The organism is Streptomyces sp. NPDC060205, from assembly GCF_042728395.1.
Taxonomy (GTDB): domain Bacteria; phylum Actinomycetota; class Actinomycetes; order Streptomycetales; family Streptomycetaceae; genus Streptomyces.
Genome location: NZ_JBHWZP010000033.1, coordinates 1,388 through 47,731, shown reverse-complemented (window position 1 = coordinate 47,731; position 46,344 = coordinate 1,388). Strand labels below are relative to the sequence as shown.

General features: G+C 69.2%; 43 protein-coding genes, 3 pseudogenes and 1 CRISPR repeat array. Of the genes and pseudogenes, 21 read left to right on the top strand and 25 right to left on the bottom strand.

What is annotated here, in order from left to right:
- From ACFWGJ_RS08790 to ACFWGJ_RS08775, 4 genes are all read left to right on the top strand, one after another.
- The coding region (locus ACFWGJ_RS08790; RefSeq protein ID WP_387321905.1) for a hypothetical protein at positions 1–206 on the top strand (206 nt) is incomplete at its 5' end.
- A gap of 4 nt (positions 207–210) precedes the next feature.
- Entirely contained in the window at positions 211–372 is a 162-nt protein-coding gene (locus ACFWGJ_RS08785; protein WP_387321904.1) for a hypothetical protein, read from the top strand.
- A 240-nt stretch (positions 373–612) separates the two neighbouring features.
- Positions 613–792 carry a hypothetical protein gene (locus ACFWGJ_RS08780; RefSeq protein ID WP_387321903.1) on the top strand — a complete coding sequence of 60 codons (180 nt, stop codon included), beginning with the start codon at positions 613–615 and terminating at the stop codon, positions 790–792.
- A gap of 218 nt (positions 793–1,010) precedes the next feature.
- Positions 1,011–1,313 carry a hypothetical protein gene (locus ACFWGJ_RS08775; protein ID WP_387321902.1) on the top strand — a complete coding sequence of 101 codons (303 nt, stop codon included), beginning with the start codon at positions 1,011–1,013 and terminating at the stop codon, positions 1,311–1,313.
- Between the two features lie 313 nt (positions 1,314–1,626).
- On the opposite strand, the gene ACFWGJ_RS08770 is transcribed toward ACFWGJ_RS08775, so the two are convergent.
- Positions 1,627–1,845 (bottom strand): hypothetical protein, encoded by a 219-nt coding sequence (locus ACFWGJ_RS08770; RefSeq protein WP_387321901.1) that lies wholly within the window; start codon positions 1,843–1,845, stop codon positions 1,627–1,629.
- A gap of 532 nt (positions 1,846–2,377) precedes the next feature.
- Here ACFWGJ_RS08770 and ACFWGJ_RS08765 point away from each other — a divergent pair.
- The 3 genes from ACFWGJ_RS08765 to ACFWGJ_RS08755 all read left to right on the top strand — a co-directional run bounded on the left by ACFWGJ_RS08765 (position 2,378) and on the right by ACFWGJ_RS08755 (position 5,276).
- A complete protein-coding gene (locus ACFWGJ_RS08765) occupies positions 2,378–3,046 on the top strand; it encodes an HNH endonuclease family protein (protein ID WP_387321900.1) in 669 nt (222 codons plus the stop codon).
- A gap of 128 nt (positions 3,047–3,174) precedes the next feature.
- Positions 3,175–3,468 carry a DUF6207 family protein gene (locus ACFWGJ_RS08760; protein ID WP_387321899.1) on the top strand — a complete coding sequence of 98 codons (294 nt, stop codon included), beginning with the start codon at positions 3,175–3,177 and terminating at the stop codon, positions 3,466–3,468.
- 617 nt (positions 3,469–4,085) lie between these two features.
- Positions 4,086–5,276 (top strand): glycosyltransferase, encoded by a 1,191-nt coding sequence (locus ACFWGJ_RS08755; RefSeq protein WP_387321898.1) that lies wholly within the window; start codon positions 4,086–4,088, stop codon positions 5,274–5,276.
- A 20-nt stretch (positions 5,277–5,296) separates the two neighbouring features.
- Here the strand turns inward: ACFWGJ_RS08755 and ACFWGJ_RS08750 are convergent, their stop codons facing one another.
- The 4 genes from ACFWGJ_RS08750 to ACFWGJ_RS08735 are packed head-to-tail and all read right to left on the bottom strand — an operon-like array spanning position 5,297 to position 8,891.
- The gene (locus ACFWGJ_RS08750; protein WP_387321896.1) at positions 5,297–5,710 is read right to left on the bottom strand and encodes a low molecular weight protein-tyrosine-phosphatase; all 414 of its coding nucleotides are present in this window, start codon (positions 5,708–5,710) and stop codon (positions 5,297–5,299) included.
- The gene (locus ACFWGJ_RS08745; RefSeq protein WP_387321895.1) at positions 5,698–6,852 is read right to left on the bottom strand and encodes a DegT/DnrJ/EryC1/StrS family aminotransferase; all 1,155 of its coding nucleotides are present in this window, start codon (positions 6,850–6,852) and stop codon (positions 5,698–5,700) included. The genes ACFWGJ_RS08750 and ACFWGJ_RS08745 overlap by 13 nt, the downstream gene beginning before the upstream one ends.
- Before the next feature lie 2 nt (positions 6,853–6,854).
- Positions 6,855–7,874 (bottom strand): ATP-grasp domain-containing protein, encoded by a 1,020-nt coding sequence (locus tag ACFWGJ_RS08740; protein WP_387321894.1) that lies wholly within the window; start codon positions 7,872–7,874, stop codon positions 6,855–6,857.
- Positions 7,875–7,877: 3 nt separating this feature from the next.
- Positions 7,878–8,891, bottom strand: coding sequence for a dTDP-glucose 4,6-dehydratase (locus ACFWGJ_RS08735; RefSeq protein ID WP_387321893.1), 1,014 nt, complete (start codon positions 8,889–8,891; stop codon positions 7,878–7,880).
- A 259-nt stretch (positions 8,892–9,150) separates the two neighbouring features.
- On the opposite strand from ACFWGJ_RS08735, the gene ACFWGJ_RS08730 reads away from it, so the two are divergent.
- Both ACFWGJ_RS08730 and ACFWGJ_RS08725 read left to right on the top strand, forming a co-directional pair.
- Positions 9,151–10,467 carry an XRE family transcriptional regulator gene (locus ACFWGJ_RS08730; protein ID WP_387321891.1) on the top strand — a complete coding sequence of 439 codons (1,317 nt, stop codon included), beginning with the start codon at positions 9,151–9,153 and terminating at the stop codon, positions 10,465–10,467.
- Between the two features lie 272 nt (positions 10,468–10,739).
- A complete protein-coding gene (locus ACFWGJ_RS08725) occupies positions 10,740–11,135 on the top strand; it encodes an Imm7 family immunity protein (protein ID WP_387321890.1) in 396 nt (131 codons plus the stop codon).
- Positions 11,136–11,177: 42 nt separating this feature from the next.
- Positions 11,178–11,999: a CRISPR direct-repeat array (repeat unit 28 nt; unit sequence GGAGCATCCCCGCGGGTGCGGGGTCGAC).
- Positions 12,000–12,189: 190 nt separating this feature from the next.
- Here the strand turns inward: ACFWGJ_RS08725 and ACFWGJ_RS08720 are convergent.
- From ACFWGJ_RS08720 to ACFWGJ_RS08710, 3 genes are all read right to left on the bottom strand, one after another.
- Positions 12,190–12,606, bottom strand: coding sequence for a hypothetical protein (locus tag ACFWGJ_RS08720; RefSeq protein WP_387321906.1), 417 nt, complete (start codon positions 12,604–12,606; stop codon positions 12,190–12,192).
- 109 nt (positions 12,607–12,715) lie between these two features.
- Positions 12,716–13,744 carry a YcaO-like family protein gene (locus tag ACFWGJ_RS08715; protein WP_387321888.1) on the bottom strand — a complete coding sequence of 343 codons (1,029 nt, stop codon included), beginning with the start codon at positions 13,742–13,744 and terminating at the stop codon, positions 12,716–12,718.
- A complete protein-coding gene (locus tag ACFWGJ_RS08710; RefSeq protein ID WP_387321887.1) occupies positions 13,731–14,048 on the bottom strand; it encodes a hypothetical protein in 318 nt (105 codons plus the stop codon). Before ACFWGJ_RS08710 ends, ACFWGJ_RS08715 begins: the two co-directional genes overlap by 14 nt.
- Positions 14,049–14,625: 577 nt before the next feature.
- On the opposite strand from ACFWGJ_RS08710, the gene ACFWGJ_RS08705 reads away from it, so the two are divergent.
- Complete coding sequence (locus tag ACFWGJ_RS08705; RefSeq protein WP_387321886.1) at positions 14,626–19,761, top strand: DUF6531 domain-containing protein; 5,136 nt, start codon at positions 14,626–14,628, stop codon at positions 19,759–19,761.
- Positions 19,762–19,783: 22 nt separating this feature from the next.
- Positions 19,784–20,182, top strand: a complete 399-nt coding sequence (locus ACFWGJ_RS08700; RefSeq protein ID WP_387321885.1) for a hypothetical protein — start codon at positions 19,784–19,786, stop codon at positions 20,180–20,182.
- 58 nt (positions 20,183–20,240) lie between these two features.
- Here ACFWGJ_RS08700 and ACFWGJ_RS08695 read toward each other — a convergent pair whose 3' ends face one another.
- From ACFWGJ_RS08695 to ACFWGJ_RS08660, 8 genes are all read right to left on the bottom strand, one after another.
- Complete coding sequence (locus tag ACFWGJ_RS08695) at positions 20,241–20,663, bottom strand: hypothetical protein (RefSeq protein ID WP_387321884.1); 423 nt, start codon at positions 20,661–20,663, stop codon at positions 20,241–20,243.
- A gap of 167 nt (positions 20,664–20,830) precedes the next feature.
- Complete coding sequence (locus tag ACFWGJ_RS08690; RefSeq protein WP_387321883.1) at positions 20,831–22,351, bottom strand: hypothetical protein; 1,521 nt, start codon at positions 22,349–22,351, stop codon at positions 20,831–20,833.
- A 399-nt stretch (positions 22,352–22,750) separates the two neighbouring features.
- The gene (locus ACFWGJ_RS08685; protein ID WP_387321882.1) at positions 22,751–23,803 is read right to left on the bottom strand and encodes a hypothetical protein; all 1,053 of its coding nucleotides are present in this window, start codon (positions 23,801–23,803) and stop codon (positions 22,751–22,753) included.
- A 39-nt stretch (positions 23,804–23,842) separates the two neighbouring features.
- Positions 23,843–24,826 (bottom strand): GNAT family N-acetyltransferase, encoded by a 984-nt coding sequence (locus ACFWGJ_RS08680; protein ID WP_387321880.1) that lies wholly within the window; start codon positions 24,824–24,826, stop codon positions 23,843–23,845.
- 2 nt (positions 24,827–24,828) lie between these two features.
- Positions 24,829–25,680, bottom strand: coding sequence for a tryptophan synthase subunit alpha (gene trpA / locus ACFWGJ_RS08675; protein ID WP_387321879.1), 852 nt, complete (start codon positions 25,678–25,680; stop codon positions 24,829–24,831).
- Positions 25,677–26,963: a hypothetical protein gene (locus ACFWGJ_RS08670; protein WP_387321878.1), complete on the bottom strand. Its 1,287-nt coding sequence runs from the start codon at positions 26,961–26,963 to the stop codon at positions 25,677–25,679. Before ACFWGJ_RS08670 ends, trpA begins: the two co-directional genes overlap by 4 nt.
- Positions 26,964–27,027: 64 nt before the next feature.
- Positions 27,028–28,296, bottom strand: a complete 1,269-nt coding sequence (locus ACFWGJ_RS08665) for an ATP-grasp domain-containing protein (protein WP_387321877.1) — start codon at positions 28,294–28,296, stop codon at positions 27,028–27,030.
- A gap of 35 nt (positions 28,297–28,331) precedes the next feature.
- A complete protein-coding gene (locus ACFWGJ_RS08660) occupies positions 28,332–29,612 on the bottom strand; it encodes an MFS transporter (protein ID WP_387321876.1) in 1,281 nt (426 codons plus the stop codon).
- Between the two features lie 952 nt (positions 29,613–30,564).
- Here ACFWGJ_RS08660 and ACFWGJ_RS08655 point away from each other — a divergent pair.
- The 6 genes and pseudogenes from ACFWGJ_RS08655 (at position 30,565) to ACFWGJ_RS08630 (ending at position 35,939) form a co-directional block, all read left to right on the top strand.
- Positions 30,565–31,410 carry a helix-turn-helix domain-containing protein gene (locus tag ACFWGJ_RS08655; protein ID WP_387321875.1) on the top strand — a complete coding sequence of 282 codons (846 nt, stop codon included), beginning with the start codon at positions 30,565–30,567 and terminating at the stop codon, positions 31,408–31,410.
- Positions 31,407–32,201 carry an SAM-dependent methyltransferase gene (locus tag ACFWGJ_RS08650; RefSeq protein ID WP_387321874.1) on the top strand — a complete coding sequence of 265 codons (795 nt, stop codon included), beginning with the start codon at positions 31,407–31,409 and terminating at the stop codon, positions 32,199–32,201. Before ACFWGJ_RS08655 ends, ACFWGJ_RS08650 begins: the two co-directional genes overlap by 4 nt.
- The gene (locus ACFWGJ_RS08645; protein WP_387321873.1) at positions 32,198–33,646 is read left to right on the top strand and encodes a helix-turn-helix domain-containing protein; all 1,449 of its coding nucleotides are present in this window, start codon (positions 32,198–32,200) and stop codon (positions 33,644–33,646) included. The genes ACFWGJ_RS08650 and ACFWGJ_RS08645 overlap by 4 nt, the downstream gene beginning before the upstream one ends.
- A gap of 35 nt (positions 33,647–33,681) precedes the next feature.
- Positions 33,682–34,359, top strand: a pseudogene (locus tag ACFWGJ_RS08640) (IS256 family transposase); the annotation flags it as partial.
- A 287-nt stretch (positions 34,360–34,646) separates the two neighbouring features.
- Positions 34,647–34,847: a hypothetical protein gene (locus ACFWGJ_RS08635; RefSeq protein ID WP_387321872.1), complete on the top strand. Its 201-nt coding sequence runs from the start codon at positions 34,647–34,649 to the stop codon at positions 34,845–34,847.
- A 144-nt stretch (positions 34,848–34,991) separates the two neighbouring features.
- Positions 34,992–35,939 (top strand): DUF4238 domain-containing protein, encoded by a 948-nt coding sequence (locus tag ACFWGJ_RS08630; RefSeq protein WP_387321871.1) that lies wholly within the window; start codon positions 34,992–34,994, stop codon positions 35,937–35,939.
- A 1,166-nt stretch (positions 35,940–37,105) separates the two neighbouring features.
- On the opposite strand, the gene ACFWGJ_RS08625 is transcribed toward ACFWGJ_RS08630, so the two are convergent.
- On the bottom strand, positions 37,106–37,630 hold the full coding sequence (locus tag ACFWGJ_RS08625; RefSeq protein ID WP_387321870.1) for a serine/threonine-protein kinase: 525 nt from the start codon (positions 37,628–37,630) through the stop codon (positions 37,106–37,108).
- Between the two features lie 155 nt (positions 37,631–37,785).
- Here ACFWGJ_RS08625 and ACFWGJ_RS08620 point away from each other — a divergent pair.
- A pseudogene (locus ACFWGJ_RS08620) lies at positions 37,786–38,446 on the top strand (Tn3 family transposase).
- Between the two features lie 143 nt (positions 38,447–38,589).
- On the opposite strand, the gene ACFWGJ_RS08615 reads toward ACFWGJ_RS08620, so the two are convergent.
- Positions 38,590–39,462: a ketopantoate reductase family protein gene (locus tag ACFWGJ_RS08615; protein ID WP_387321869.1), complete on the bottom strand. Its 873-nt coding sequence runs from the start codon at positions 39,460–39,462 to the stop codon at positions 38,590–38,592.
- A gap of 70 nt (positions 39,463–39,532) precedes the next feature.
- Here ACFWGJ_RS08615 and ACFWGJ_RS08610 point away from each other — a divergent pair, with 70 nt between their 5' ends.
- Both ACFWGJ_RS08610 and ACFWGJ_RS08605 read left to right on the top strand, forming a co-directional pair.
- Complete coding sequence (locus ACFWGJ_RS08610) at positions 39,533–40,162, top strand: TetR/AcrR family transcriptional regulator (protein ID WP_387321868.1); 630 nt, start codon at positions 39,533–39,535, stop codon at positions 40,160–40,162.
- 359 nt (positions 40,163–40,521) lie between these two features.
- The gene (locus ACFWGJ_RS08605; protein ID WP_387321867.1) at positions 40,522–40,671 is read left to right on the top strand and encodes a hypothetical protein; all 150 of its coding nucleotides are present in this window, start codon (positions 40,522–40,524) and stop codon (positions 40,669–40,671) included.
- Between the two features lie 37 nt (positions 40,672–40,708).
- On the opposite strand, the gene ACFWGJ_RS08600 is transcribed toward ACFWGJ_RS08605, so the two are convergent.
- The 5 genes from ACFWGJ_RS08600 to ACFWGJ_RS08580 form a co-directional block, all read right to left on the bottom strand.
- Entirely contained in the window at positions 40,709–41,584 is an 876-nt protein-coding gene (locus ACFWGJ_RS08600; protein ID WP_387321865.1) for an IS5 family transposase, read from the bottom strand.
- 5 nt (positions 41,585–41,589) lie between these two features.
- A complete protein-coding gene (locus ACFWGJ_RS08595) occupies positions 41,590–42,003 on the bottom strand; it encodes a RacP protein (protein WP_387321864.1) in 414 nt (137 codons plus the stop codon).
- Between the two features lie 2 nt (positions 42,004–42,005).
- Positions 42,006–42,914 (bottom strand): DUF6192 family protein, encoded by a 909-nt coding sequence (locus ACFWGJ_RS08590; protein ID WP_387321863.1) that lies wholly within the window; start codon positions 42,912–42,914, stop codon positions 42,006–42,008.
- A 138-nt stretch (positions 42,915–43,052) separates the two neighbouring features.
- The gene (locus tag ACFWGJ_RS08585; protein WP_387321862.1) at positions 43,053–43,289 is read right to left on the bottom strand and encodes a hypothetical protein; all 237 of its coding nucleotides are present in this window, start codon (positions 43,287–43,289) and stop codon (positions 43,053–43,055) included.
- Between the two features lie 100 nt (positions 43,290–43,389).
- Entirely contained in the window at positions 43,390–43,833 is a 444-nt protein-coding gene (locus tag ACFWGJ_RS08580; protein ID WP_387321861.1) for a DUF6300 family protein, read from the bottom strand.
- Positions 43,834–44,407: 574 nt separating this feature from the next.
- Here ACFWGJ_RS08580 and ACFWGJ_RS08575 point away from each other — a divergent pair.
- Positions 44,408–44,794: a hypothetical protein gene (locus ACFWGJ_RS08575; RefSeq protein ID WP_387321860.1), complete on the top strand. Its 387-nt coding sequence runs from the start codon at positions 44,408–44,410 to the stop codon at positions 44,792–44,794.
- A 431-nt stretch (positions 44,795–45,225) separates the two neighbouring features.
- Here the strand turns inward: ACFWGJ_RS08575 and istB are convergent, their stop codons facing one another.
- Together istB and ACFWGJ_RS08565 are read right to left on the bottom strand one after the other, a co-directional pair.
- Positions 45,226–45,996, bottom strand: a complete 771-nt coding sequence (istB, locus tag ACFWGJ_RS08570) for an IS21-like element helper ATPase IstB (RefSeq protein WP_387321858.1) — start codon at positions 45,994–45,996, stop codon at positions 45,226–45,228.
- A pseudogene (locus ACFWGJ_RS08565) lies at positions 45,993–46,344 on the bottom strand (IS21 family transposase); the annotation flags it as partial. The gene istB and the pseudogene ACFWGJ_RS08565, both read right to left, overlap by 4 nt.

Here is a 46,344-nt window from a genome sequence, read left to right as displayed (position 1 = left end):
CTGGGACTTTACCGGGCCGGGTAGCTGTTTTCATTCAGTTGATTTCTCTCGGCATGAAGGAGCAACTCCCGGCGACAGCGATGACGAGCAGCGGGGGCCCTGGGACTTCAGCCCGCATCGACAAGCACAAGCGTGGAACAACGGAAAGGTTATTCACACAAGTCAGCAGGTTGAACGGGTTTATCGCAGGAGGCCTGCTGCAGTGAAGTCATGGCGGGCGAGGTCGTCGTGCACCGGTGGGCCGGCCGTCTTGCCCTTGCCGCGCTTCGTGCCGAGTACGCTCCACCAAAGGTTTTCCCCGCAGATGCGCCAGGCATTCCGGTCCGCCATCACGGCCCCGGCATCGTGTTCTTCGTCGGCCAGGAAGCGTAGCCGAACTCCGGGTCGTTACGGTGCGCATCGAACAGCGCGTTCGCGCGGTAGGCCTCCCCCGGCGTGGCATCGGCGCTTCACGGCGTGGCGGCGCGGCACTTGGTACCAGGACAGTGCGGCTGACGCTGAAAAACAACACGACATTTCCCTGCGCGTTCAGAGAGGATGGACAGAGGTATCGGCGGCCCGCCAGGGGTTCGCCGCAATTCTCGCGTAAGGGGGAAGGAAATGCGTAAACGTATGATCACCATCCTCATCACCACTGCGGCCGTGGTGATGAGCGTGGCTCCGGCCGCGTCGGCGCTTGCGCTGCCATGGGACAGCCACCGAGTTCAGCCCGCTGGTCACGTTGAAGGCGGCGTCGCACCCACCGGCCACCACGAGGGCAATATCACGCCTGCCGGTCAGCACGACAACTGATGTTCTGTCGGGGATACCGTCAGCAGCCAGGGCGTGGCCGTCACGTAGCACGTAGCAGTCGCCGTCGTCGACACACTGGCTTACGGCAAGCGATCTCCGCCCGCGGCATCCGGCGAGCAGTTCCCGAACCTGGTTGCGCCCGCCCCATTTTCCTTGTTCGGCTCGGACAGGGCCACGTAGCATGCAGCCATGGGGTCAAGTCTGGGCGAGGGTGATGGTTGCGAACTGCCGCCACCGCTGTGTGCTGGCTCACCGACGATCCACAACCGGGGCTAATCCTGGTGGAGTTCGCCGACGCGCACGACCGCCCTCACCAATTGGTCGGCAAAACCGCCTACTTCAACGGGGACCTACTGTCGACGTCGGATTACCCATGCCCGACCAGCATTCAGTGCACAATCAAAGACGTCACTGACGACATCGCCACAGTGAGCACGTGGTGGCTGGAGGGCGGCCCCAACAACACACGTTTCATCTTCGACGTCTGGCTGGACACGCTCAAGCCGACCGCCGACATCTGACGGGCACCTTCGTCCAGAACTTCCGGTACTGGGTCAAGCACCGGAGCCCAACCGGCTGGCTCCACAGCCAGCTACCGCGGTCACACACACCGAAGGAATTCGTGGCGCGAGGACGGGACCTCACTGACGCGTCTGGCTCCAGCAATCGAAGACACGGAGGCATTGCCCGTCGTCGACGCGCCGAGTGGGGCAGCGAGATCCGCTCCTTCGGTGCCGTTGGACGCACCCGTGGGGGGCGCCGCCCGGGTGAACCTGCCCCGGACCGCGCCCCCTCCCCCGCCCCTCGAACCGGGTGGCAGGACCCGCGCGACGGTCAGGTCAACGGATTACTGCACCCCGACGACCACTGATGAGAGCTGATCTTGTTGTTCGCGTTGATCCTGCCGCCATCGTCCTCGACGAGGGTGTTGTCCCTCAGGTCGTCCACGTACAGCTCACCGCGGCGCAGACAGCCGGTGTGGCCGTCGGCGCCCTTGTTCTCCCAGAACTGCACATTGTTGACACCGCCGGAGTAGGTGCCGGTGTTCAGCAACGAGATCGCCTTGTCGTTGGACGGACTACGGAAGGGGCCGGTGGTGTCGTTCCAGTGAACGATATGGAGCTGGGCACGCCGGTGGTGCTCGCCCGCCCCCTGGAGGGTTTTCGCCTACTGTCGTCGGTAATCAGCGCCGGGCAGCTGGCCGGTGCCAAGAGCACCCCGGTCAACGCGACCTTCACACGCTCGCCCGGCGGCGACCGCGGGGCAGTGGGCGGTGCTGCCCGGCGGCCCGCGCCCGGACGCCGACCGGCGCGACATCGCGATGGCGGCCCGCCGCCTGGAGCGGCTGACCAAGGTCTGTGTCTGGTTTGTGGTACATCGTGTGCGTGCGGGATCCGCCACCCCCAGGTGAAGGCCCGCGTTCGGGTCACGTCTTGAGCTTTGGCTCGGCGGGACCCGCCGCTCCTCCCGGCTCCCCACAGGAGGCAACGCGGCTGCGCGGAGCCGGTATGACTGTTCCCCTCGCCCGGGTGACGCCGGCCCCCTTTCGCGTCGCAGTCGGATGTGAGACCGGTATCAACGCAGCATGCTCACCTTCGCGTTGCGCAGCCTGACGGCTGCCGCTTTCCTCGCCCTGCCTCTGACTGCCCCGGCCGCCGCGGAGTCCGCTCGGCACGGTGCCCCGCTGCCCCTGGCGGCCGCGGTCGAATTGCTGCCGTCGGCCGTCGAGTCCCGTGAGGGGTACCAGCGCAGCTCCTTCAAGCACTGGAACGTGGGCCAGAATCCGTCCGACGGCTGCAATACCCGCGCCGAGGTACTGATCGCCGAATCACGGGTGGAACCGGTCGTCGAGGCAGGCTGCAAGATCGTGGCAGGCGAGTGGTACTCGTATTACGACGGGGTCACCCTCACCGCTCCCGGCGGTCTGGACATCGACCATATGGTTCCGCTCGCCGAAGCCTGGGACTCCGGCGCCTCCACCTGGACAGCCCAGCGCCGCGAGGCCTACGCCAACGACCAAGGCGCCGAGCACAGTCTGGAGGCGGTTTCCGCCCGCAGCAACCGCGCCAAGAGCGACAAGGACCCCGCCGATTGGCAACCGCCGCTCGCCGACGCCCGCTGCACCTACACCGCGCACTGGGTCGCCACCAAGCTGCGCTGGCAACTGACCGTCGACGACCGCGAACGCGCTGCCCTGTCCGAGCTCGCGGCAGGCTGCGGGCAGGAGACGGTCGACTACGAGACCGCGCCGTAGCAACTCCCCCAGTCCGCCCCGTGCACGCCTGCTCCCCCGCCGAGGCGGGCGTCCACCGGGCTCGGCCTGCCCACTCGGTCGGGTGAATCCGGCTCAGGCAGAGAACCCCGCCCGGGCCCGCACACGTCGTGGCAGGCGTGGATGCCATCCAGGAAGCCCATCTGTCCGAGTCCGGCCTGCTCGTCCTCGACGTGGCCGGCCTCGACGACACCACCGTCTACGCGTTCCAGGACGCGATCGCCCGCACGTGGGCCGCGACCGTCGACCGCACCACCCGCACCCCGGGCCAGCCCGGGGTGCGCGTGCGCATGTACGTCGACCTGCGGCAGCCCCTCACGCAGGCGTCGCCGGAGCAGATGCTCACCGGTGGCACGCAGGAGGCCTGGTCCGCCACCACGGGGGGAGAGGCGGACCAGGCTTGAATTGCACTGTCCCACAACGGCCTTTGCGAGGTGCTGCTGCAGGTGCTCCGTGTCCGGGGTGAGGCCGTGCTCGATACGGAAGAGGCCGGCGTCGAAGCTGCGGAGGGCTTCGGTGTCCACGGACCAGGAGAACACCGTGGTCGGCGCCTGCCAGCCCAGGCGGCGTGCGTATCCGGTGGAGGCTGTTTACAGGGTGGCGAGGACCGCGCCTTGCTCCTGGAGGGGGGCGGATCCGCTCGGTGAGCATGCGCGCGGCCAGGTGGTTTCCGCGTTCTTCCGGTGCGACGCAGCCCGATCCCAGGCAGGCGGCGGGTACGGGGTTCCCGCCGAAGAACTGCGGGATCAGCAGGCCGAGGCCGCCCGCGACGATGCGACCGTGCTTCAGGACGACGCGGACGTCGGCGTGCGAACCGGGCCTGCTCGTCCTCAACGTGGCCAGGCTCGACGCTCCGCAACGCTGCGACGTCTGCCCGGTGTTGCGGGCAAACGGCCGGGGGACCTGTTCCGGGCGCCACCCTTGGCGACTGTGGGAGGCTCAGGGACCTGGCCGCATACACCCCAGAGGGTCTCGTGCAGGCCGGGTTGGACGTGGTGTTCGAGAGCGAGTGGATAGGTCTGTGAACAGTAATCACCGTGTGGTGTTGGGGGCTGGCCGGCCTCTCCGTCTGATCGTTACGGGTGGCGGGACGGGTGGGCATACGTATCCGGCGCTGACCGCGGTACGCACGCTGCAGTCCCGGCTCACCGCGCAGGGGGCGGGGCTGGAGGTGCTGTGGGTGGGCAAGGCCGACAGTCTGGAGTCGCGGGTCGCGGCCGCGGAGGGGATCGCGTTCACGTCGGTCGCCACGGGCAAGATCCGGCGGTCGAAGAACCCGGTCAAGCTGGTGTCGCCGTCGAACGTGGCGGACATGAGCCGGGTGCCGCTCGGGGTGCTCCAGGCACGCAAGGCGATCAGCGGTTTCCGTCCCGACGTGGTGCTGGCGACGGGCGGATACGTGGCGGTGCCGGTCGGGGTGGCGGCGACCCGGCTGTGCCGTGTCCCTCTGGTGGTGCACGAGCAGACGGTGCGGCTGGGCCTGGCCAACCGGACCCTCGCCGGCACGGCGACGCGTGTGGCGGTCTCCTCGGAGTCGACGCTGCCCCTGCTGCCGCCGGGCGTGCGCGCTGCGGCGGTGGTCACCGGCAATCCGGTACGGCCCGAGGTGTTCACCGGCCAGGGCGCGAAGGCGGTCGAGGCGCTGGGCCTGGACGGCTTCGATGGGCGGCTGCCGACCGTCTACGTGACGGGGGGCGCGCAGGGCTCCCAGCAGATCAACCATCTGGTGCGGGACGTGCTGCCGTGGCTGGTGGAGAACGCCAACGTGATCCACCAGTGCGGCCCCGACAACGTCACCGAGCTGCGCCAGGCCACCGCACACCTGCCGGAAGCAGGCGCTCGCCGCTACCACCTGACCGGGTATGTGGGTGCGGAGTTGCCCGATGTCCTCGCGCTGGTGGACGTGGTGCTCTCGCGCAGCGGTGCCGGGACGATCGCCGAGCTGACCGCGCTGGGCAAGCCGGCGGTGTTCGTGCCGCTCGCCTCCGCGGCCGGTAACGAGCAGGCGCACAACGCCCGGCACCTGGCGGACCACGGCGCCGCTCTCGCGCTGGCCGACGACGTGTCCCCCGCGCGGCTGCGCGAGGTGATGGCGCCGCTGCTCACCGATCCCATGCTGCGCTCGGAGATGGCGGAGCGGGCCCGCTCGCTGGGCCGTCCCGATGCCGCCGAGCGGCTGGTCGACGTCGTGCTCGACGCGGCCGGCGCGTAGCAGCGGGCCCGCTCGCAAGCTCAGGGCAGGTGCTGTGATGCGGCCGCCTCGATGAGGTCGGCGCAGGCGCGGAAAGCCTGCTCGTCGCCGCGGTAGGGGTCGGGAACATCTCCCCCGCCGAGGTAGAGGGACAGGGTGCCGGCGTCCGGGCCGCCCAGGGTGCGGAGTTCGTCAAGGACGGCGCGGTCCATGGCCAGGACGAGGTCCGCCCAGGCCATCAGGTCGGGGGTGACCTGGGTGGCGCGGTGGCCGGTGAGGTCGTAGCCGCGGGCGGCGGCGAGGCGGAGCATCTCCTCGTGGGCGGGGCCGCCCGCCCACTTATCGCGCAGGCCCGCCGAGCGGACCAGCACGCAGGTGCCGCCGTGGTGGGTGAGGACGGCGGCCGCGTACGGGGAGCGGCAGATGTTGCCCAGGCAGACGGTCAGGATGCGCATGGCACCACCGTTGGTGTCGGCAGGGCTCGGGTCAGGGCGGCGAGGACGGGCGGGACGTCGGATGCGGTCATGCCGGGGTGGAAGGGCAGGCTCATGAGCCGGCGGGCGGACTGCTCGGTGACGGGCAGCGGCCGGTGCCAGGGCCGGAAGGCGGGCTGGGTGTGGTTGGGGGGATAGTGCACGCCGACTCCGAAGCCGGCGGCGCGCATCTGCGCGAAGACCCGGTCCCGCTCACCGCCGGGGAGGTGGACGACGCAGTTGAAGGGGACCGTGCGGTCGATGCCGACGTCGACCAGGTGCACACGGGCGTGCGGTTGGAGGCCGGTGGCGTACGCCTGCCAGAGGGTTTTCCTTCTGGCGGCTGCGGTCTCGAAGTGCTGCAGCTGCACCAGGCCGATCGCGGCGTTCAGCGCCGACATGGTGGCGCGCAGCCCGAACTGTTCGACGGTGTAGGCGGTGGCGGCGGCACGCTCGCGCTGGGACTGGGGGATGCCCAGAGCCCGCAGGCTGCGCAGGGTGGTGGCTTCGGCAGGGGTGCGCGGAATGATTCCGCCGCCTTGGCCGCAGGTCAGGTTCTTGATCGGGCCGAAGGAGAAGCAGGTGATTACGTCTGGTTGGGCGCCGACGAAGGTGTGGTCAAGGTGGCGGGAGCCGAAGGCGTGGGCGGCGTCCTGGACCACCGTGATCTGCCGTGCGTGGAGCTCGTCGTGCAGGGCGGAGAGATCGACGGCGCGGCCGCCGTACAGGACCGGGATCACGGCGCGGGTGGCGTCGGTGAGCGCGGCGCGGACCACGGTGTCATCGATGCACAGGGTGCGCGGATTGATCTCGATGAAGCGGGGGCGGGCGCCGGTCGCGAGGATCGCGTGGATGGTGGCGCAGTACGTCTGCGAGGGGACGATCACCTCGCCTCCGGGTCCGGCTCCGGCAGCGAGAAGGGCGAGGTGCAGGGCGGCCGTGCCGGAAGCGACAGCCACCATCTGCGGGGCGCCGAGGTAGGCGGCCACGGCCTGTTCGAACTGCTCGACGAGCGGGCCGTGCCCGTACTGGCCGGCCTCAAGCGCCTCGGTGAGCGCGGCGGCTTCCGGTCCGTGCAGGAAGGGACGGGCGTTCTGGGACGCTGGGGCGGGAGCGGTCGGCATGGTCAGCGGGTCCCTTCGGCTGCGGCTGCTAGGTGGTGTGCCTGGAGGATGTGGGACGGGGGCCAGGTGCCAGTGGCGACGGTCTCGAAGCCCTTGGTGAGGTACACGCCCGCCGTGTAGGTGAGCTGCGTGTGGTCGACGGGCTGTTCGAACAGGCCGTGGAGGCTCTGCTGGACCAGGCGGGCGCCGGCCGCTTCGGCAAGCGGGAACGCGCCGGCGAAGCGCGCGTTGACTTCGGTGATCACCACACGGCCGGTGCCGTGCTGGATGAACCCCTGCACGCAGCAGGGGCCGGCGGCGCCGACGGCAGCGAGGGTCCGCTGCACCCAGGTGGTGGCTTCCTCGTGGTGGAAGGTGCGGCTGACCACCGACAGGCCGGCCTTGACCAGGAGCCGGTGGCGCAGGATGACGGCGGCACGGCCGGTGCGGTCGACGAGGCAGTCGGCGGTGAACTCCTGCCCGCTGATGCGTTCCTGGATGATCGGATCGGGGACGAGTTCGCACAGGGTGCCCGCCTGGGCGGCGGTCTCGCAGGGGTGCACGTGCTTGCTGCCGTATCCGCGGCGGGGTTTGATGATCAGCGGGAACCGCAGGTCGGCGTCGGCGAGTTCGTGCGGGAGGAACGTGGCCGGGGTGGGGATCTCCCGCGCGGTGAGCACGGCGTGGAAGGCGGCCTTGTCGCCGCAGGTTTCCACGGTGTCGGGCTCCGGCAGCCATGTCCGCACACCCAGGCCGGCCAGTTCGGCGCGCAGGCCTGCCAGTGCGGGCAGTTCGCCCTCCACGGTGGACAGCAGGGCGTCGGGGCCAAGGGTCTGGCACACCTGCAGCAGCCGGGTGCCGAAGGACCGGTGTCCGGCCGGCGGCAGGAGGCAGGGTGTGACGCCCGGCAGGGCGAGGCCGCAGGCCAGCGGGCTGGCGTCAGCGGCGATCACGTAGCAGCCGAGTTTGATGAGATGCCGGGTGAGATCAAAACCCGGAGCGCCGCCCACGCCGGTGACCAGGATGCGTTTGCCGCTGTTCATGACTCAGCCCTTCACGGGAGCGGTGACGTCGGCGTGCGCTGACAGCAGGTGCACGTCCGGTAGGGGACGTGCCGGGTGCTCGGGGTGGGTGCGATACCACTGGACGGTCTGCGCGAGGCCGTCGGTGAGGGACCAGGTGGGCCGGTAGCCGAGATCGTCCGCGATCTTCGACCAGTCCATGGCGTAGCGGACGTCGTTGGACCGGCGGTCCGGGACGTAGGTGACCGCACTCCAGTCGGCTCCGCACAGTTGCACGAGGTGCCGGGTGAGTTCGCGGCTGGTCAGGTCCGTGCCGCCGGCGATGTTGTAGACCTCGCCGGGGATGCCGCAGCGCAGGACGAGTTCGATGCCCCGGCAGTTGTCCTCGACGTGCAGCCAGTTGCGTATGTGCTGGCCCTGGCCGTGCAAGGGGACGGGCTGGCCGGCGAGCAGGCGGGTGATGAACAGGGGGACGAGCTTCTCGGGATGCTGGCGCGGTCCGTACTGGTTGGAGGAGCGGGTGACGCACACCGGGACGTGGTCGGTACGGAACGCCGACAGCGCCATCAGGTCACCGGCCGCCTTGGACGCGGCGTACGGGACGGTCGCGTTGAGCGGGGAGCGTTCCGTTGCACAGCCCGTGGCCATCGGCCCGTACACCTCGTCGGTGGACACGTGCACGAACTTCTTGACGCTGTGGCGGCGGGCGGCATCCAGGAGGGTGTGGGTGCCCAGCACGTTGGTGGCCAGGAACGGAGCCGTGTCGACGAGGGACCGGTCGACGTGGGTTTCGGCCGCGAAGTGCACGATGGCGTCGTGGCCTGCGGCGAGTTCGTCGACGAGGCGCCGGTCGAGGATGTTGCCGCACACGAACCGGAGCTTCGGCGAGGAGAGGGCCGCGCCGAGGTTGGCCTTGCGGCCGGCGTAGGTGAGGGCGTCGAGGACGGTCACGCCGGTGATGTCGTCGCACGCCAGAAGTCGTTGCACGAAGTGCGAGCCGATGAATCCGGCTCCACCGGTGACGAGCACTGTTTCCATGAGCAGTTCCGATCCTCAAGGGCCGGGATCCCGTTTGCGCGTGAGCCGGGCGGCTGTCCCGCTGCGGGGAAAGCGTGCCGGCCGCCGCGATGCGCACCGTCTGCCTGGTGCCGTGGCTGGGACGCATGCTGCCGTCTGCGGCAACAGGACGAGAGTGCGCTCAACTGTTCGGCCGCGTCGACCAGTTGGAGGGGGTCCCGCGGGGGTCCCTCTCTCAATACAGTCACCGTTCATGAGCACTGAGTGATTGGATGGAGGGGTGGAAGAGACCACCCGCCACCCGCTGGTTGTGGCGCGCCTGGCGGTCGGCATGACGATGGAGGAACTCGTCTGCGGCATCCGTGCCGCGGCCGTCCGCCGCGGCCTGCGCTCAGGCACGGACGTAGCGCGGGTGCGCAAATGGCAGCGCGGTACCGCACCCAACGGTGAGTCCCAGATCTACATCGCCGAGGCGCTGGGCTGGCCCGCGGACATGGTCCGTGCCGACGACTGGCCGAACTGGCTGCCGCTCACCGCCACCGGCGTCATCCCGCTCGGCGACCACAGCTCCGTACCCGCCCTCAGAGAGGCCCTGCGAACCGCGATGGACCGCCGCACCTTCTTCACGATCTCCGGTGCCACCCTGTCCGCGCTGGCCGCGGACTGGGCCGCCGGCCCTACGAGCGCACTCGCCCAGGCCCGTGACGGCAAACCGATCGGCGAGGACTTCGTCACCTTCCTGGAGCACACCAGCGGGCATCTGTCCGGCCTGCCCACCGAGCAGCGCCAGCACACCGCCGCTCTGCTGGACGCACACCTGTCCACCGTGACCGATCTCCTCGAACACGGCCGCTACTCCCCCGCCCTCGGGCTGCGTCTGCACACCCTGGCGGCCTCCCTGTCACAGACCGTCGCCTGGCACCGCTTCGACCTGGGCCAGCACACCCAGGCCAGCCAGAACTGGGTCGCCGGCCTGCACAACGCCCACGCCGCCGGGGATCACGACCGGGGCGCGGGCCTTTTAGGCGATCTCGCCTACCAGGCCGCCTGGCGAGGCGACCACACCACCGCGGCGGGCATCCTGCACCACGCCCTGACCCGCGCCCACAACCCCGCCGCCCGCTGCCTGCTCCAACTGCGCCTCGCCCGCACCCTCGCCGCGCGCGGCGACCGCAGCGAACGACGCAGCGTGCTGCGCGCCCTGACCGCCGCCGAGAAACACCTTTCCGACGCAGGAGCCGACCGGCCCGCCTGGTGCGCCTGGGTGTCCGAGGCAGACCTCGCCGTCGACTCCGGGCAGGCCCTCCTGGACCTCGGCGACACCGGCCGCGCCCACCGGCTCCTCACCGAAGGCGAACACCTGCTGCCCGCTGCCCGGGACAAAACCCGCGGAGTGTTCCTCACCTACCAGGCCGCCAGCTACCTCGACCTGAAGGAACCCGAGCCCGCCGTGGCCGCAGCGGCCGAGGCCCTGGTGCTGGCCCGCCGCATCGGCGCACCCCGCTGCATCAGCCTCGTCAACGACCTGCTCCCCCGCTTCCAGACCTACGGCAACACTCCCGGCGTTCCGGAGTTCCTCCAACTCGCTGCCGCATAGCCACAATCAGAGCGGCCCGGACCGAGGACGCTCTCGGTGCATACGGATCAAACCCATGCAGCCACCCCCGGCCGCCAGAGCAAAGAGCACACCGTGACCGGCGTCGGTCAGCGCCTGCGGAGGCCGAACCTTGATCAGGTCGCCGTATGCAGCCCACCCCTGCTCGGTCAGGGAGGTGACGGTGGTCTTCGAACTGGCCTCCTCCGCAGTCGCGTCCGGCGCAAGATGCCGGGGCCGAACGGTGAAGCAGGTCATCTCCCTACGATCGTGGGATGTTTGAGTACCACGGATGGATCACGGTCAGGGGGACGGCAGCGGATGAGGACGACGAGCCTCGGCTGCAACAGATCATCGATGGCCTTCGCCTTCGCATCGCCCGGATGGACAGCCCGTACGTGCTCGATCTCAGGTGGATGAACGGCGAGCCGTTTATCCACCTCGGCGGCTCTTCCAATCACCGCTCATCGCCTGACGCTGCCGAACTGTTCGAGCATGTGGCAGTGGTCGCCCCTGGTTCCTACGGGCTCCTCCACCTTCGCGATGACGAGGAACCGGGCCACGAAAACGAGGTGCGCGTGCTGAGACTCGCCCGAGGGATGGTCACTCAGCACACGGAGGCACTGCTGTCCCCGTGCAACCCGACGGTGGAAGATCCCTCCCCAGGCTGACGCATCAGCGGCGCCCCTGGCGACGTTCATCAGCCGGTCCAGGGAGGACCCCCGCGGACGCGGGGTCGACTTCCCACGTGGACGGCATGAACTGCGCAATACCGGAGGATCCCCGCGGGCGCGGGGTCGACGCCGTGATGCCGCTGGATCGCGGCCCACGTCGAGGAGGATCCCCGCGGGCGCGGGGTCGACTACTGGGGCGGCCCTTTTCGGCCGACGCCCCGCGGGAGGATCCCCGCGGGCGCGGGGTCGACACGCCGCCGTGCTCGCCGATCCACGTCTGGAACGGAGGATCCCCGCGGGTGCGGGGTCGACGCGGGGACGTCACCGCGTTCGGCAATGAGGCGGGGAGCATCCCCGCGGGTGCGGGGTCGACGCCCGTCTGGCGGCAGTACACGGTCGGTACATCGGAGCATCCCCGCGGGTGCGGGGTCGACCGTCACCGTCTGGGTGGAGGGGTGCACGTGTACGGAGCATCCCCGCGGGTGCGGGGTCGACGTCGTCCGGTAGCGGTCCGCGGTCTCCAGCGGCGGAGCATCCCCGCGGGTGCGGGGTCGACGATCTGGTCGGCGTGGATCATGCGGCGTTCTCCGGAGCATCCCCGCGGGTGCGGGGTCGACCAGGGTGCAGCCGTGGAGGGCGTGGCCGATGGCGGAGCATCCCCGCGGGTGCGGGGTCGACCGGGACTGCGCGGCGGTGCCGGAACGATCGAACGGAGCATCCCCGCGGGTGCGGGGTCGACTTGCGGGGTGTGTTGGCCACGGCGCGGGCCTCCGGAGCATCCCCGCGGGTGCGGGGTCGACGCTCGGGGGCGGTAGTGGACGGCTCGTCAACGCGGAGCATCCCCGCGGGTGCGGGGTCGACACTTGCTGAGCTGGGACTTTACCGGGCCGGGTAGCTGTTTTCATTCAGTTGATTTCTCTCGGCATGAAGGAGCAACTCCCGGCGACAGCGATGACGAGCAGCGGGCGCCCTGGGACTTCAGCCCGCATCAACAAGCACAAGCGTGAAAAAGTCGAAAGATTATTCACACAAGTCAGCAGGTCGAACGGGTTTATCGCAGGAGGCCTGCTGCAGTGAAGTCATGGCGGACGAGGTCGTCGTGCACCGGCCCACCGGCCTTCTTTCTTTTGCCGCGCTTCGTGCCGAACACGCTCCACCAACGGAAGCCGTCCAGGCGCACGGCGAGGGCGCGGGCCAGCCAGAGGCCGACGCCCCCGGTGCCGCAGCCGGCGTCCACCAGGAGCTGGCCCTGGGACATGCGCAGTCGGGCGGTCATCAGCCCCAGTAGCGGCCAGTCGCAGGAGCTGGAGGCGGCCACCTCGGCCGGATAGTCCTCGCCCATGGCCGCGGCGTACAGGCGGGCGGTCAGATCCGAGCGGGCCCGGGCACCGTGGAAGGCGTCGTACGCGGCAGCACGGCTCTCGGCGGGCGGGGGTTTGGCGGGTACCGGGCGAAGGGTGGCGTTCATCTGGGCATCGACCTCCTGATCCGTGAGCGGGTGCCGGGGCAGACGACCTGGACGGCGTGGACCGGGTCGTCAGCGTCGGACAAGTCCAGGGCCACGGGTTCGTACCCGGTCACCGCGTGGATGCGGCCGGCAGCGGCGGCGACCCGGTCGGTGAATTCACCGGCCAGCGGAGTGGAACGTGCGGCGGCTTCGGGCCATGGCATGTGCTGCGGGCCCGGCAGGCAGGGGCGGCGTCGAAGCTGCCGGGGTCGCTGCCGAGGTCGTCGCGCAACCCGGAGATCACGGTCCGCCGGGACTGCGCCGCCTCGGTCAGTGCTCGGCTCAGTGCGATGGCCGGATCGTCGTGGCAGCCGCCCCCGGCGAAGACGGCGGGGTGGTCCTCCGACCACAGGTACGCCACGCACACCGGCAGCCCGTACGGGCCGTCCACAAGCCCGATCTCCAGCGACGTCCCGGCGGCCGACATCCGATCGACGATCGTGGAGCACCGTGGGTCGTCGACCGAGGCCGGGTCGATGAGATGGCGCTGTCGGCCCCCTTGCTGCCCGTCGTGGTAGAGCACGTCGCGCTCGACGACCTCGAACAGGGCGTGCAACAGCGCCTCGTTCCGGCTATTTCCGCAGGCCAGGCTGGTGCTGGTCGCGCGCAGCAGGTCCAGTGTCCATTCGGGCCGCTGCACTCGGCGCCGGACGAGATCGACGGGCAGCAGCTGTTTTGCGCCGCTGATCAGGGCGGTCCCCGGCGTCCACTCCCACACGATCCTCGTCAGGGCGCGCTCGGACACGGGGGTGAGCAGCAGCAGTTCGCTCACCGGGCAGGTAGGGACTACCTCGGCGGCCGGGCCGCGGGTAGTGACGGGCATCGGCTGCTCGGCGTGCCACAGCTCGATCGCCTCCATGACCGCGGACAGTTTGGCCAGCAGGTCGGTGGCGCATTTGCCCTGGGACACCCACAGGGTCCGTGCAGCGGGCCGGATCGCCGCCCACACGGGCAGGCCGATCACGTCGAGGCCGCTCAGGTCGGCGACCCGGGTGATTCCGTAGTCCGGCAGCCGGCCGGTCACCGCCGCCCACGTCTGTTCCGGCGGCCGGGCGCGCACCGTGCCGAGCAGCGGTACCGGCTGGTCAGCGCACGCCATGGGATGCCTCCGTGATCGTGTTCACGAAGCTCAGCTCCGTGGTGTCGTGGTTGACCGTGTCGGCTTCTTCGAGCAGGCCCGGCATGAGCCGCTTGGCCGCCGCGAGGGCGCGTCCGGCGCTCACCAGGCCGCGTACGGACGCCTCCGCGTCGAAACGCTGCTCGGAGCACTGCAGTGAAGCACTTCGAGACGGCGTCGCGTACTGCTGGCGTGCGGGCGGCAGCGGTGGCCGTAGAACCTCGATGAGGCGCAGTTCACGGACGTCGAGCAGGTCGAGGGTGGGCTGCTGCCAAATGGAAAACATTGGCGCAGGCTGTCATGGCGGCTGGTGCGGCCTTACCGGATTGCCTGATTCAGTAATCGACGGGGCGTGTGGTCATCCGCCCTGCAGGCGAGGAGCATCGTCAGCACGCCTGCGAAATCGCGTTGCCCATTACAGCCAACGCGACTTCTCCTTATGTGCGATGGGGCGTTCCCCACAGTTGGTTTCTTCTTCAGCGATACCCTCCCACTCCATGATCTTTTTTACGCCAAACGAATGGAAGCGCTCGCCGCATTACCCCTGTGATCAGGGCAGGAGAGGCAAGTCGCAGTAAGTAACCATCACTTACCGGCCGTATCTCTCATCAGGCGTTAGTTCTCGTGCCCTGCGGATCAAGCATCACTGCGGCCGTCTTTCACGTCTTCCTCACAGGTGATGCATCATGTCCATACACGTACGAAGACTTGTCATAACCGCTCTGGCGCTGGCCCTTGTGGCCATCGCGGGAATTGTTCCCGCGTGGGCATCGCCCCGCGCCAGCCCACCCCCTCCTGCTGCAGCAGCTGTTGCGCAGCCCAAGGCCAGGACGGCGGCCGATCTACCGAAGCCGCCCAAGGCCATGACGCTGGCCGAGCGCCGTCGTCAGATGAACGAGGACCGGGACGAGCGGTCGCCGATGCGTGCGTACATGGACGCGCCCGAGAGAACACTCAAGGGCAAACCCCATGCAAAGCCGAAGACAAGCGAGGTGAAGCGCGGTCCCGCCGCCGAACCGGGCGCCACCACTCAGCGCCTCGCCGCGGCGCCCGAGAACCCGACCTCGGTGTCGGCCTGGGCGACCGCGTACCCCGGGATGTTGTCGATCGGCGGGCAGGTGAAGCTGCCCAAGCGGGGCTCGACGTACACCGGGATGTGGCTGTACGTCCTGGACGAGGCGGGATTCCCCGTCGTCCAGCAGGAGATCAAGAAGTCCACCGACGATCCCAGCGGGAACACCCCAGCTACCGGGGCCTGGTGCTACGACTGGTGGGCAAGCAACTCCTACCCCACCGACCAGTGCTTCTGGTGGGCCGGCAGTACGCTCGGCGGAATCCTGGAGGACGGCAAGAAGTACTACGCCTGGGTCTTCCTGAACGCCGCCGACGGCTCGTCGAGCCCAGGAGGAACCACCTCACCATTGGTGGAGGCGTTCTACACGCCCGACATCCCCGGCGCGCAGGCGGGCATCTGCACCTGCTACGCGCAGGCCCACCGGGCCGACCCGGTCAACACGGCGACCGGCATGTTCTTCGAGCAGCTCACCGACGCCTCCCTGGTCAGCCCCGGCGTGCCGCTCGCCCTGGAGCGCACCTACCGGTCCGACTCGGCAACTGTGGGCCTGCTGGGGCGGGGCTGGGCGACACCGTTTGACGCGAAGCTGACGGTCGCGACCGGGAAGGTGACGTACCGGACGGACGACGGGGCGTCGTTCGTGTTCACGCAGGCCAGCGACGGCAGCTACACCGCTCCGGGCGGATCGGCAGCCAAACTGGTCAAGAGCACCAGCAACTACACCCTCACGACACCGGACCACACCAAACGGACCTTCACCACCGGCGGCCAGCTCACCTCTGTGCTGGACACCGCAGGCAAGGGGCTCAGCCTGACGTACGCGTCGGGCCAGCTGGCCTCCGTCAAGGACGCCGCGGGACGCACCACCACATTCACGGTGGGCGCCGACGGACTCCTGTCCAAAGTCGGCCTGCCCGACAGCACTTCGGTCTCCTACGGCTACAGCAACGGTCTGCTGACCTCGGTGACCGATCCGGCCGACAACGTGTCCTCGTACACCTACGACACGAACAAACGCCTCTCCTCCTACACCGACCCGGCGGACGGCACGGTCACCAACGTCTACGACACAGCCGGCCGCATCAAGTCCCAGACCGACCAGAACAAGAAGACCACGACCTTCACCTGGGACGGCAAGAGCGAGTCACACACCACCGCGCCCGACGGCGGCGTCTGGACCGACGTATACGCCGGCAACGTCCTGATGGAGACCATCGACCCGTACGGCGAGAACATCACCTACGACTACGACCGCACACTGCGGCCCGTCTCCATCACCGACCAGCGCGGCAACACCACGACGATGACGTACGACAGCGCCGGACGGATGCTCACCCGCAGCTCACCCACCACCCTGGGCTACACCGAGAAATGGACCTACGACAGCGCGGGCAACATCACCAGCCACACCGACGGCCGCAACAACAAGACCATCTACGCGTACAACACGTCGAACCAGCTGACCTCGACCACCGACCCGCTGGACGGCAAGGTCGGCTACACGTACACCACGCTCGGCTCCATCGCGACCGTGACAACACCGCGCAACAAGACCACGCTCTACGGCTACGACTCCGCGGGCAACCGGACGTCGGTCACCACGCCGCTGGGTGAGAAGACGACGTTCACGTACGACAAGGCCGGCCGGATCCTGTCGAAGACGGACCCTCGCGGCAACGCCACCGGAGCCGACCCGGCCGCCTACACCACCAGCTACACCTACGACGGGCGCGGACTGCTCAAGTCGGCGACCGACCCGCTGAACCGCACCACGACCTACCAGTACAACGGCGCCGAACAGCTCACCTCCGCGCAGAACCCGGCGGACAACACCACCAGCTACACCTACGACGACGCCGGACACCTGACCCGAACCACCGACCCGGCGGACAACTCCGTCACCCGCACCTACGACGCGAGCGGGCGCCTGGCCTCCAAGACCGACACGGTCGGCAACAAGACCACCTACACCTACGACAAGGTGGGCCGCCTGCTCACCAGCGTCTCCCCGCGCGGCAACGCCGCTGGCGCCGACCCGGCCGCCTACACCACCAGCTACACCTACGACGCGGCAGGCAACAACACCAAGGTCACCGGCCCGGCCGGCACGACCTCCACCACCTACGACGCGATCAACCGGCCGCTGGTGGTCACCGACCCGCTCACCCACACCACCAAATACACCTACGACGCCAACGACAACGTCACCAAGGTCACCGACGCCGCAAACAACACGGTCAGCTCCGTCTACGACAAGAACAACCAGCTGACCAGCAGCACCAACCAGCTCAGCAAGACCACCACCTACGCCTACGACGCCGACGGGAACCTGCTCAGCCGCACCTCCCCGCTGGGCAACAAGGAGAGCTGGACCTACGACAGCGACAACCGCCAGGCCACCGCAGTCGACCCCCGCGGCAACGCCACCGGCGCCGATCCCGCTCAGTACACCACCACTTACGGCTACGACCTGGCCGGCAACCTCACCACGGTCACCGACCCGCTCGGCGGCGTGAGCACCACCGCCTTCGACGCGGTGAACAACGTCGTCAAACAGACGGACGCCGACAAACGCGTCACCGCCTACGAGTACGACAAGCTCGACCAGCTCACCACCGTCACCGCCCCCGGCGGCGCCGTCACCACCTACGGTCACGACAAGGTCGGCAACGTCACACTGCGCACCGACGCCAACGACCACAAGACCACCTACGACTACGACGCGGCCCGACGCCTGACCACGGTCACCGACCCACTGGACCGCGTAACGACCTACGGGTACGACGCGGACAGCAACCTGGTCAAGAAGACCACCCCCCGCGGCTCCACCAGCTACACCTTCGACCCGCGGGGCCTGCCCACGAAAATCGACTACTCCGACTCCACTCCGGACGCGACCTTCGGCTACGACGCCGCAGGACAGCTGACCGCCCGTGCCAACTCCAAGATCTCCGAGGACTTCGTCTACGACGAGGTCGGCAACCTGACCAAGACCCGCGGCTTCGCCTACACCTACGACGCCGTCGGGCAGATGCTCACCCGCAAGTACTCCGACGGCAACACCATCACCCACACCTACGACAACGACGGCCGCACGGCGACGATGGCAGCCGACGGCAAAACCACCACCTACACCTGGGACGCCGCGGACAACCTCACCAGGTCCGCCCTGCCCAACACCGAAACCGAGGACCGCACCTACGACCGGGCCGGCCGCCTTACCGCCGTCGCCACCATCAAAGCGGGCACCACGGTCACCAAGACCGCACAGACGCTGTCCGCCGCGGGCCTGCCCACCCACACCGACATCACCCGCGAGGGTGTCGGCACCGGCGGCTACGACCTCACCTACGACACCGCGGGCCGCCTCACCTCCGGCTGCTTCCCGCAACCCTGGGTCACCGGCTGCGCCGCCAGCCGCACCACCTCCTACACCTACGACAAGGTCGGCAACCGCCAGACCTCCACCCTGGGCAGCACCTCGACCGCCTACGCCTACGACGCGGGTGACCAGCTCACCTCCACCACGACCGGCACCGCGACAACCGCCTTCACACACGACGCTGAGGGCAACCAAACCAAGGCGGGCACCGACAGCTACACCTACGACCTGGCCGGACAGATATCCGCCGCCACCGTCGCGGGGGCCGCCTACACCTACGACCACGACGCCAGCGGCAATCAGGTCACCACCTCCCAGGACGGCACAGTCACCAGCCGCACCCAGTGGGACCCCAACGCACCCCTGCCGATCCTGACCACCGAGTACGACAGCGCCTGGGCCATCAAGCAGTCCTACCGCTACGACCCGCTCGGCCAGCCCACCGCCACCAAGACCGGCGCCGGGACGCTCTTCTACTACCACCACGACACACAGGGCTCCCCGGTAGACGTCACCAGCAGCACCGGCACCCTCCACCAGCGCTGGGCCTACGACCCGTTCGGCACCCGCGTCCTCAACACCACCAGCAGCGGCGCCCCTGCCAGTACCCCGTCCTACACCGGCGCGCGGTACGAGACCACCACCGGCAACCTCGACCTGCACGCCCGCCAGTACAACACCGGCACCGGCCGCTTCACGAGCCCCGACCCCGCCACCCGGGGCCAGACCACGCCACACGTCTCGCCGTACGCCTACGCCGACAACGTCCCCACTTTCCTGACCGACCCCAGCGGTCTGACCCCAGGTGACCCCAACGATCGCGTCGACAGCGTCGGCGAAGCGCTCGGCATCTTCGGCGACGCCTTCGTCGACGTCGTCAAGTCACCCTTCGTGTTCCTCGGCGACGCACACGACGCGTTCACCGGCGACAACGGCGGCGCAGGCGCCTTCGTCGACAAGTACCTCCCCGTCCGCCCCGCCTACCGGTTGTACCGCGCGGAATACCTGCTCCGCCAGCAAGGCTGCGACGCCCTCGCCGACCTGTACGCCGAAGCAGCCGAGGAACTCGCACAGCAGATCGCCCTCGTGGGAGTCGGTGGACTCACCGGATGGAGACGGCAGGCATACGAGGCAGAGACCTCGATCCTCGGAGCAGAGGGGCTGGCGAAGGGCTCAGCCAGCGGTGGGTTGTTCTTCCACGGAGCCAGTGTGAAGTCGCTGGTCGATATCCTGAACAAGGGACTCGACGCGACCGCGGCGGCAGCAGGACACACTGACGGGCCGGGAGGCTTTTTCCTCGCCACGCACTACGCCGATGCGCAATTCTTTGCGCTCAGGCAGCTAGGACAGAAAGGGATCATCAAGGTCAGGATCACAGACACCGCGATGAACAGGCTTGAAGAAGCCGGGGCCGTAAGTCGTAAAATCCCGGAGTCGCCTAAATCGCCCAAATTCGAGGGGTATGAGTTCCACATACCGCCATCGGCCTTCAACCTCTTCAACGAACTCAGGCAGGGCGGCGAGATTGAGATATCTCCCTGAAGACATTGCCCCACTCGACCCGATGGACTTTCTGCTCAAGAACGAAAGTAGATTTTTCCGTCTGGGCAGCTACGATCCGATCGAACTGGCTGGGATGATCGCCACCGAAGCTCTGACTCTGGGCTCGGCAAAAGTGCTCATCCAATCCGACGGAGAGTGGCTGACCGTGACGGCAGAACAGGACTGGCTCCACGATCGCGAGCAAGCCTTTTCCGCGATCACGCCATTCCCGCAGGCGGGGGCCAACAGCATGCTGGCAGAGATCCTGGCAGTTGCTTTCTCGGCAGGCGTGACAACTGCCACTCAAGAAGGGGCCAAACTGATCAAGGGCGACAGCACCATGCCCACACCCGAGGTCGACCCAAGCGCAGGACGTTCAGTTTCCTTCATGCTCCGTCGATCGTCCCCACCCGTTCACTGAGCGGCACGCGGCCGCAGAAGCCCACCAGTTTCTGCGGCCGCTCAACCACAGGGCATCCTCACGGAGGATGCGATCCCAATAATGGACTGCTCTTGGGATTCGCTGCCCGGTTACGAGATGAATCCCAGCAGCCCTGCACTGCCATGGAGGAGAACCTCTCCTCTGTGTCGGGCACATTGCGTTCGACCACAGCAACGCTGCCCTCCTCGCCGACCTTCTGCCAGCTCTCGCGATCGTCCGATTGGACAATGCCCATGGCAGGCGACTCGCCCTGCTCGCCGCAGCCCGGCAGAACCTCAGTCACCCAGGCCAGATGGCGGATGGGCTCGATCGGAAACGCGCCGGCTTCTCCACCTACTTCGGAGAGACCGATCACTGCCGCGCCATCCGAGGCCGGCGCGGCGGACGAGCAGGAAAGGCTTCCGAGAGCAGCCAGGTGTTCCAGGCGAGTACGCCCGAAGGGCGCGGCCCGGATCATCATGATGTTCGACTACCGGCGGCGGTCCGGCCGGTACGCCGGTGCACGCGAGTCGCGAGTTCACACGACAGCAGAGCGACACTCAAAGCCCGCGACCACCCGGGCGGACAGCCCCCAAGCGTCAGAGCGACCATTCCGGCGCCCTTCGCGATCGGGTTTCCGGCCAGCAGTCACAGCGTGGCCTCCTCCGCACATATCCTCATGGCCCGTGCGCGCTCATGTCCGCTCCTTTCCACAGGCAGACGATCTCTGCGTCCTGCTCCGACTTGCGGTCGAAACGCCAGCCTCCTGCCCAGAGCCTCGCAGGCACGGACGGCCTCGGCCTCGTCCTGCAAGCGTCGCTTCCAGTCGAGGTCCGATTCGCGCGTGCGCTGGCCGCGGGCAGGCGGGCGTCGGTGGGCGCGGGCGGCGTAAATCTGCCGCGGAGTGGGGGCATCACTCCACGTCTGTGTCGGCAACGAGGCGAGGAAGGTCTCCTCGTCCTCGCGCAGCACCGGCCGGTACACCGGCACTGCCGCCGCCTGCCAGCGGCGGTCCTTCCGGGCCGTGGCGAGCTGTGCGCGCAGGTCGGGGCGCAGTTGTCGGGTGTAGTGCTGCCAGGCGGGATCGTGGCGGTGGAAACGTTCGCGGAGCATGGCCTGGTGGCGCTGTCCGTCGTCATCGACGGGCGGGGCGTCCGCAGCCAGTTGCCCGGCGGGCGGGAGTTCACCGCGGCGTCCGCGGCGGGCGATCTCGTGGTGGACGTAAGCGGCAGGATCGCGCAGGCGCGGGGGAGCACCCCAGCAGGCCAGTTCGTCTGCGAGGTCCTGCCACATCCACCCGAGGCGGATGAGGGGGCGCAGGGCGTAGGCAACGCGCCGGGAGCAGGTTCCGTGCAGCCACCACACCTCGCGCTGCATCCGTTCGGTGAGCGTGATCGCGTCGGCGCACTGGCCCGCGGTGAAGGATGCACGGTGTCGCGCGGGACGCGCGGGGCGCGTGTAGTCAAGATCTCTCTTACCCTCCTGCAGGCGAGTGGAGCGTGAGGTGGGAGCAACAGAAGGGGTGCAACGCTCCCGGCCTCGACGGCGCCTCCGGGAGAGGCGGGTGGCACGGCGGGCTGCGGCGGTCGCGCGGGTGCGGCCTGCTGGGGTGTAGCCGATCAGGCGGGCCCGGTAGCCGCGGCCGTGGATGCGGTGCCCCTGGGCCCGGTCCCAGTGGGGTGGGGCCAGGAGGGCGTAGAGGGTGGCGGTGCCGCGGTAGCCGTGGCCGGGCCGCCAGGCGGTGCCATGCCGGGCGCGGAGTGCGTTGCGGTTCGAGCCGTGCTCGACCCAGGCGATCAGGCCGAGTTCGCGCAGGTAGCGGGCGTGGTTGAGGACGGTGCGGCGGCTGACGCCGAGCTCGGCGGTGGTCGACATGATGTTGAACGCGATGTGGCCGTCGCGGTTGCGGTGTGCGCGGGCGGCGAACGCGGCCGCCAGGCGCAGTGTGGTGACTCCCGCCTGAGGGTGGAAGCGGACCATGTAGTGGGCGGCGGCGAGGAAGTCGGCGGCGCGGCGCAGCCGCCGGGAGCCGGTGGCCCGCACTTCCTGCTCGCCGCGGTCGACGATCAAAGCGAAGCGGGGCGCTGACATCGACGACTGCGAGCGGCAGTTGGGGGCGCGCGAGTTTGGTTGCGGCTCGGTGTGCCGGGTGGGGAGGGAGTCGGGCATCGTAACTCCTGTCGCGGGTGCGCCCCGTGGCAGCACAAGACCGGTGACGGTCTGGTGGTTTGTCAGAAGTGTGTTCGGTTGGATCTAGGGGTTGCAGCCCCGGTCCGGCAGATGAAGTCCTGGCCACAGGCCCGGTGGGACCCGGGCGGGTGGCGTGAGGGGCGGAGCAGACGGCCGGCACGCCGTCGCCTCCGCCCCTGTCTGCTGTCTAGGTGTCGTCCGCCTCGGCAGGCGCCACCTCGTGGCGGAGCGGACCAGGCGCCGGAAAAGCCGTCTCACCGAGGACGGCGGGGACGTGCGGCAGCAGTACAGGGCCACGCAACCACGCGGGTACGGGGTACGACGCTGTGAAGCCGCGGTCGCTGTCGCCGTCACGCGTGGTGTCAGGCCGCGTCGGGGTCATTGCGAGTCCACCATTCGGAACTCGTGCGAGAGAATCCTCGGTTTGCCGCTGGTGGGTAGGTGGGCCAGGAGCATGCCCTGGAACTCGTCGATCACGGCGATGCGTCTGGCCGGGTTGAAGACGGCCTCTTCCTTGTTCGGGACGATCTTCGCGCGGAGGAAGAACTCCTCCTTGAGCACAAAGTGCTGGTCGTGCGCGGAGGGCACGACGGCCAGGGTGGAGCCGTCGCGCAGCTTCAGCGCGTAGATCTGCTGGTGGCGGGCGTCGCGCTGCTTGAAGGACTTCGTCGCCACTCGGGCGTCCTTGTTCTGGTTGCGTTCCTTGTAGACCTTCAGAGCGGCCCTGGTGGAGGCGCTGGAGGCCAGGGCCTGTCCGGCACCGGTCCCGCCGGTGACGAAGTGGTCCTCGAAGGCGTCGGCGACCTGGTTGGGGGCCAGCTTTCCGCTGCGTGTCGTGGGGTTGACGGCCGTGGCCAGTCCCGCACGGTCGGTCGCGATCGGTGCGGGCAGCCGGGCGCTCTTGTTGTCCCCCAGGGCGACCGTGGCGACGTTGCGCCATCCCTTGTCGTCCGCCTGGTCGAAGATGAGCAGGCCCTTCCAGCCGGTGCGGTCGACCTTCACCTCGGTGGCGAACCATCGCTCCCCCGCCGGGACGTAGACGACGGGCTCCACGTAGTAGAAGGGGGCGGCGTACTTCTTGCGCTCGGCAACGGTGCGGGTGCGCCAGGTCTTGTAGTCGGCGACCGACTGCTCCAGCAACTGGCCGCCCTCGACCGCGGCGAGCAGTCGTCTGGCCTGTGCAGAGGGTGATGTGCTGCGTCCTTGCATGGCGTTGGACCAGTTGTTGACGGAGACGTACCGGGCGAGGATCTCCTTGGCCTCGTCCCGGGTCACGGCGCCTTTCCGGGCGGGAGCGGGGGCCGTTGCGGTGGTGCGGCGGGTGTCGTGCGGATCATCGTGGTTGTCCGGCAGGCCGCAGCCGGCGGGCAGGGTGAGCGCTGCGGCGGTGGCGAGGGCGCAGGCGATGCGGTGGCGTGGCGGGGTTCTCATCAGGAATCCTCCGAACGGTGGTGTGTGCGGTGGTGGTTGTCAGGCGGCGTGCCGGATGGGAGGACCGGGTGCAGCCGAGGCCGCCGGTCCGCAGCCGGGATGCAGGGTGTGGAAGCCCTCCTGCGTGAGGTCGTCGAGCAGGTGGCGCAGCAGGGCGTGGCCGGGGGCGACATGCCGGTAGCCGGGGTGGGTGACCTGCTCGACGCTGTAGCAGGCGTGGCCGCGGGTCAGGCACAGCTGTGCGGCGACGGGCGTGGTGTCGACGTGCAGGTCGGCCACGAACTCGCCGGCTGCCCCGAGGGTCGGCGCCACGGCACGCCACGGCACGGCGGTGCCGGGGCCCCGGTGGCGGGCCTGTCCCGCCTGGTGCAGGGCGGTGAGGACCTTGAACCCGGCGCGCAGAGCGCGTTGATGGTGGGAGCGCCGGTAGGTGATCGTGTGGGTGGCGGCCAGTTGGGCCCAGTGCCGGCAACGGCGGGCATGGGCGCGCTGCCGGCTCGGGGCGAGGGAATCGAAGGAAAACGGCAGCGTCAGCGCCGCTGGTGGGGATGCTCCGGTGGGCAGGCTGTCGGGGCAGATGGCCTGCACGGCACGGCCGAACGCCGTGTCGGTGCGCAGTCCGGGCAGCATGACGTCGGCGCCGGTTTCCTGCAGGAGCAGCAGATGCAGCGCGAACGCCTCCGCAACGGCGTCGCGTTCGGCGTGCGGGCCGATGAGGTACGTGAGCGTGGCGGGCGGTGCGGACAGCGGCTCGAACCGTGTGCGCCGCTGGTTGCGGTACCGCGCGAGGGCGAGGGCGGCGATGATCCGGCTCCCGGCCGTCATCGCCGCAAGGATCACCGGAGTAGCCGTGGCGGGCAGCAGCCGCACGGCGCCGTCCAGCCATCCCGGGGACTGGAACGGCGGCGCCTGACGATCGGCCGCATACAGGGCAGGCCAGTGCCGGGTGAGGATCGTCCCGGCGTCGGCGCCGAGGTGGGTGCGGACGGTGTGCGGCACCGTCAGGTCCGATCGGCCGGTCATGGTCACGGGGCTTTGGGGTACAGGGCGGCGGCGAAATCCCGCGCGGCGGCCGCCGCTGCGGCGAGCGGTGTCTGCGGTTCGGCCTGGATGCGGCGCATGATGGCGGAGCCGACGACGACGGCGTCCGCCCAGGCGGCCGCGGTGCGTACCTGGTCGGGGGTGGACAGGCCGGTCGCGGCCGCCACCGGTAGCGAGGTCAGGGCGCGGACCTGGCTGGTGAGGTCCGGCAGGTGCGGGCCGACGGGCTCGGCGTTGCCGGTCAGCCCCGTGGTGGCGGGGGCGTAGATGAGGCCGGTGGCGTGGCCGACGATGCGTGCCAGCCGGTGGGGGGTGGTGGTCGGGGTCAGTAAAGGGATGGTGCCCAGGCCCGTTGTGCGGGCGATGGCCCGCCAGGGGCCGGCATGGTCCAGGGGCAGGTCGCGGATGAGGACGGCGTCGACGCCGACGTCTGCGGCGTGCTGGGCGAACCGAGCGGCGCCGTAGTCGTGGACGGGCTGCCAGTGCGAGCTGATCAGCACGGCCGCGCGGGTCCCCCTGACCAGCTCCCGGGCGCCAGCGAACACGTCCGGCATACGGAAACCGGCCTGCAGGGCGGTGCGTGCCGCCTGCCGCATGGCCAGCCCGTCCCGCACCATGTCCAGGTGCGGGATGCGCAGTTGGACGAGGTCCGCGCTCTGCGCCAGCAGATGCAGCACCGAGCGGCAGGTCAGCCGGTCCGGGAAGCCCACCACCGCACTGAGGATGAGCGCGCACCGGTCCAGGCGCCGGGCGCCGCGCAACGCCCGCTGCAGCCGTGAGGAACTGGCGCCGACGACCGGGCCGAAGCAGGCTGCGGGGGCGGCGGGCAGGTTCATCGGCTGCCACCCGATGTGTAGAGGCCGCCTGCTTCCAGGCGGCGGATGCGCTGGTAGTCGGCCTCAACGGCCTGCGCACGCGGGTGGCTGAGGACCACCTCGCCCACCGCGGACCGGCTGCAGGTCGTCTGCTGCACCAAAGCCCCGGGCGTCAGCGTGTCGGTGAGGTGCACGACGGTGGGCAGGGCACGCAGGACGGCGAAATGGTCCGGATCCAGGGTGCCGCCGCGGCGGGCATTGAGACGGACCCGCACCACATGCCCCCGGGCAGCGGCGTGCACGGGTGCGGCCGCCGCAGCAGGCAGGACGGTGTCCAGCGCGCCGCCGAGCCGGTCGATGCCGGTCGCCGTCTGCAGTGCCTGGTCGGCGGGCGAGGTTTCCGCCGCCGCGGCCGCCGACAGCAGCAGCGGGCCCCGTTCGGGCTCATAGATCAGGTGGCAGCGCGCCGGCCCCGCGCGCAGGCCGAGGACCTGCAGGACGCGCAGCGTGTACAGGGACAGAGCGCGGGCGAGCATGCCATGCCGCGGCAGCAGATCAACGCGGGCCAGGATGCCGGCAGGGGTGTGCGCGTGCGCCCATACGTCGGTGACCGTGTGCACCGGCTCCCTGCCGGGGGCCGCCGCGGGGCGGGTGAGGCTGTGCACGGTGTAGCGGCGGCCGGGCAGGTGATGACGCGCAATCAGATGCCGGCTGCCGCTGTACAGGTGGGCGGTGCGCCGCATCTGCCGCCATGCGGCCGCGATCTCACCGCTGCTGCGGCACACCACTGGCACGGCGGGCACCCCGACAGCGGCCGGCAGCAACAGCACCGCGGGCAGCGTGCTGATCCGCCACCAGGCCAGCGCCGTGGACAGCTCCTCGCTGCGCCACGTGCAGGGCACGTTGATCTGCGCCTGGGCCAGGACGCGGGCCTGTTCGCCGCGGTCACAGCGGCGCAGCACGGTCGCGGGATCGGCGGGTAAGTGCAGCTCGGCCGCGAGGCGTTCGGCCAGGATGATACCGAGCGGACTGCCTGCCAGGACCGCGCGCACGCCCAGAGCGCGCAGCCTGCGGCTGGTGCGGGCCAGGCCCCCGCAGTGCACGACCGTGTGTCTGTAGCCGGTCGTCTCGGCGGCCGGGCGTATCCCGGCAGGGCTGCGGGGGGTGGTGACGGCGACCGCGAGGGTGTCGCGGCGCGACAGCGCACGCGCGTAGTCGGCGCTCGGGCAGGGGTCGACGATGGCCACGGCCGCGGGCAGGCCGCGGTGGCGGCCCGGGCGGACGAGCACGGTGGAAACAGACATGCCGGACGACTCCAGAACGTGAGAGGCAGGGGCAGGGACATCGGTGTAGGGGGCAGGGGGGAGGTCAGGTAGTGCAGGCGGGCGTGTGCGCGTGTTGGTCGATGTGGACGTCGAGCAGGTGGGCGGCCTGGGCCAGGCGGGCCCGGCATTCGTCGGCGCCGAAGCCCAGGACGACCCAGTGCGCGAGCCGGTCGGCGAGCGTGGCCTGCGGCGGCGCGGACACGCGCGCGCCGGGCGTGCGGGTGAGCACCATGCGTTCCAGGCCGGTCAGGTGCTCCCGGCCGGGCCGCACGGACAGCCGGTGGAGGATGCCGGAGGTGTCCGGGTAGGCGAATGCGATGGCGGCGGCCCGCTGCAGGACCGGCCGCAGCCGCGGCACCACACCGGTGGCCAGATCCGCAGCGATCTGCGGGAGCTCGATGCCCAGGGCCCGCTTCACCAGCAGGGGAAGCAGGTCTCCGCCCAGGCGGCCGTTGACCTCGACGATGCGCGGCCCGGCGTCGGGGGTGAGTTTCACCTCGATGCACAGCACGCCGAGCGTGATGCCGTGCGCGGCGACAGCACCCTCGATGACCTGGGTCAGACCCGGGTCGCTGAGCAAGGGATCGCGGGCGTCGACGAGGTGCCCGTACTCCTGCGTGGTGCCCGCCGGGGCGGGCAGTTTCCGGGTCACGGCCAACATCCGCACCCGGCCCGGACCGAGCACGGCCGTCTCCACGCTGATCTCCGGACCGTTGAGGTATTCCTCGACCAGGACCCCGGCGGGCCCGTAGCGGTGCAGGTCCATCACGGACGCCCGGCCGGCCCGGTCGAAGGCCTCCCGGACGGCGGGCGCACTGTCGGCGCGGATGACGCCGGCGCTGCCCGCCATCGACCGCGGTTTGACGATCACCGGATAGCCCATCAGATCCGCGAAAGCGGCAGCCGACTCCGGCGTGCTGGCCTGCACCGAACGGGCGGACGGCACCTGGTGCTCGGCCATCAGACGGCGCGAGACGGCTTTGTCACGGCAGGCGGCCATGGACTGCGGGCTGCTGCCCGGCAGCCCCAGCTGCTGCGCCAGCACCGCGGCCGTCTGCACATGGTGCTCCATGTAGGTCAGCACCCCGCCCACCGCATGGTCGATGGCGTACTTGCCGACGGCGGCCGTCACCGCCGCGGTGTCGGTCAGGTCGGCGTGGATGGTGCGGGTCAGGTACGGGCGGGCCCAGTCGGGCACTACCCGGTCGACGGCGATGACCGGGTGCCTGGCCGCGATGGAACCAAGCGTGTCCTTGCGGTAGGCAGCACTGTCGCCGATGCCGATCAGGACGAGCGGAGCATCAATGGGCACAGCAAACCTCCAGGTGAGAGCAGGAAGCGAGAGGCTCAGCCGGTCTTCTGCGCGGCGGGGACCAGCTGCGGGAGCGGCGGGGCCGTGGCGGGCGGTCGTGGACGGTGGACCAGGGCGGACAGCGGCAGGCAGATGGCAGCGCCGGTCAGACCGCACGCCGTGAGGACCAGCGCAACGAACGGATGGGCCCCGGTGCTGAGGGCCCAACTCGCCAGGAGCGGTGCGCCGATCACGGCGACGGCCAGCGTCGAGCTCCAGACGCCCGCGTACAGGCCGCGGGAGTGGGCGGGCGCTATCAGGTTGACGACGTTGGAGGCCGCGACGAAAGCGACGATCTCGCCCGGGACAGCGGCTATCACGGCTGCGGCGTAGCCGGCGGGGTGGGAGGTGAGTCCCGCCGAGCCCATGCCGGCGCCCAGGATGACGGCGCTGACGGCCAGGAGGCCGACCATGGGCCGGTTGCCGGTGGCGCGGCGAGCCAGGTACGGGTTCAGCAGCGGGGAGAGGATCAGCACGGCGATCGCGCCGGCGACCTGGGAGAAGCCGTAGGCGCTGGCGGGAAGGTGGTCCTGAGCCATCATCACCGGCAGCACCGAGTACAAGGCGGCGACGGGGATGAGCGCGCACACGCTGACCAGCCACAGCAGCATCAGGCGCACGTCGGTGAACGCGGCCCGATAGGTCCCGCCGACGGGTGCCGGGGGGCTCGTGCGGGCGGGCAGGAAACGCCAGGCGGCGGCCGCGAACAGGGCGCACGCGGCGGCGTTGGTCAAAAACAGCGGAGTGGTGCCGAACGCCTCGGTCAGCAGGCCGCCGACGGCGCCGGTGCAGGCGGCGCCCAGGTTCACGGCGAAATACCTCCAGCCGGCGATTCTCGCGCGGGTGGGTTCGTCCGGCACGCTGTCCGCGATCAGCGCGGACACGATCGGGCGCGGCGCGTCGTAGCAGACACCGGCAAGGAACGCGGACACCGCGAGCGCAGCCAGACCGTGAGTCTGGGCGAGAACCGCGAAGACCCCGGTCGCGCCGGTCATGGCGCCTACGAGGGTGGCGCGGCGGCCGAGACGGTCGGCGGCGGCCCCGCACACGACCTGTCCGGTCAGCCAGCCGGCGCCGAAAAGCGCGAGCACGATGCTGGCCCAGGTGCCTTCCACGCCGCGGTCGGCGAGGTGGTAGGCGAGGAAGGGGTAGATGAAACCGGCGCTGCGGATCAGGAACGTGCCGATGAGCAGCACCCAGATCAAGGTCGGCCAGGGGGTGCGGGCGGTGGCCGCCGCTGCAGGTGGTGGTGCGGTATGGGCAGGGGAAAGCGTCACGACGGCTCCGGATGAGGCGCGTGGTCAGGGGGTGAGGGTGCCGTCGCGGGGGACGACGGCACCCTCGGGTGACCGAAGCAGGCCTGCAGGGCGTCAGATAGCAGCAGGCTTACGCCGGAAGGTGCACAGCGCGCTTCGGTCCCGGCCCGGTCGGCACGTCAGGGATCGGCCGACCGGGGACCAGGGGTGCGGACCGGCGTCCTGTCAGACCGCCAGGCGGTAACGGATGGAGCCGATCGGGGGCCTCATCAGGAGGCTGGCCCGGGGGCGGATGGGCCGCCAGACCGAGCCGGCGGGACTCGCAGGCAGGGACCTGCCCGCAATACGTTCGAGTGCAGTGCGCATGGCAACGACTCTCTGTGGGGCGGGAGCCCCGGGAGCCCAGGAACCAACCGGAGAGCACAGAACCTCTCGATCCTGCGCGTGGGCCGGTCTATCCTGAGCGCGGCGGCGTGCCGTTAACACGCCGACCGGAGCACCCCGGTATGGATGGGTCCGTTCCTGGTGGTGCTGGACTCGGACGAGTCCTCAGGTGGCCGCCCCCTTCATCGGGGCGGCCGCCTCTGTGCGTGCTATGTCGTGCGGGCTTGCAGACGGTTAAGGCTGTGGTAGCTGAGCCGTGAGCGCGAACAGCCACCCACCCGAATCCAAATGCGCTTGTCCCTGCTGACAGTTCACTCTCCCTAGAGCGCCTGTCGCAGATCACGCCTCTTCTCCGCCCTTTCGATCATGTGCTGTAGGTATCGAGTACAACTGCTCCACTGCGCGCCCGGCCTGACGACGCGTGCACAGGCAGAGCGCTCGGCGGTCAGCCACGCGCTCGCGGCATCCCGGCCAGCAACTCGACGGTGATCGCGGCGAGTTAGAGATACTCAAAGGGTTGTGCGCAGAGATTGCAAGGTACAAGGTTTGCATTACCAGCAGTTTGCAGAAAGTGCCGGAAGGGGTTGCTGTGGCTCGCGAGAGGTCTGGGAGGACCGTCGCGCACCTGGTTCTCGCCACCCGGCTGAAAACTCTGCGGGAGGCGGCAGGAATGTCCCGAGCTGAGGCCGCCGCTGTGCTGGGAGCTCATGTAGCAACTGTCCGCCGCATCGAACAGGCTGAGACGTCTCTGGATGAGGGCCAGGTCCACACCTTGCTGACGGCGTACGGTGCGGGCGCTGCCGAAATGGAGGCGTTCCTCGGGCAGCTGGCAACTGCCAACCTCCCAGGCTGGTGGCATCCGTGGCGCTCCGTCATGGATGCGTGGCAGCTGGATCTCATGAGCGTGGAGTCCGCGACCCGGATCATCCGTGTGTGGGAGCCGGCCCTCATTCCCGCGCTGCTGCGTACACCGTCCTACGCCCGCGCCGTCGAGAACATCCGCAGACCCGACCTGTCCCCCGCCGACCGGGACCGGCGCACCGAACTGCTCATGGAGCGCCAGGAGCGGCTGCGCCTGCAGAAGACGCGCATCTGGGCGATCATGCCCGCTGCGGCGCTGCGGACGTTTGTCGGTGGTGCGGGGGTGATGGCCGAGCAGCAAAGGGCGTTGCGGGCGGCGGTGGAGCGCCCTGATGTGACCTTGCAGATTCATCCGCTGGATGGTCCGTGTCATGCGATGACCGGTATGCCGGCGGTGACGCTGTACCGGGTCGATGTGCCGGGGATTCCTGACCATGTGGTCCGTGAGGGGGACCTGCGCGGGAGCGCGGAGGTCCTGAGCGGGTTGCAGGCGGTGTCGGCGTATCACGTGCTGCTGGACCACACCTGTGTGGTCGCACCTCATCCCAACAAGTCGAAGGAAGTGCTGTCATGACCGAGCCGACCCGTCCATCTGAGCAGATCGACACGTCCGTTGCGCACAGTGCCCGGGTGTGGAACTACTGGCTGGGCGGGAAGGACCACTACCCCGCCGATCAGGCCGCCGGTGACGCCTACAGCAGCAAATACCCGCATATTGTGCCGTTCGCCGGGGAGTCACGGGACTTCCTGCGGCGCACCACCGCCTTCCTCGCCCGGCAGGGCATCCGGCAGTTCATCGATCTGGGGGCCGGGCTGCCGACGAGCAACAACACTCACGAGGTCGCCCAGCGCATCGCGCCCGACTGCCGGGTGGTCTACATCGACCACGACCCGATCGTGCTGCTGCACGTCCACGCCCTGCTCACGAGCACCCCCGAGGGCGCCACCGCCTACGTCCAGGCGGACATGCGCGACACCGACACCGTCTTAACCGGCGCGGCCAAGACACTCGACATGTCCCGGCCCATTGCTCTGGTCATCAATGACGTGCTGGGACACATCGTGGACTGGGACGAGGCCCGCGGCCTGGTGCGCCGGCTCATCGAGCAGCTGCCCGCGGGCAGTTACCTGTCCCTGAGCCACTCCACCGCTGCGGACGCCGACCACCAGGTGGTACAGGACGAATACAACAACTCCGGGGCGATTCCGTATATTTTCCGTGAGCCGTCGGTGGCCGTGGAGCTCTTCGCAGGCACCGAACTGGTCGAGCCGGGGTTCACGAGCTGGCCGCGCTGGCGTCCCGACGCCACCACCGGCACCCTCACCGACCGCGCGGGCTGGGGCGGGGTAGCCCGCATCTCATGAAACCGGGCACCACACGGCCCGCGCCCGACTCCCCGGTGAAGGTGAGCCGGTATCAGGTGATGCGGCGCCTGACCCGCGCCGCAGCCCACTCGGACGCCGAGCTGCTGGCCGAAGCCGCAGCCCTGGCCGAGGGCTGGGCCGTCCTGGTGGACCTCACCGGTGACGTCGTCTGCAGCACCCCGGCCGCCGCCGGTCCCGAGGGGGCGCGGGCCGCTGTCTACCCCCAGCTCTACCCGCACCTGACGATCCGCAAGATGGCGGGAGGTGTGCTTGTCATGAGTCCCGGCCCGGCCTCGCCCGCAGCCCGGACCGATGTGATCGTGGCGACCACCGTCGATCTCCTCACCATGCGCGCCCGCATCCACCGGGCCGAGGACACCCACCACGCCGAGCAGCGACTGCACACCGCCGTCCTGCGCCTTCTGCTGGGCGGGCAGCCGCAGCTGGCCACCGACGTGCTGGGCGGCGGTACCGCTGTCACCCACACCACGGTGTTCCGCCTGTCCGGCCCGACCGCACACGCCGCCTACCAGGCCTACTGGCGCACCGCACACCCCAGCCTCTCCCCCGCCGGCCCCCGCCTGCTGGTCCACCGCGAGGGCAACGAGCTGGCAGTCGTCGCCCTGCACAGCCCGGGCCATGACCCCGGGGCGCCCCGGTCACTGGTCGCGGACATCGCCAACCGGCATCAACTGGCCGCCGGCGCCTCCGACCCCGCACCGCTGGACATGGCCGCCACCGCATGGGCCGAAGCAGGCAACGCACGCCACAACGCCACGGCCGGCACCGTCGCCTCCACAGCCCCCTTCCGGGGACCACACGGGCTCCTCCACACCGTGCCCGCCGACCGGCTCACCCCCTGGGCCGCCGCCCTCCTCGCGCCCCTCACCCGTGAGCAGCACCGGACGCTGGAGGCCTGCCTGCGGTCCGGATCCGCCCACGTCGCCGCATCCGTACTCGGCACCTCCGAAGGCACCGTCCGCACCCGGCTGCGCACCATCGGCACACTCCTGGCCGCCGAACTCGACCACCCCACCATCCAGGCACAACTCCTGCTCGCCCTGCGCGCCCCGACCACTTCCCCCGCCGCCGACGCGTGGGCACGCCTGGCTCCCCAGCCCCCGATACCCGCCCAGCTCCTCACCGCCGACGAGGCTCTGCGCTGGGCCCGGGCCCTGCTCAAACCACTCGACCGGCCACTGCGCATCGCGCTGCGCTGCTGGCTCAACCACCGCGGCCGCACCGCCCCCGCCGCCGCCGAACTCGGCCTCAGCCGCAGCACCCTCACCCACTGGCTGAACAGATGCAGCCGGACCCTGTCCCTCGACCTGACCACCGCAACCGTACGGGCAGAACTCCACCTCGCCGCCGAAACCACCGCCACCCCCCACGACACACCCACCCACCTCCCCCGACGAGCAGGAAGAACCTACCGCGGAACCTAACCAGCCAAAGCCCGCCCGACCCGCACTCACCGCGTGTGCTGGTCCTGCTCCGCGTCCGGCTGAACGGCACCAAGGAGCTGATCGCGCTGGCCGAGGGCTTGCGCGAGTCCACCGAGTCGTGGGCCGACCTGCTGCGCGACTGCCGCCGGCGCGGCATGCGCGATCCTGAGTTGGTCGTCGGCGATGGCGCGATGGGGCTGTGGAAGGCGCTGGCCGAGGTGTTCCCGGCGGCCCGGCACCAGCGCTGCTGGGTCCACAAGGCCCGCAGCGGCACGGGCTCCCTTCCGAAGTCCGCACAGCCGGGTGCGACGAAGGCGATGCAGGAGATTTACAACGCCGAAGACCGCGCACACGCCGAAAAGGCCACCGAGGCATTCGAGAAGACCTACGGCGCGCAGTGGCCCAAGGCCGTCGCGAAGATCACCGACGATGCCGAGGAACTGCTGGCGTTCTACGACTTCCCGGCCGAGCACTGGATCCCTCTGCGGACCAGGAACCCGATCGAGTCGACGTTCCCAACAATCACGCTCCGTTCCAAGGTCACCCGCGGGGCCGGCAGTCAGGCCGCGGCCCTGGCGATGGTGTGCAAGCTGGTCGAGTCCGCGCAGGCCTGTTGGCGGGCGATCACGGGAGCGCACCTGGGGCCCCTGGTCCGGGCTGGCGCGAGGTTCGGGAGTGGGATCCTGGTCGAGTGCCAGGAGCAAGCCGCGTAAGCGGGAGGATGAGCCCCCTCCCGTATCCACCACCGGAACGAAGGTGATCAGACATGGTTCCTCGGATCGGCGACCAAGTGATTGTCTCTTGTGAGCCGGCAGCCGCTCGGGTGGTCGGGGTAGATCGCTACATCACACTGGAATGGCCATGGAGAGCGATCGACAATTCCTCCACTTTCCGATGGAACGGGCAAGTTGCGCTCCCGTATGACGATTCCCATCAGGAATGGAGCCCATTCCTTCTCGAACCGGCAACTCCCACCGTCAGCGCTGGAGACGTTTGCGTCGTGTCCATCCCGCCGACCAGGCTCTACGTGGGGCACTACGAGGAATACCACCCTCCACGCAACCTCGGCTGGGCTTCCGCACCCACCGCAGGACTCTACGCCGTACCACCGGAGAGGATAGACGTGGATATGGAGTACGCGGGGTACATGCTCTACCTCGGCGGATCCGATCCCATTCGCGTCGAACCGACCAGGGACTGAGCCAACACACACCGGCCGCCGGCATCACGAAGCCAAGGAACGATCCGCGCCCTACGCCTCATCCACAGGTCTTGACTATCACTCGTAACTGAAGGAAGACAAATTCTTGGCGCCGTACGCCGAACGCTTGGCAGAATCGGGCGCGTGAAGGCAGCCCAGATACCCCGGCAGCAGCACCTGGTGTCTCAGGTCCTGCTCAAGCAGTTCACCGTGGCCGGGCCGGATAACCGAGGCCCTCAGGTGCGTCCCGTCGATGTGCGCTACCCAGAACGTCCGAACAAGCTGAAGAGCACCCGGGCGTGCGGCTGGGCCGACGCCTTCATCGCCTACGATCCCGCGTCTGCCGAGGACCTGTGGAATTCCGTGGAGAGGCGGGCTCCCGCCGCCTTCGCGGCTGTGCACGCGGGCACGCCACTCGCTGACCCCCTGCACGTTGAGACTCTGCGTGACCTGATCGTGCTGCACTATGTGCGGTCACACCACTATCGCAGTGTGTACACCACCGCGTTCGAGACTGTGCGCCTGAAGGTCCGCGGTGAGGCTGTCGGGCGTTTCCCGGAGCCGCTGCGGCGTGAGGCGTTGCGGCAGACCGGGCTGCACCTGGCCGGCGAAGGTGCCCTCGATGCCTTCGCGGAGCGTCTCGTCGAGCAGTCCGAGGTCACTCAGGACTACGGAACAGGCGCACTGTTTCGCTCCAGCATCGAGCGTGACTTCAACAAGGCGCGCGCCATGGTCTCGAACTGGCACTTGAATGCGCTGACGCCGGAGAGCGGGCAGTTCCTGGTCGGCGACAATCCAGCGGTGGCCGTGCGTACAGATACCAGGCCCTGGGCGTACAACATGGCCATCGGTGACGCACACTCCATCGTGCTGCCCATCACTCCCCGCCATCTGCTGGCCCTGACAAGAAACAACATCGGCAGCACCATCCCACGGGCCCTCATAGACCAAATCAACATCGTGCAGATCCGCGCTGCCGACCGCTACGTCTACATGCATCCTCGGAGTACGAGGCTGGAGACGTTCGCGAGAGAGACGGCGAGGCGGTGGCGGACGTATGGCGTGAGTCCCTACCGCGCGTCGACGTCGTAGACCGGGTCGCCGGGCTCGTTGCGGTACGGGCCGGCGTAGGTAGGTGTAGCCGAGGTAGTCGTATCGAGTGCGTTTTCTGGTGAAGGCATCGGCGCGGCCCTTGACGTCTAATTGATCAGTTCTTCCAGGATGGTCGCGGTGGGATTAAGGAAGCCGTGGAAGGTCTCCAGAACAAACCATCTGTACTTCGAGCGTGCAAGAACGAGCACGTGAACCGTCGGTTCCAGGAGTTGCTCGACATCGTTAGCATCTGACCACCAGCGCAGATACGGCACACGGACGCGGTGTCGTTGCACGGGCCCCTGAGGTGATGTCTGGCTCCCAGGGGCCCGCTACCGCTGGAGGGTTCGCTGATCTGATCAGCAGTCATCGGGCGACATGGGGTCGCCGGCCTTGGGCTCGAATGGGTCACAGGCTCGAAATTCCGGCATGAGATGCGCGGACTGGCACTGCTGGGTCAGGGTTCATTGCCTCCAGGAACCCTGCGGATTACGCTCGGGCATCCGCATGGGGTGGCTGAGTCGCCCGTCTGCTGCTTGGGCAAGCCAGGTCGCCCATCGGTCGATGAACTCGTCAAGGTTCGCGACAACCAAAGGCGTGAAGGGCCATGCCAGCTGGGCTCCGCCGATCACCGGGCGGAGAGCAGTGGCAGCGTCGCTTTGTGGAGCCAGTGCGAAGGGCCTTACTCCCGTCGACTGCGGTCCGATCGGGGTGCCCATGAAAGCGGTCTCGAACCATTGGTACTGCTCTGTCGTCTGGGCGTCGGCGTACCAGAGGGAGTGACTGCGTCCTTCGTAACCGCGGCTGTTGATGGGTGCTTTCAGAGAAAGGGTCGCGGAGGCGATGACGTCGAATGGCGTCGGAGGGACCTCGGTGGTCTCCCTCAGTCCGGACAGGGTCAACTGGGCGTTGTTGATCCGGACGGTCCACCCTCCCTGATTGTTCGCACGGACCTCCGCGCTCGGGGCGGCGACCGTGAGATTCGTGAGAAAGGCGTCGGCGATGAAGGAGAAGGACGTCGTGGCGGCCTCGCGCAGGGCCTTGCGCCGGTCGGCTTCAGTGGCATGCGCCGACGCCCGGCGGTCAGCTTCGGCCTGACGGGCGACTACGGCCTGGTTGGCCTGCGCGAGCGCGGCCAGCCCGCCGGAGAGCGGGGCCGCAGGGATCTACCCCAACCGGGCAAGCACGTTGCCGGCCGCAGGACGGCCCTGCGGGGCCCGGAAGAGACACTCGGTGATCAGCGCCGCCAAGAGCGGCGGAGCGGCGGTGAGGGGCGGCAGGGCTCCGTGCAGGTGCTGGTCGTGGTAGTCGTGCTCGTACGGTCCCGTGAAGGGCGGGGTGCCCTCCAGGAGCTCGTAGGCCAGAACGCCCAGCGCGTAGATGTCGCTGGCGCTGGTGGCCCGCTGGTTGTTCCAGCGTTCGGGGGCCATGTAGGCGAAGGTGCCGTGGAGCTTGAAGGTGTGTTTCACGGTGGTGGCTTCGGCGTAGCGGGCGATCCCGAAGTCGGCAAGGCACCAGCGGCCACCGAGCAGCAGGATGTTCTCGGGCTTGAGGTCGCGGTGGACGACCTCGCGGTCCTTGAGATCGGCGAGCGCTTCGGCGACGTCGGACAGGACGGCGACCGCCTCGTTGAGGGACAGCCGGCCGTGCTCCTGGAAGTGGTCGCGCAGGGACTTCTCGGCACGGGGCATCAGAACCTGAATTGAAAGGTACTTACACCTAAGCGCTGGCCCGTGGATGCTGCTGCCCTATGTTCTTCAACCGATCACGGCATCGGGGAGTTTTCGAGCCGGAGACGGCTTGATGTGGGTCGTGGGGTGGCTCAGTGCTGTGGAACGCTGGGCAGATGATCACGGGTGCGTCGAATGACGTGGAGCCGCTTGCGGCCGCAGCCCTCGAATGGCTGGTGAAGGCCGCAGGGGAGACCGGCGACGGTGTGGCCTGGCCGGACACCATCGCCGACGACCGGACCACACCGATTCTGTACAACGGGAGTTCCGGGGTGCTGCCGGCGCTCCTCGACGCTTTGCGGCACTTCGGCGACGACCGGTACGCGGACCTGGCGCTGCGCGGTGCCCGCAGCGTCGCCGCCGCGGTCTCCGACTGGGAGGACAGCGGCTTCTACGCGGGAGTGGCCGGCACGGTTGTCGTCCTGCGGAGCGTGCACCGCGTGCTCGGTGACACCGCGGCGGGGGCGTCCGCCGACCGCGCGCTGGACGTGGTGCGGTCCCGCTACGACGGCGCGGGGTGGAACGACTGGTTCGAGCTGCTCGTCGGCGCACTCGGCCTGGTCCTCAACGCCCTGGTCCTCTACAACACGCGGTACATGGACGCCGCCGTCACGCAGCTGCGAGAGGACGGGTTCGACGTCCGCGACGAGGACATGGCCCGCCTCTCCGTTCGTCCGCCATCACATCAACATGCTCGGCCGGTATCCCTTCCAACTCCCCGAGCTGCCCGGGGCTCTGCGCCCGCTGCGCGATCCGGACGCCGCCGACGACGAGTAACGCTGGTCGGGCCGGTCAGCGGGTGAGGGCGCCGGGTCGAGGCGCAGGTGTAGCGGGCGGGGCCGGCGGCCGAGGAGTGCCCGGAACAGAGCCAGAGCAGCACTCACGTGTGATCCGGCCGAGGAGGCGCAGCCGCCTGTCGCCTACCGGACTTTCGTATGGGCGCGGATCTGTTCGGCCAGCCGCGCGAGTTCGGCCGTTGTCGCGGGCGAGGCGTCGCTGAGTCCGCTGTGTACAGCCGTCGGGCTTCGCAGGAAGCGCCGCAGCGTGGCCACGAGCAGTCCTTCCGGCAGGGTCCGCAACGCAGCGAACCCGCGAGGGACCGGCGGCGCCGGCATGGCGGCCAGGTTCTGCCGCATGAGGCGGAGCATGTCGCGGACCGCGTCCGGATCGTCGGCCAGCGCTGCCGGGCCACCCGCCGTGTGCACCGCCTGCCCGAGTGGCACCTCGAACGCGGCGTGCGTCTTGAGCCAGGCATCCATCTTCGGCTCGGCCTTGGCGTTGACCCCGGCGGTGCGGAACGCCTCCACGATCCGTTCGAGTCGCGGGGTGGTCCGGCCGTCGGGTTCGCCGATCGGCATCGCAACCCGGCGGGTCATGAAGTTGGTCGCGCGGTAGCGGACCACGTCGCCGTCCATCGTGCCGCCGTCTGCGGGGAAGCCAAGCAGCACCCGCTCATGGCCGATCACCGCGCCCAGCGGCTCCGGGCCGGCCGCCCAGTTGTGCAGGAACAGCACGTCGCCTTCGAGACCTGCCAGTGACTCAAGCACCGCGTCCACCTGATGGGTGCGGACGAGGACAACAATCAAGTCGTACCCGCCGGCCGGGTGCTCGCGAACTGGGACTGGTATCCGCTTGATGACAGTGCTGTTTTCCTCGGCGAGTTGCACGCCGTGTCGGCGCAGGGAGTCCATGCGCTCACCCCGGGCAAGGAGTGATACGTCGAGCCCGGCCTCATACAGGCGGGCGGCGAACCGGCTGCCGAGAACCCCGGCGCCGTATACGAGCAGTTTCATGGCAACCCTTTTCGTACGTTCGTTTCAGTCATACGTTCGTTTGAATCAAACGTCTGTAGTGTACGCAGGCATGGCGCCACGTGACACCCGCACCCAGATCCTTGACGCGGCCGAACACCTCTTCGCCGAGCGCGGTTACCGCGGCACCTCGGTCCGCGCGATCACCGACCTCGCAGGAGCGAACCTGGCCGCCGTCGGGTACCACTTCGGCTCGAAGGCGGAACTCCTGGCCACGGTCGCCCGCCGCTTGATCGAGCCCATCAACGCCGCGCAGTGCGCCGGGCTCGACCGACTGCTCGCCAGGACTCCGGACCCTGCGGTCACCGAACTGGTGGAGGCATTCGCGGGGCCGCTGTTCGACGAGATGCCGACCGGTGACGAGGGCGGTGCCCGGACATCTCGGCTGATCATGACGATCCTCAGCGATCCGGCCGAGGAGGTGCGCAGCTGGACCGGTCCGGCCGAGGACACGGTCCGTGAGCGCTACCTGGCGGCCTTCGGGCGTGCACTGCCCGGCCTTTCCCCGGAGGAACTGCGGTTCCGGATGCGGGGGATCCTCGCCGTGACGGCAGTGGACCGCGTCGAGGTCTACCAGCAGCGCTCCCCGGCCTGCCTGCCCCCGGTAGCGGGCGAGGCAGCCCGGCACTGGGCGATCACGTTCCTGACGGCAGCGATGAGCGCACCACCGACAGGGACCTGACAACTCGGATCTGCCACGGCCGATCGGCGGTGTCGCCGGTCGGCCGGGAGGCAGGCCAGGCGGCCGGCGTCTGCTCGGCCCGACATCTTTGTCAGGTAGAGACAGACGGAATCAGCGTACCGGGATCCCCAGCGCGGCAGCCCTGAAGCCCAGCCGCTCACCCAGATCACCCGGCTCACCACCGACGATGTCCTCCAGGAACAAGGCGAGATTCTCGTCCGCCTCGGTGAACCGCCCTCTCCTGTCCCCGAGCCCTTCAGCGAGCTGCTGCTGACCTACCTCGATCAGCGCCCGAACACCATGACCGCCACCAACCCCGACGTCCGCTGGCTGTTCCCCGGCCCCCGGCCGGGCAGCCCATGACCTCGGCTGCCCTTGAGCACCACTTCCGGCGCCTGGTCGTCCCCACCCAGCGGGAACGCACTGCGGCCATCCGTCACCTCGTCCTCCAGGCACCCGCACCCGTGATGGCCCGCATGCTCGGCTACCACGACGACACCACCGCCTGACTCGCCGCCGAAGCCGTACGGTCCGATGGATCTGACTTCAGGCTGCTTTCAGAGACTGCCCCGGCCGGGGGCGGGCGGCAGTGGGGCTGATGGCCGGGCGGGCGAGACGCCGGAGCATCAGCCTGATGGCCGCGAGGTTGAGCATCGCCTCGGCGCTTTCGGTCAGCCCTTCGTGATCCCTGACAAGGCGCCGGGCGTGCATCACCCATGCCCATGCGCGCTCCACGACCCAGCGACGTGGCAGAACGACGAAGCCCGAGGCGCCTTGTGGCCTGCTCACGGTGAGGACGGTGAGCTGCAGCTCAGACTTGGCCCACGCGGTGAACGGCCCCCGGTACGCCGAGTCCGCCCACACGATGGCGAGCTCGGGGTGCCGGCGCCGGGCCCGCAGCAGCAGTTCCTTCGCCGGATTGCTGTCGTGGAGCCCGGCCGAGGTGACCATCACGTCCAGAGGAAGGCCGTGCGTCTCTGTGAGCAGGTGCCTCTTGCGCCCGTTGATCAGTTTGCCGCCGTCCCAGCCGCGGCTGTCCCTGCCGACGGTCGCTGATGCCTTGACCGACTGGGAGTCGAGCACGGTGGCCACCGCGTGCGGGGAGGTGCCCATCCGGCAGCGGACTGCGCGCCGCAGATGGTCGCGGATGGTGTCCCACACCCCGGACTTGGTCCATCGGCGGAAGAACCCGTACACGGTCTGCGGCGGCGGGAAGTCCGCGGGCAGGGACCGCCACCGACAGCCTTCGAAGCACACGTACCGGATCGCGTCGAAGACGGCCCGGCGGGGATGCTTCTCGGGCCGGCCGCCGCGGAACGTGGTCCAGGCCTGGGGAGGGAGCAGGGGCTCGATGATCGACCATTCTGCGTCCGTGGTGTCCGAGGGATAGCACCGCTGCCGCATCACAGGCCCCTTCCTCATGTTCTTCAGGCGATCAGGTCGAGGGTGGACTCGACCGCGTTGAGCTGGGTGACGATGTGCCGGATCCGCTTGTCGTCCGGGGCCAGGGTCGCGTGCGGGGCGATGGTCCCGGTGACCAGGCGGCGGACCTCGGTGAGCAGCACCCGCACCCGGGCCGTCTCGTATATCTCCAGTTCCACAGGGTCGGCGGTGAACTGGTAGCCCTCGTGGCGGGTGTAGATCAGCGGCGGCCAGCCGCGCTCGGTGATCAGATCGCGCAGCATCGCGAGCCCGGAACGGGTCTGGGCGGGGGTGAGTTCGCAGGCGGCCCGGAGCTGGGGGAAGTGCAGTCCGGCCGGGCGGGCTTCCAGCAGGATGCGGCACAGACACAGGGCATGCGCCCGTGCGGCATCACCGCGGCGGCGTGACCTGCGGGGCACGGCTACTCATCCCGCAGGAGTTTGGCCAGCTCCTCGTCCATGTCGGTCTCCCCCGTGGACACGGCATGCTCCACCCAGTCGCAGGCCGCACGCACGCGTGACAGGTTGGTCAGGATCACCTCGCGGGAGTCCCCGGACAGCTCCCGGTCCCGGAACAGCGGCACCAGCCGGCTGGTGGACGCGATGAACTTGTGACAGGCGCCCACCATGTCGAGGAACTCCAGCGCGCGGTCGATCGAGCGCACCACCGGCGCCACCGGCGACTCCTCCCGCGGGACGACGGGTTCCTCTTCGTACTGCGTGACCCGGTCGGTCTGCGCCTTGTTGAACAGGTGGCGGGCGGTCCGGTCGTTGGCCGCGTGGAAGGCGACAGCGGGCCGGCGCAGGAAGTCGGTGGCCACCCGGGCGGCAACTTGTTCATCGCGCGCCAGGTCGTGGATGGCCTCGACCTTCTCCTGGACGGAGCGCGGAGTGTCCACCTGCCAGCCCACCAGCCGCTTCGCCGCATCCCCGGTCCACCGCGGCTTTCCGCTGCGAGGGTGCCGGGGCGGCGAGGCGATCCGCTCGAAGCGGTCCTCCAGCTTCTCCAGGATGCGGTGGATCTCGAACGACACGCCCTCCGCCCGCTGCCCGGCCGGCCACCTGGCGGCCGTATACCGGTAGGTCCGCACCTGGCTGTAGGAGATGCCGATGTCCTGCGCAAACGTCTCCAGCGTCTCGCGCACCCCCCGCTGCTCCTCCTCATCGCCCGGGTGGGAACCGCCCCACGGACGCAGAGGCTCGATCTCCCCGGCGTCGTCCCCGATCTTGAACTGGATCTTCGTCTCGTCCAGGACCAGTTTCCGGTCCTGAGCGACCAGCTCCTCGTACCGGGTGCGCGTGACGCTCCCGACCTCCGTGTCTGCGGGCATACGACCCACCCCCACAGGGCACCGGGGCGTCAGCTCTCTCCGGCCGACGGCGGGACCCGGCCCCACCTCAGAAGCGTCGGACCCCCGCCAGATCGACAGCAACCAATGGCCAGCACTTACGTGCAGGAGCCTTCCAAATCAGGCTCTCACCAGTACCCACTGGTCTTCGTGCTCGCCGCTGTCGATGACCGGCACCACGTTGCGGACGCCGTCCAGATCAATGAAAAGCATCTCGCGCTCGGTGCCCGGCGCTTTGGGTACGAGCTTCACCGCCGCCTCCTCACCGACGGCGTTCTCCGCCTCGAACACGGCGCCGAAGCCGCCACCCCCGATGCGGGCGCCGACGGCCCACTCCTTGTTCAGTGCCAGTCTCATCTGCGCGTTGTCTCCATCGTCAACTGCTGTCCCGTGAGAGCGGTTTCGCCCCGCTTCTAATCCTTCCAGGGACCACTGACAGTGAGGGGCAGTTCTTGGCTCAGCCTCTCCCGCGTGGGACAAGGCTGGAGTGCAGGGGTGGGGCGGCGGGTGCTTCGGGTTCGGCAGCCTGGTACCAGCCGAGGGCGTGCATGGTCTCGGTCTCCCAGTCCTCGAACAGCTTCGGCAGGATGTTGGTGTCCCGGTCGGGGTCGCGGTGCCAGTCGATGAACGCGCGGGCGGCGGGACGGCCGGCGTCGCAGGCCTCGCAGAGTTCCATCCACACGCCGGTCCCCCACGGGCCGTGCCAGTGCAGCATGAGGGGGCTTGCGCAGCGGGAGCACGGCTGCCGGGCCTGCTTCCTCTCCTCGGCTTCGTCCCGTTGGCGGGTGGCGTCCATGTGGGCGAGGTCTACCTCGGTGTAAGCGTCAAGGTGGCCGCCGATGTTGTCCATGCGGAAGAACGAGCCGTCGGCGTAGGCCAGGTAGCGCCAGGGAAACGGCATACAAGCCCCTTCTTTCGGGGTGGACTGCACGAACAGCCACAATCCGCCCACCCATTGATCAGCGTCAAGACACGTGCACGGACGAGATCCATGGGCGGAGCGCCGTGTGGCCTCAACAAGGTGGGCATGCGCTGGTAGACGTAGCGGGACACGTTGTAAACGTCCCCGGTCATCGCACTGGGGCAGGTTTGTATCCCGAGTAATCAGTGAGGCCGTCAGTCAGAGGCGCTTATCCGGACCACCGATCCCGACGGGCCGCCTACGGATGTGAGCCGGGGCGCGTGCGCGCCGTGTCCGCTTCCGGCCGTGCGCTGCGTTCACTCGATGGAGCGACAAGTGCATCCGGTGGCTAGCCGGGCGTGCGGCGCGCCCGATGCACTGAGGGCGTCATCCGAACGGCGCCGGCCACGCCGACGTGGCCGAAGTGCTCCCCCGGTCACGGGAGAGTGCGGGCAGCCGGAAACGATGGCCCTGATGAGGACGGTGCGGCATGTGGAACGGTTCGAGCGCCGCACAGTGGCTTGCCTCGGCGTCGCAGGATCCGCACGCCTGCAGACGGGAGTGGCTGCTGGGGATGAGCGGGATCACGATGCTTCCCGCCGGGCGGCTGTGGGATGTCGTCATCATTCCCGAGGTGCTGGGGCTGCCGGTCGCCGGCGTGCTGGAAGACCTGCCGCTGCTGCGGCCCGGCCCCGTGCTGTGGGATGCGCAGCGGCACCAGGTGGGGTTCTTCGTCCCGCCGGGCACCACAGCACACTGTCTGTGCACCGGCGGGCGCTGCGCGGGCGAGGGGGCATGGGTCACTGCTCCCGCGCCGCATCACCGGTGGGGCCCGCTGCGCTGGCTCGTCGCCCCCGACGGCGCCGGCACCCTGAACCGGCCCGAGGTCCTCGCCGACACCCTGCACCGTGTCGCGGGCCGGCCGGTGCTGCACCTCAGCGAGGGCCCGCCGTGCTGCTGACATGGATCCGGCCTGGCAGGACGGACCGCCCACGGCCGTGACGGCGCGACCGACAGGGCAATTACACCCGCACTGTGTGCGGCGCAAGTCAGGACAAGCAGCCATACAGTGGGTTCCGATGCCACAGTCGGCCGTGCGTCGTTGGGCGGTCATGGGAGCTTTCGGAGCCTGCAGTGAACCCCGTCCCGACTGCCGCGGGGAGGACACCTGCACGTGGTGCGCGCAGCTACGCGAATCTGATGATCCGGTCGCGACTGTGACGGGCGGGGGCGGCCGTCCGGGCGCATCGTGCTGGATCGTTCTGGAATCGGGGCCGCGCAGCCGACTTGGCGTCAGTCGGCGGATCACGGTGGCGCGGACGGTCATGATCGTGCTGGTGTCGGCGTACGGACTTTTCTCCCCAGTCGGGTACGGACGAACGTCCCCAGCTGTCAGGCGACGTCGTTCTCTCGCTCGATGGCCTTGAGGCGGTTCTTGAGCCGGTAGCTGGGGCCGTTGATAGAGATCACTTCGCAGTGGTGGAGGAGCCGGTCGAGGATGGCGGTGGCGAGGACTTCGTCGCCGAAGACCTGGCCCCATTCGCTGAAGGTCTTGTTCGACGTCAGGATGATGGAGCCCTTCTCGTAACGCTTGGAGATGACCTGGAAGACCAGGTTCGCCTCGGCTCGTTCGAGGGGCTGGTAGCCGACTTCGTCGACCACCAGGACGCTGGGCCGCAGGTAGGTGCCGAGCTTGTTCGTCAGACGTCCGGCAGCCTCGGCGGTTTTGAGGTTGCGGACCATGTCGTCGAGGCTGGTGAAGTAGATCGAGTAGCCCGCCCGGCAGGCCGCGACCGCGAGAGCGACGGCGATGTGTGTCTTGCCGACCCCGGGCGGTCCCAGCAGGGCGGCGTTCGCCTTGCCGTCGACGAACGTAAGGGTGGCCAGGTCCTTGACCTTGCGCGGGTCGAGGTCGGGCTGGAACGAGAAGTCGTACTCATCGAGCGTCTTGTGGTGCGGCAGCCGGGAGAGCCGCAGGCCCTGGCGGAAGCGGCGGTCGTCGCGGACGGCGAGTTCCTCGGACAGCACCAGGTCGAGAAAGTCGAGGTAGCCCATCTTGCCCTCGTCGGCCCGTCGGGTGTACTCGTTGATCGTTTCGGCCAGGTGGGGCAGGCCGAGCTTGCCGGCGGTGTTGCGGATGCGGGTGGAGACCAGCTCGCTCAAGACGTTTCCCTCGTGCTCGGACGGGTGGTGAAGGGGCGGGTTCCGGTCAGTTCGTCATAGAGCGACAGCGGACGGCGGCCGACCTCGATGCGGGTGGCCGCAGTGCGGTTCAGCAGGGCCTGCAAAGGCCCTGTCTCCTGACCCCGGGCAGACTCACGGCCAGGCCGTGGCCGGACATCGCTGGTGGTGGTCCGGCGTCCCTTGCCGGTGGGCAGACCGTCCCAGTGGGCCTCCTCGACGACACGGGCCCCGTGGCCGATCGCCCGCGGGTGGGTGGCCAGCAGCGTCTCGCCGCTGCTGTCCGCGATGGTGGAGTGCAGCATGACCTGCGACTTCGTAGCCCGGATC

Bases quoted from the DNA above. Each gene is read 5' to 3' on its own strand.
- ACFWGJ_RS08785 (WP_387321904.1), top strand. From the start codon at position 211: ATGGCGGGCGAGGTCGTCGTGCACCGGTGGGCCGGCCGTCTTGCCCTT.
- ACFWGJ_RS08780 (WP_387321903.1), top strand. From the start codon at position 613: ATGATCACCATCCTCATCACCACTGCGGCCGTGGTGATGAGCGTGGCT.
- ACFWGJ_RS08765 (WP_387321900.1), top strand. From the start codon at position 2,378: ATGCTCACCTTCGCGTTGCGCAGCCTGACGGCTGCCGCTTTCCTCGCC.
- ACFWGJ_RS08750 (WP_387321896.1), bottom strand. From the start codon at position 5,710: ATGCGCATCCTGACCGTCTGCCTGGGCAACATCTGCCGCTCCCCGTAC.
- ACFWGJ_RS08745 (WP_387321895.1), bottom strand. From the start codon at position 6,852: ATGCCGACCGCTCCCGCCCCAGCGTCCCAGAACGCCCGTCCCTTCCTG.
- ACFWGJ_RS08740 (WP_387321894.1), bottom strand. From the start codon at position 7,874: ATGAACAGCGGCAAACGCATCCTGGTCACCGGCGTGGGCGGCGCTCCG.
- ACFWGJ_RS08735 (WP_387321893.1), bottom strand. From the start codon at position 8,891: ATGGAAACAGTGCTCGTCACCGGTGGAGCCGGATTCATCGGCTCGCAC.
- ACFWGJ_RS08725 (WP_387321890.1), top strand. From the start codon at position 10,740: ATGTTTGAGTACCACGGATGGATCACGGTCAGGGGGACGGCAGCGGAT.
- ACFWGJ_RS08720 (WP_387321906.1), bottom strand. From the start codon at position 12,606: ATGAACGCCACCCTTCGCCCGGTACCCGCCAAACCCCCGCCCGCCGAG.
- ACFWGJ_RS08715 (WP_387321888.1), bottom strand. From the start codon at position 13,744: ATGGCGTGCGCTGACCAGCCGGTACCGCTGCTCGGCACGGTGCGCGCC.
- ACFWGJ_RS08710 (WP_387321887.1), bottom strand. From the start codon at position 14,048: ATGTTTTCCATTTGGCAGCAGCCCACCCTCGACCTGCTCGACGTCCGT.
- ACFWGJ_RS08705 (WP_387321886.1), top strand. From the start codon at position 14,626: ATGACGCTGGCCGAGCGCCGTCGTCAGATGAACGAGGACCGGGACGAG.
- ACFWGJ_RS08700 (WP_387321885.1), top strand. From the start codon at position 19,784: ATGGACTTTCTGCTCAAGAACGAAAGTAGATTTTTCCGTCTGGGCAGC.
- ACFWGJ_RS08695 (WP_387321884.1), bottom strand. From the start codon at position 20,663: ATGATGATCCGGGCCGCGCCCTTCGGGCGTACTCGCCTGGAACACCTG.
- ACFWGJ_RS08690 (WP_387321883.1), bottom strand. From the start codon at position 22,351: ATGCCCGACTCCCTCCCCACCCGGCACACCGAGCCGCAACCAAACTCG.
- ACFWGJ_RS08685 (WP_387321882.1), bottom strand. From the start codon at position 23,803: ATGAGAACCCCGCCACGCCACCGCATCGCCTGCGCCCTCGCCACCGCC.
- ACFWGJ_RS08680 (WP_387321880.1), bottom strand. From the start codon at position 24,826: ATGACCGGCCGATCGGACCTGACGGTGCCGCACACCGTCCGCACCCAC.
- trpA (WP_387321879.1), bottom strand. From the start codon at position 25,680: ATGAACCTGCCCGCCGCCCCCGCAGCCTGCTTCGGCCCGGTCGTCGGC.
- ACFWGJ_RS08670 (WP_387321878.1), bottom strand. From the start codon at position 26,963: ATGTCTGTTTCCACCGTGCTCGTCCGCCCGGGCCGCCACCGCGGCCTG.
- ACFWGJ_RS08650 (WP_387321874.1), top strand. From the start codon at position 31,407: ATGACCGAGCCGACCCGTCCATCTGAGCAGATCGACACGTCCGTTGCG.
- ACFWGJ_RS08645 (WP_387321873.1), top strand. From the start codon at position 32,198: ATGAAACCGGGCACCACACGGCCCGCGCCCGACTCCCCGGTGAAGGTG.
- ACFWGJ_RS08625 (WP_387321870.1), bottom strand. From the start codon at position 37,630: ATGCCCCGTGCCGAGAAGTCCCTGCGCGACCACTTCCAGGAGCACGGC.
- ACFWGJ_RS08615 (WP_387321869.1), bottom strand. From the start codon at position 39,462: ATGAAACTGCTCGTATACGGCGCCGGGGTTCTCGGCAGCCGGTTCGCC.
- ACFWGJ_RS08610 (WP_387321868.1), top strand. From the start codon at position 39,533: ATGGCGCCACGTGACACCCGCACCCAGATCCTTGACGCGGCCGAACAC.
- ACFWGJ_RS08605 (WP_387321867.1), top strand. From the start codon at position 40,522: ATGACCTCGGCTGCCCTTGAGCACCACTTCCGGCGCCTGGTCGTCCCC.
- ACFWGJ_RS08600 (WP_387321865.1), bottom strand. From the start codon at position 41,584: ATGAGGAAGGGGCCTGTGATGCGGCAGCGGTGCTATCCCTCGGACACC.
- ACFWGJ_RS08590 (WP_387321863.1), bottom strand. From the start codon at position 42,914: ATGCCCGCAGACACGGAGGTCGGGAGCGTCACGCGCACCCGGTACGAG.
- ACFWGJ_RS08585 (WP_387321862.1), bottom strand. From the start codon at position 43,289: ATGAGACTGGCACTGAACAAGGAGTGGGCCGTCGGCGCCCGCATCGGG.
- ACFWGJ_RS08580 (WP_387321861.1), bottom strand. From the start codon at position 43,833: ATGCCGTTTCCCTGGCGCTACCTGGCCTACGCCGACGGCTCGTTCTTC.
- ACFWGJ_RS08575 (WP_387321860.1), top strand. From the start codon at position 44,408: ATGAGCGGGATCACGATGCTTCCCGCCGGGCGGCTGTGGGATGTCGTC.